Genomic DNA, 57671 nt, shown 5'->3' with positions numbered 1-57671 from the left:
ATCTTCGTCGATTGCCGATCCAATCTTTGCCTTCAGGATTGCCTCGAGTCCGGATTTGTCCGGATACGGCACATGAATCTTGAGATCGAAGCGACCGCTGCGGATGACAGCTGGGTCTACGGTGTCCAAGTAGTTCGTTGCGCCGAACAAGACCAAACCACCGATATCTTTGGTCTTATTGATCTGTTCGAGCAACCCATTCACGACGCCTCGGAGGTAGTCGACATTTTGCGCTCGTGCGTCCCGTTGCGAGAAGCTGTCGAGCTCATCGATGAAGAGTACGGCTGGGCTAGACTGCTTTGCATCGACAAACGCGCGGTCGAGAGCTCCAAGCATGTCGCCTTGGTGTCCGTACTTTTGGCAATCAGAGTACGATGTCGCGATGATCGGAATGCCCGCCGATCCGGCGAACGCCTTGGCCAGCGTCGTTTTGCCTGTGCCCGGCGGACCGTGAAACACCGCGCTCGAGGCAACATCCGACCATGGCAGATCACCGTGTTGCCAAAGGTTCAGATCGTTCAACATGCGATCAAGCGACTTCCGAACTTCACCAAGTCCGAATACCGCATCGAGCGTAACCGTAGGTACTTGGCGCGTCAGTTTGCCCGCGATCTTGGCAAGGCCATCGGCAACTTTGAGCGATGTAGGAGCAGCAAATGCAGCGTCGATCTGCGCCGGTTGAAACATGGATAGTTTCCGATCACCTGGCAAGCGCCTGCGGATTTCAGCCTCGGACAGCAGGCCCGTCGCGGAATGCGTAATCCGAAGCGTCTCCAGCACCACATCCGACGAAAGACCCCGCCAGGTTACTTGCCGCGTCACGAGGGCGTTCATTGCATCATCGAGTTGCCCGCCATCAGTCGTCACCAGCAAGACGGCGCCACCCTGAGAGAGGCTTCGTTCCAGTCGAGCCCCCCACATCTGCTGTTTGAGAGGACTCAGTCTGAGGCCGCGTTTGTCGTCTTCGTCCTGCACGAAATGACGTAGTTCGGCGCCCTTTGGATTACGCAGATGTTCCTTCCAACGCTTCTCTGCGCGCTCGAGAATCTGCTTCATTTGCCACAAAAACTGTTTCGGACACACGAAATTCGTCACGCTTCCGGGTGCAAAAAGCTCATGCAAATGCTCGTTGCTGTCCACGAGCATGCTCAGACCCAAAGCCGCGGTGATGATCGATGCGGGCGGATCGTCTTTCTGCTGCATCCTGCCTTCAGCAAGTGAAGACTGCGCCCACGGGTCGCAACCGTTGCTGATGCACGCCGTGATTTCAGCCTCGGTCATAGCCTGGGCAAGCGGAGCCTTGGGGCTCTCCCAGGACCGTTTCGCGGCTGGCACCGTCACATCGTCAGGCAGGTTGGCGAGAAATTCGGGATCATCGTCATCTTCGAATTCATCGGGATCAGGGGCATGGTCGACGGAGACGAATCCAAGCCATTCGGTCTCAAAGAGACACAGGACAGTTGACCGGGCCAGGCGTTCTGCGAATTCCGATGAGGTCTCAGACGCGGAGTTTGTCGGTGTATTCATATACTGCTCCATCATCCTTGTCCTCCAAGCGTGTTGGTTGCGGCCATGCTGTCCGAAAGCCCCAGGTCCTTCATGGCGCGGTCAAAACTTGCGCAGGGAGTGGCGCGCAAACTCTCGATCTCGGAGAGCGCAATGCGGTGGGACTGACGTCGGTCTGTGGTGAACTTCACGACATTCTCGGACAGGGCGACAAGTCCGACGATATCGAAATCGTCTTGATCATAGTGCCGAACACCGGTTGGCGACCGGTGGTATCCCTTCATCAAACTGAAATGGAAGTACCCGTTCCTGGGCCTGCAAGCGGTTTTGATCTGCATGCGCAGTCCGACACCTGCACAATACACGATGCGGTCGGCCGGCAGAATTTCTGGCAAATCGGAGGAGGGGAGACCGAAGCGGAACAGAATGCTGTCGACGAAATGCTCTCCGGCGAGCCCGAACCACTTTGCATTTCTGGTGAGGGTATCTCGCGACAAGTTCGGGAAGTCCCGCAGGTCTTCGCTGCGAGACGACGGCTCCTCGGAAGCGAACATCTCTTCGAAGCCACGGAGTGGCGGTTGTTTCTTCATTTTCAATATCCTTTTGAATAAGTCTGAGCTGCCGGTCGGCGGAAACACCGACCGGGCAAAGCGGCTGGTTAGAAAGCTTTGGAAGTTTACGCGGCGAGCGGCAGGATGGTGTCCTGAGTGCCTTCGCTCTCCAACGCATGCTCGAACATCTGATCCAGACAGCTTTCGGCTTCCTCAGCCAAGTCCCGGACGGCAGGCGCAAGGCCTTGAGACGCGTTCGAAAGGCACTCCAGCGCTTTCGCATGCGTAGCACACAGCGTGACGATATTGTCTGTGGAGACTGCGCGCTTCACCAGTCCGGCAATTCGTTGCAAGATCAGGTCATTCTCCGAAAGAGGCTGAACCGCAATGAGGTCTTCGGCCTTTTGCTCGACAAAACACCAGGCCTTTTCCACCTCCGAGACGGATTGGTCGCATGCGATGTCCCAACAGGTATCATCGGCCCACTCTTCTTCTTCGAGCGCATAGTGCATTCTGATCAGCAGGTCCGAAAACCCGTCAAACAAATATTTTTGTGGCTTCGCACTCGCTTTCGGAGCCGGATTGGAAGTGATATTAATATTTTTAGTCATAGTGATCTCCTATCTAGATCGTTGTGATGAGAGCGAGGCAGGAGCGGCAACTCTTGCCTTGCTCGTGACTTTATGACATTTTGCCATCATAAAGTCAACCCTTAATTTGGAATCACCCCAGATGAGCAAGTTCGGACGCCCAAGAACAGACACTTCCGCCGTCACGTTGCGCCTCCATGTCGACATGCTTCAGGCGATAGATGACATTCGGCGCGAAGAAACGGACGTGCCGACACGACCGGAAATGATCCGCAGGATCATTGCGGACTGGCTCGACCAAAAAATACAAGATTCCGAAAAATAGACGGACCGAGAGCGGTCCAATGCTGGATTTCGAGAGAGCAGGCGATGCCGGTTGTAATTGGTACGAGGTCCAATCATCGCAAGCGTCCTTCGATATTGCGGAAAATTATTCTGGGGTGACGTCGGGATTTCGACCAAACCGTCCGCACTCAAATGTTCGGACAGGCGACGTCGCTGATACATGAATGATCTGCTCGGCCCGGCTGCCATTCAGGTCTCTAGAAGTATTGGGGCTGCCGTAATGGCTCTGGGTCCGCTCGCTTTGATGCCCGAGTGCTGATGCGATATCGCCGCGGTTAAATTGATGATCTGACGCTCGGAGATCAGAAGATAGAGCATGCCGGAATACATACGGGGACAGATTGCTCCGCAGCCTTGGAAAGGCAACATTCCCGAGCCTGCAGATCAATTTGCCAAGCTGGTTGGACACCCGACGCCGGCGCTCTGTCGGCATCAATGCAATGCCTTTCCGGTCGTATGCCGGGACGTCGAGAAACAATCGGACTGAACGATCAGGCTGTGCGGCAACATGGTCGAATAGCCATGCGGCTTCCGGTGTTTCACGTGCGATCTCGAGGTACCGCCGCTCCTGACCTTTGCCCGGATGAATTGCGCCGCTTTCTATGCACTTTGACCCGGCGATCTCAAACGCAAGGCGTTGATTGTCATCCAAGCCAACGGCATCGACCGTCACGCCAAGGTCATCGCAGAGTTCTGAAGGTCGGCAGCCGGTGAGCATCAAGGTCGCAATACACGCACGCCTGCGGTCGTCGAGATGTGTGTCGAACATGACCGCCGCGGTCCAGAAATGGCTGCGCCAATCGTATGCCGGAAGCACCTTGGCCCTGCGTCGCTGATGCTGGTTCAGTTTATAGAGAGTACTCTTCTTCGAGGTAGAAGCATCCGCGTTTGTCTCCACCCGAGACGGTGCGCGAAATTCTCGACGCAAAGCGGTGTGGTCAGGATCGGGTTGAACTTTAATGATGAACTCTACCGCGCGTTCGAGTCTGCGGATCTGGGAAAAGGAAATCGTATTACTTGCTTGCCGAACACGATTCTGAGTTTCCGACTCAATGCGTGCCGAGATCGCTCGAGCGAGATAGGTTTTCTCTTCCTCGCCGACTGCAAGGCTAACCATCTGAAGCCAGAACGAGGGCCCAAGTTCGAGAATGTCGCGCGCCGCAAGACGAACCAGGGCGGACCTGTAGCTCTGCCGGCTGTTCGGGCTCGACCAGGTATCGTGTTCATCATTCGATAGGTATGCCTGAAATGGATCACGTGACGGATGCTTCCTCGCAAGCGCTGAGGCGCGCTGTTCGTATTTTTGCCAGGTACCGCTTTCGTAAAGCGAGGCAGCCGAAACGTTCTTTTGGGCTCTGACTGAGAGCTCGTGTGCTTGCAAAGAGGCCTCTAACAGGTCGGTGTTGCAGCCTTCGAAATTGTCTGAAGGATTACCTGTTGCGGTAGGATTGATTTGCGAGGAGTGCGTGAGATCGCGATCATGTATTGCCATTTAAGGTGTCTCCTGAAATTGAAAATTTGGTGATCTGAAATTTGTGCTGGAATAAGGATGCGCTTCTTAAGAGGCCGCCGCTGTCCATAGTGATCCGCCTGAACCGGAGGGGGAGGATGGTTATTCAGAACGTGAAAGTTGGATGAAATACCGAAGGCGTCAGAAGCCCTGTGTCCGATATCGCGATAACGCAGCTGTAGCCATCGGTCGCAGAAATGCGCGGTCTGGTAACGGAATTGTTGAGTTTTCCGCACCGGTTTTCTCTTCCGATTATGCATGCTCTCGGACGACCTCGAGGTGACAAACGTAAATCCTTAAGCCGTCGGCGGAACGCGCCTGCAGAATGCCAATACTCAGAGTTGCACCAGTCAGACTGATGACGCCTTGGGCCCGGTAAGGCGCTTCAACGTCGCGGGAAAATGCAAAGCTCCGGTGCGTCTCGGAAAGGCGTAATCCAGATAGCGTGCCAGACATGTGGACCTTGCCACCGCCCCTGGGCACAGAGGTGAACTTGACCTCGAGCGACCGCTCGAACCCGTCGAGCAGGATGGTCGCCAGGAACGTTGGGTTCTTTGCGCGCTCGACTCTGTGAAACACGCCTGCGTAGTGCCGGGCCCTTAACCCGGCCAAAGCAAATGAGGTGTAGTCTCTCCTCATCTCTTTGGCTGAAGCGCGCCACGTGTCGCTTTCTGAATTCGGGCTGTTACTCATGTCCTTCTCCCTGTCTTGGGAGAAGATGGAGGCCTATATTGCTAGAACGTTAATCCTGAGCGGTGGACATGCATTTTGACCACGGCGAAGGAAATGCTGGTCCGTTTGAAATGTCGACCGCTCTATGGCCGCTCTGAAAGAAATGCCTTAGACGCAGAGGTACGTTCTCAACAGTGGTAAGGGCAGGGGGCGTGGAACTACTGTACTCTGCCTTGCCGGTCAGGTTTTCCAGATTGGACCCAGATGACGTCTATTGATCAACCCGCTTCGCACGGCGAGAGCCACAGATATGGCGTGCTGTTCGTGTTTGCAGCAGGCGTTCTTTGGTCGACGGTCGGTCTTGGAATCCGCCTGATCGAGGATGCATCGGTCTGGCAGATCCTGCTGTATCGGTCGGTCAGCATGTCGTTGTTCCTGTACGTCGTCATTCGTGTCAGGTCAGGCGAAAGCCCTTTCGCGCAAGCGCACCGTATCGGCGGGCCCGCCGTTGTCGCAGGGCTGTCGCTGGTTGCCGCGTATTCGGGGGGCATATTCGCGATCCAGAACACCTCGGTCGCAAATGCGATGCTGTTGTTCGCGACGGCGCCGTTCATGGCTGCGGTCCTGGGGCGGCTCGTTTTGCGAGAGCCCGTCAGACCCGCGACCTGGATTGCCATCGTGGTCGCCATCGGTGGTATCGGCATAATGGTGGCCGATAAATCCGGCGGTGTGGTTCTGTCAGGCAGCCTTGCAGCTCTCGGATCGGCGTTCGGGTTTGCCGTGTTCACCGTCGCGCTGCGTTGGGGGCGGACCGGAGAAATGCTTCCGGCTGTTTTCCTGTCAGGCATTTTTGCGATCATCATCACGTCGTCCATATGTCTGATACTAGGGCAGTCGCTTGTTCTGACTTGGAACGATAGTGGCGTCGCGATGGGGATGGGTCTGTTCCAGGTCGGAGCAGGACTGATCCTCTACACGCTGGGGTCTCGAAGCCTTCCCGCCGCTGAACTGGCCTTGCTTTCGTTGGCCGAGGTGCTGCTGGGGCCGGTTTGGGTCTGGTTTTTTCTCGGCGAGATGGCGAGCGTCAATACTCTGATCGGCGGTGCCGTGCTGCTATTGGCGATTGCCGGCAATGCGATTTCGGGTAAACGCCGGAAACCGCCACCGATTACGTCGCCGTAGAATTTTCATTATTGAGCGGCCCGGTAGATTCTTCTGTCGGCTGGTGGCGGGGTGAAGTTACACTTGGCACGAATGGTCCGAAGATGAGCCTTTCCACACCGTGGTCGCCTGCGGCATGCTAGGTTGGCGAATTCGACAATTCGCCCTCAACGAAATCAAACACCTACACGAAGTTATGGAGCAGCGCAGAATCCTGGGCTCGAAAGCTATTCTTACCGGGGTTTGCTTTCAGGGGGCAGTGCCATCAGCCGACGTTTAGGACGATTGAAAAGTTTACAACAAGAAGGGCGGGAAACGGAAGTTCGCTGCGATTGCGAGCCGACTTGATAATCAACTGCAAAGCAGACGTTGAGGTGGCAGCGATGCATTCGCCGGGTACTTGGTTGGTTTCATAAGCCTTATTGGGTGACATGATTGTTTCGAACGGGCATCTTCCCCGGAAGCCTTCAGGAACACACCATGACCACTTTAAGCGAAAACCTCGTCAATCGCGTCAGAAAGCTTACCAAGCCTTCCAACGCTGCGCAGGCTATGCAGCCGTTTCTTGAAGCTGTCAGCAACGCCATGATGGCGATTGACGATCGTCATGAAGCCTTTGGAAATAGTCTGCCCGGGCATGTGAGGATAGACATCGAGGGCGTTGGTGGCGAGGATGTAGACATAATTGTGCGCGACAACGGAATCGGGCTCGAGACCGCCCGGTATGACGCTTTCTGTGAGATTGATACCGACTTCAAGAGCCAACGTGGCGGGAAGGGAGTTGGCCGCTTGTATTGGCTCGATGCTTTTAAGAGTGTCGAGGTGAAATCCCGGTTCCGAGATGGAGAAAGATACGCGCAGAGAGCATTCAGATTTCGCCTCAAACGTGAAGAGCAAATCGAAGATCTATCGTCCAATTTCGAAGGTTTTGGCGCAAACGAAACGGGCACAATTGTGCGTCTCTCTGGGCTCAAGCAAGGCCCCTACGCAAGTGAATTTCCCAAGCAAGCCAAAAAATAAAGGACTACTTAGCTGCCGAATTCATTGCGGATTTCCTGGCTGGAAGCAGTTCACGTGTGACTCTGTCGATTACGACCAAGGCGGGAAACACACTCTCGGCTGAGTTCCCCGTTGATGTAGTTGATCTTGTCATCGAGGGCCCCGAGGACCTCTCTGCGAACGCCACAGAAGAGGTGCCTGAACTGAGGATCGAAGGTTATCTTTGCGAGAAAAAGGCAAGCCAGGGGCTCGAAGGCCGGCATCAGCTGCACCTTCTTGGGAACAAGCGAACTGTAGAAACTAGGAACATCGATAGTCTTGTCGGGATAGGTGCCCTAAAAGCGAACGACCATGACGATCTTGCAATGCACCTGGTCGTGGGTAGCAAATACCTTGACGACCGAGTTGCAGAAAGCAGAACTTCGTTCACGGTACCGGCCTCAGAATTAGACGATATTGTTAAGGCATCGGTCCACCAAGCAAGAGATAAGCTCATCGCTGACCAGCTCCGGGACTTCGACAACGAACGCCGTCGTAGTTTTGAGGCGTTTCTTAATGAGCAACCGATTTTCGGATTTGGCGATAGCGAGGAGATATTCGCTTCGCTTCCAGTTGGCGCAAAAACACACGAGGACTTTGTCGCAAAGCTCGCATTACCTCGCTATCGAAAGGAACGTGACCGCGAGGAACGACTTACAACCATCGTACAAAGCTTGGTCTCAGGCGATGCTGTTCCAGAAGACTTTGACAGAGTTGTTCGTGAAGCTGCGCAGGATGTTCAAGATAACGAGCGCAGCTCACTTGCGCACCACGCGGCAAGGCGTAGAGTCGTGCGCGATCTGATGGACCAGCTCATCCGGAGACTGCGTAGCGCCGATGGCACTGACAAGTATCATCTTGAATCTACGTTGCATTCTTTGATTGTACCGATGCGGGTAAATAGCAACGACCCAGCAAAAGTTGAAAACGCGGCTCATGATCTTTGGCTGCTAGATGAGCGTCTTGCTTTTGCGTCAGGGTTTGCATCGGATGTCCCTCTGAAGCATGTGATCGTAGATGAAGAGAGCGACCTTAGACCGGACATTGTGCTATGGGATCATCTTTACTGCCTCGCGCCTGTTGGGCAACAAGGCGGAGGCGAAGGCGTTGACGACTTAGAGCCGATTACTCAAGTGTTCATTGTTGAGTTCAAGCACCCAGGTCGGACTGGCTATTCTGTCGGCGACAGTGTTACGCGCCAGGTCACACAGTATGTTGATCGGATCAAAAGGGGACAGATTGAGGGTTTCGGACGGCGAAACGTCTTGGTTTCAGATGATTGCCGATTTCACTGCATGATTGTCGCGGACTTCCAAGGTGGTCTTAAGGATGAGATCGCGTCTTGGGATTACATACATAACCGCAGAGGCAGAGAGCGCCGTCTTGGTGGTGATCATTCAAATGTCATCATTCAGGCCTTTGAGTGGGACTTTGTTCTTTCTTCGGCAATGACTTCGAACCGTGCGCTACTTGATGCCGCCGGACTTGTTCAGCGCGGGCAGACCAATTTCGAGAAGTCTGGGGATGGATAGCGGCAGCTGCTAACCATCGGAAGTCAACTGTTTGGAAACTGACATAAATTTGGCCGCTCGTTCACGAAGATATTCGGCCTCGGCTTGGTCAAGCCTGGTTGAAGTAATGAGTGTACCTGGCTGAATGTTAAGAATGCCGACGCCCGCGGAATCCGGTTGTGCCATTCGAAGGACAGTCAATAGCCCGCGTTCCTTCTTTCGAGGGAGTTGGTCTTTTCCGAAGTGCAGGAAGATTATTCTTCGTTGGTTGTTCGCTTCTGTACGTAGGTACCACGCTGTTGAGACGCGGAGTCCTGAAATGTCAGCTTCTATCGGACTACGCCCTTGCCAAATAAGTGCGTGATCCTCCTTCAGGTCCAGATAGTTTTGGCAAAGTACCTTATAGCCAGCAGATTTATTGGCGGATACGCTTGAATAGAGTTCGAGGAACTGCTTTTCCGAGATCGCCTTGTCTTCATAGGAGGTCATTCCCTCTCGAAACTGTTTATAGCGATCTTTGGCAGGATCATAAGGCAAATTGAGTTCGCCGATTATGCTTTTGACCTTAGCCTTGTCCTTGCGTTTATCCCCATATGCAAAATCAATGAACTGACTAACTCTGATTTTCATCTGGCCTCACATGAATCTGATAGCGGGTACAGACTAACGTATAGAACAAAGAATGAACAGTCTGACGTGTAGCGCTTCCAAAAAGTTGAGTATCGGCTTTTTTGCGATGTTTCCAATCCAAGTGTTTGGCCTGCTCATACGCGTCGCTTCAAGTCTTTTACCTTCAGACAGCGTCTACGAATGGAGTTAAGAAGCTCATCCCGTCTCGGGTAGATCAGATTGCGGATTTTCGGCATTGTGTCTTGCAAGCGCCTCTCTTGGATTCAATCGTCTAAGAGCCGACTATGGAGTGGTTGCTGGAGTGGCGAGGCAAAGATGCCTGGCCAAGCTAGATCAGCTCTGGGAGGTTGTTCTAGGCTCAACACTTGGGAAGCATCTGCACGCAGTGCATGCATTAGTGGTGATTGATATGATAGATGATCTTTCCGTTCCGACATCTGCAAATTTTCATTCAATTCGAAAGGAGCTGTCGAACCGGGCCATCGATGACTTGTTTGTAAAGCTTCGCGCGAACCACGGTGTAACGGCCCGAAACGAGTTCAAGTACACACGTCAACAATTCGACGACGTTCGCTGGTCTGCAATTTGCTTCAGATATGAGAGTTCGCCTTCCTTTCTCGAAAGCACTACGGCGATACGAGAGAGTCTCTACGGATTCATGCTATTGATCGAACATCAAGGTTATGCAGCAGTCCTTACGTCCCGCTTGAACCTCCCACCCTCCTTCAAGACAACATATTTCTCGACAGTTGCATCGGCACGTGTCGAAGGTGCAATCGCTAAAACAGATGCGGTTTTCCAGCGTATGACGATGCGCAATATGTCCATTTCGCCCTACGCGATGCGATCTAAGACCGTCGACGCGGCGGATCTTGCTAATGTTGTTGGTCCTGCCGGGAGCAGGCGGTATGCGCCACGTACATACAGTGTCGTCACGAATGGCATTCAGAGTACCGCAACGCCGAGCACCGGACGCATTGGTGTTCGTTCGGCGCGCGCGGATCTTCCCGGCGTCATTACCTTTGCGAAGAGCGTTATCGAAGAGCTTGATGTGGATAATGCGAACGTCTCGCCATTCATCAGGTCCTTCGCCAGGCCGGTATCGCTAACCGAAGCGCTGGCATCTTCAGAGCCGCTGGCCATGGCGATTGATACAACCAAACTTGCCGACGCCGTGGACGATGTTGAGGAGGGCATCAGGCTCATCCGTCTGAACGACGATGGAGCAGTCGAGCTAGCCGCAGACGAAATAACGACTTTAATGGAGAGACTTAGCTATCCCCTGAATATTGAGGGTGATGTCCGCCTGAGAGCGGCGCTCGACCCAGCCACAGGCGATCAGTGCGCATCAATCTGTCTGAACAAGAATCGCATCGCACTGCGCTCCCTGTCGTCACCGCAGTTATCAGACGTTTACGTGGAATCAGCCGGTGAGGCTCTTGGTGAAGATGGTGAACGGCAAACGCTCCGAGCGTATCTCGACAGGATGAATGCGCTCATCGTTCTTTTTGAGGATGTGCGACTGGCATACATTGATGGTCAGGTATTCCGAGATGAAACCCTAGTGAACGGAGGTGAGTCATTTCTGCGGCACTTTAGCGTCTGTGAGCCTCTGGCGGACGTCACAAGTGAGAAGGGGGAATTTACCGCCGCACATACCGCGTTTGATGGCAATTCAAGTTTCGGAGCGACTGTCGATGACATTGCTGCTGCAGATCCGATTCTACTGTGCGACGACCTTGGCGATGAGTGGGCTGACTTCATCGGTATCTCTAATGGCGCAGGCGTCACGCAGATCTCATTCTACCATGCGAAGCACGGCGCGTTGTCTCTCGGTGCAAGCCCTTTCCATGTGTCTGTCAGCCAGGCAGTCAAGAACCTCGGAAACATGTCGTTTCCAGAAGAACGGATCGCAGGCAAGCTAGAGCTGTGGGGCTCGACCTACAACGCACCCAATCAGCAAACCCAAATTCACCGAACGATACGCTCGAATGTCGCTGATTTAGCAGACGCGCTGAATCGCGCGAGAGCGGCGCCGGATGCACGCCGACGCGCTGTCATTGTGACTTCGTCGCTCAGTCGGCAGGCGCTTGTGGACGAATTTATCGCGATACAGGGCGGCCAAAGGCCATCTCCGTCATTCGTCCAACTATACTGGCTTATGCAGTCCTTTTTCTCAGCTTGCATGGAAGTCGGCGCAACCGGCGCTGTCGTATGCCAACCATGAGGCCAACTCGACCAATTTTTCTAAGTCAGAAGCTTATTCGTCGACAAAGCGCAACAGGACCTCGATGCAGAGAGTTCCTGCCTTTGCAGCCCTTTTTACCCTTTCCATTAGATAGTAGTCGAAGGCCATCATGGGTGTGGTTGCCTGGCCACGCGAGGCAAGAGCTTCTGCTGCCTGAACTACGCGAAGTAGCTCGGAGACATCAAGGATATGAGGGAACCCACCAGTATTGGACATGAAGTCTTCAATGAATTCCGCACCATACTCTTCGCGGACCTCGATGAGGTCTAGGTCTGGGACCAATACAATTGCATGAGCAGGCTGGTCTCGGTTTATCGATATGGCCTTTCCGCCGTTGCCAGTAATCTCAGCACCATCTTTTATCTGTCGAATGCCCCCGCGTAGTTGCCTAAATGCTTTGGCTAAATGAGAAGAGACGTCACGTTGAAGCCGCACGCGATTAGGAATTTTCTTGCGTGCCAGAATCGATAGAGTCTTCGACTCAATCAGCGTAGCGCCGAACTCGTAACTTAAGAGAATGTCCGTCAATTCTCGCGTTTCGTTTTCTTTGTAGGGGCGCTGCGGGCTATGGTAGACCTCCTGTGGGTGAAGGTTGTCAGTGAGCCAAATCCCAATCTGTTCCTGTTGGTTTCCTTCATCTTCATCAAACAAATTAATCAGGCTCGATTGAGCAGACGCCGTAATGAAGTGGTTGAGTAATGGCTTCCAATCGCGACTGCCGCCGATCTCGGCTACCAGCCAATCGCCGTTGGATCCGTCCTCCATATCAAGCTTATCTAAAAGACTTGTGGCCACTCTTTTGATTGCGGAATGATCTATTGGCCCTAACGACGCATCCTTCGCGAAGGCTGAGATCCCTTCCAATTTCGGTAACGGTGCTACTTCATTCCACGCGACGTTGACGGCAATTTCGTTGAACAAGAAAGCTACAATCGGTTTTCCTTGGGCCAAGGCTTTGATGGCGTCCAGTTCTTCTTCGCGTTCGCAGACCGACCAGAGTATTGCCCCGTCGGTATCGTCGTCAAACACGCGAAGCGCGTAGACTAGTCGCCCTTCAAGAGACGCGAACGCCAATTGCATGCGCGTCCCAAGGACAATGTATTTTAGGAGCAGCGTGCTCCCTTTTATCAGCAGCGTAGGCTCCCAATCATGCTGTCCGGCGGCATAGTCAAATCGGATCAGTTGCGGGACTGCTAGGAACTCACTGTGATTGTGGGCAGAAAGCATATGCATAGCATGTTTTCCATGCGGTATGAGCCTACTAGATACAAGCACAATGTGTGCAACAAACTATCTGTTTACGTGTACTTGTCGCGTTCGTCCGTGTCTCAGTCCTTGACCATCAACCAAATAGAGCAGTTGCAGCGAATACCCGATAGTCGGCTTGCGAATGCAGCATCCAGCATGCATGCGCAATGTCAGGAAAGGGCCGAGAGCCGCCCGGCACAAAATAATGCCGGGCGGGTGTGGGACCTACGAAGTCAAACCTCTTGGCGGTCCGCGATCCATTCAGAAATCGTGCTGTGGCGCCATCCGATGAGACGCTCGGTCAATTTCACGGGTGCTGGAAATGTCCCAGCGTTAATATGTCTGTAAATTGTCGAGCGGCTGAGCCCGGTCAGTTCCTGAATATCTTTCTGCCTTAATATTTTATCGGTCATACATGTCCTCTATTTCTTTGGATGCAATCACCTTAGCAGCGAATGATTTAAGCCAAGTTTACGTTTTGTTCAGGAATTGCCGGTAACAAAGTTTGCCCACTCTTTCATCAGGGGTGTGCGCTTTGGCAGGTAAGTTGAACGTTTGTAGGCATCGACAGCTTCATCGCCCGTTCTGACGTGACCGATGCAAGCTTCGGCAATCTCTTCCTCACATTGAATTTCATCCATGAGCCATGTGCGCAAAGAAGAGCGAAACCCGTGTGGTCGTGCCGGGATGTTGTTGTCCACCAGGAAATTACGCATAGCCATTTTGTTCAGGGGGCCGCCTTTTGCGTTGGGAAACAAGTATCCTTTTCTTGAATGTTTCTTTGCGAGTTCGATCACGTGCAAATGTTCTTCACTCAAGGGTACGTCAAATACGAAGTCACTGTCGGCGCGGCCTTTGACGTGGAGCGGGGGAATAATCCAGACGGAACTCATAAGCTGACCCAACCGCATGTTGTTGATCGAATCCGAGCGCACGCCCGTTAAGATCAGCATCCGCAATGCCAGTTGTGTGGGGTCGTCATCCGAGAGGGTCGCGTAGAACGCAGGTACGTCTTTCCAGTGGAGCGCTTGGTGTGGCGTCGAGCGTTTCTTATTATAGCCGAGGATCACCACAGCATCGTCGATAACTGCTGTGCTGACACGGAAGCGTTTGGCGCTTGCGTAACTGAATATCGTTCTCAGCCGGGAAATGCACTTTTTGGCGGTAACCGGCTTCTCATGCCAGATGGGTTCCAGCGCACGCGCGATGTCTTCTTGGTTAATCTTCACAATCGGCATCTTGCCGAGCTTCGGCAGGACGTGGAGCCGAAGAGGGCTGAACCATTTGCCATCGGACCCACCATGCTTGAGGCTTTTCTTGTGTTTCTCGTATGCTTCCAATGCAAGGTGCTCGAGGCGGCCATCAGTAGAATTCGATTGTTGGCGATTTATTTGGCGCTGCTTGATCGGGTCTACCTCCCGTAGCACCTGCTGACGTGCCAGTTGTGCTTGCCTTCTTGCTTCGGCGAGACTGACGCTTCTATATGACCCAAGACCCATCTCGCGTTGGCGCCCCCAGAGCTGGAAGCGAAAGATCCATTGGGCACCACCGTCAGGGCGTTTGTAGAGCCACAGGCCCAAGCCATCGCAATGCTTGCCTGTGGGGAGAGACTTGAGTTGTGCGACTGTGAATGCGTTAGATTTTGCCATGATAATATCCTCCGTTTTATATACGTTCTGGCGTGGCACTTCCCGGGTCATTCCGGGACGTGCTGAAATCTTAAATTATTACGATTAAAGGAAGATTTATTCCCATGAGACGCAGTGAGAACGTATGACACAAAAAGGATACCCCTCCGGCGGGAGTATTTCGGAACAGTGAAACAGTGATCGGCTTCACTGTTCGGTCAATACTCCGGGGTGCTCGAGGGGCTGGCCCCTCGACGAATAATAGAGTGCGGCGCAGCCGCACCTTTGGATCAGGCTTTCTCTTCCAGTTCGCGCAGGTAGTCGGCGCCGCGCTCGGCCATAGGGCCGGTGCCATCTTTCCAGCGCCGGTGAATCCAGAACCATTGTTCCATGTTGTCGCGCACGGCCGCTTCCAGCCGGGTATTGAATTCGCGCGTCATGGTAACCGGGTCGGAATGGGCGATGGGCGTCTCAGTGTGGATGGTGAAGTGGAGGCCGTCAGGATCGCGCAGTCCCCAGACCGGGACCAGCAGGGCGTCGAATTTCAGCGCCATTTCGGCGGTGGCGAGGGACGTCAGTGCGGGCTTGCCGAAGAAGTCGAGCGGCACGCCGTCATGGGCGTTGAGGTCGTTCAGGATAGCCAGCACGCCGCCCGAGCGCAGGTGCTTGACCATTTGCATCATGCCTTTGCGCCCCTGTTCGAACATCGGTTCACTGAGGGCGGCCATGGCGCGGACGTAATGCGTATTGAAGGGCCGGTTGGCCATGGGCCGGTAGAACACGCCCATGTTGAAACCCTGTTCCATCATCGCCATGCGCGCGGCATTGAAGCTGCCGAAATGGCCGGTGACGAAGATGACCGGGCGGCCGGCGTCGCGGGCGGCACGGATATCGGGCAGACCGGGGCCGACGACGGGCGACTTGCGGGCGTGGTCGGGGAACTCGGGCGAGTAGAGCTCCATCATGTTGCGCCCGGCGTTGTCGGGCACGCGGCGGGCCAGTGTCTCGATTTCGGATCGCGACAGGTCGGGGCGAACGAGGGCGAGGTTTTCGCGCACGCGATTGCGATAGCCCGCGAGCGGCGCCAGGATGCGCGTGGTCAGCCACGCCGCGAAGGGCACGCGCCAGCGGTAGGGCAGAAGGCCGGCCATGCGGATGGGGGCCACGAGGACCGCGCCGGTCAGGCGTTCGCCGAGGGGGATTTTTTCGGGCTCGCTGCTCATGGGCAGGGGATACGCCGGGGGCGGGGCTGCCTCAAGTGTTTTCGGGCACGAGGACCAGGCCGGTGCCGATCATGGAGTCGCGGGTGACCAGTCTGGCCAGCGCGGCGGCGTCCATGCCATCAGTGCCTTCGGGCCGGGCGGGCAGCACGATGTAGCGCATGTCGGCGGTGCTGTCGTGGACGCGGATCTGCGTCGTCTGGGGCAGCTCCACGCCGAATTCGCGCAGCACCGCGCGGGGTTCGCGGACCGCGCGGGAGCGGTAGGCGCGGGTCTTGTACCAGTCGGGCGGCAGGCCCAGCAGGTTGCGCGGGTAGCACGAACAGAGCGTGCAGACGATCATGTTGTGGGTGTCGGCAGTGTTCTCGACCGCCACGAGGTGCAGCGGCCCAATGTCGAAGCCCATTTCGCGCGTGGCATCGCCGGCATTGTCCATGAGCCGCGCCTTGAACTCCGGATCGGTCCAGGCGCGGGCCACCACGGCGGCACCGTTGGCCGGGGAGCGGGCATCCATGGCGTCGATCTGGGTGGCGATCTCTGCCGGTGTGAGGTGGCCCTTTTCGATCAGGAGTTCGCGTACGGCGATTTCCATGCGCTGGAAATAGGTGAGGGGGGCGTCGTTGTCCTGCCGGTAGGGGTGGCCGGAAGGCGAGAGATGATCATGGTCGTGGTGGTCGTGCGGCATGTCAGGCCTCTTCCAGCCAGTGGTCGTAGATTTCGGCATCCAAGGTATCGGTGGGGTTTTCCGCGGCGTCGCCCCAGAGTTCGGCCATGGAAAAGCGGACGCGGTAGAGGGTTTTTTCGGCTGCGGGCAGGCCGTAGGCGAGTTGCTCTGGGTTCTTGAAGCGCCCGAGGATGCGCTCGATCTCTCCGGTCTTGCCGCGCAGGTAAAAGGGCGCGCGGATGTGGCCCGGCGGGGTCATCGTCTTCACGCGGACCTTGGTGCCTGCGGACGTCATTCCTGCGCCTCGCCATAGGTTGGGCCGCGTTTGGCGATTTCTTCCATGCGCTGGCCCAGTTCCTCGAGGCTGTAGACGCCCGCCTCGACCAGGTTCTGGTTCGTGGCGGCGATCCAGCGGTCGTAATAGGAGTATTTCTCGAACGCGTCCTCGCCCATGTCCTCGAGCGCGCGCCTGAGGCCGTCGACGGTGAAGAGACCCTTGGCGGCGCAGAGCACCATGAGGGCGTCGACGCGTTTTTCCCAAAGGGCGAAGTCGTGGCTTTCCATCGGGATGGGGCCGGCGGAGTGTCCGCCCATGTCGTGCCAGCGGCGTTCAGGAGTATCGGTCATGGTCGCAGGTTAGGACGGCGGGGCGGGGCCTGTCCATGGGTTTGCGCGAGCGCGTGGGTTTTCACCCACCCTACGCGATGTAGCCTTCGCCATTGCACAGCCCGCAGCGGGTGGTCTTGCGTCCGAAGCAGCCGTCGCAGCGGTCATGAATGGGTTTCCCGACGTGGTCGAGCCGCCGATGCGTGGTGCCGTGGCCAAAGCAGACCTGACAGGGCGCCTGTCCCGATCCGGTGCAGCGGTGGCAGCGGCGCATCTGCGGGTGCTCGTGTGAGGGTCTGTTGAATCCGACTTTCATGACAAGGTCCTTTTCCCTGCCATACCCCGTGAATCGGGCATTTTAAGGGCCGGATCGCGACCAGCGCGGTGTCAGCCCTTCGCGTCCTCGTCGCGCGGTTTGCCGGTGTAGAGCAACAAGCCCACGCCGATGGCCATGACGATGGCGACGAAGAGTGCCGGGGATCCGATGCAGCCTTCCTGCGCTGCGGCGATGCGCTGGCCGCCGGTGGGGTCGTAGATCGTGAAGGCCGAGACGAGGAGGCTCCAGCCGACAAAGACCGCCAGCGCGCCCCATGCGCTGCGAAAGCGCAGAACGAGGGCGGAGGCAAGGAGCAGGGCCAGCGCGGCGGGTGAGCCGAAGAGCAGGATCGCCTCTTCCCATGCCGGGACGGGCGCGCCGTCCCAGTCGGGGCGGACCTTGGCGCAGACCTCCTGCGCGCGGGCGGTGGCGGGCAGGATCAGGGGCGCGGAGAGGATCAATCCTCTTCGAAGGGGTCCCATTCGTCGTCCACTTCGGGTAGCGCGTCGGCCTGCGCCTCGGCGGCGATGTCCTCGGGCGTGCGGATATCGTCGATGCGGGCCTCGGGGAAGGCGGCGAAGACGGCTTGCACCAGGGGGTGTTCGCGGGCCTCGGCCTCGAGCGCGTTGCGGGCGGCGTCGCGGACCTCGGCGATGGTCTCGCCCCCGCCTTCGTTCACGACCGTGACGCCCCAGCGGTTGCCGGTCCAGGTCTGCAGGCGGGTGCCGAGACGGGCCGCGAGATCGCGGGGGGCGTTTTCCGTGGGGACGAATTCGATGCGGCCCGGTTGGTAGGCGGCGAGGCGCAGCGAGGTCTCGACCTCGACCAGCAGCTTGACGTCGCGATGGGCGCGGATGAGTTCGACCACGTGGTCGAAGGTGGGGTAGTGCGCGAGGGAGGCCTCGGCCTGCGTCGCCAGCGCAGTGACGCCGCCACCGTTGCCGCCACCGGTGGTTTGCGTCGGGGCATATCCGCCGGACTGGGACGCGGGTGCGCCATGGGTTTCGCCGCCGTTGCCGCCGCTTGGCGGTGTGGGCGCGGGGCCGTTGGGCGGCCCGGAGGGAGGATTGTCGCGCAGCCGGCGCACGAGGTCCTCGGGCGATGGCAGATCCGCGACGTGGGTCAGGCGGATGATCGCCATCTCAGCCGCCATCATGGAGTTGGGCGCGGCGGCGACCTCCTCCAGCGCCTTCAGAAGCATCTGCCACATGCGGGTGAGCACGCGCATCGGCAGGGCCTCGGCCATCTGGCCGCCGCGGGTGCGCTCATCGGGGCCGATGGTGGGGTCCTCTGCGGCCTCGGGCGTGATCTTGACCACGCTGACCCAGTGGGTGACTTCGGCCAGGTCGCGCAACACCGCCATCGGGTCGGCGCCTTCGGCATATTGCGACGAAAGCTCGGTCAGGGCGCCGGCCGCGTCGCCCTTCATCACTAGATCGAAGAGGTCCATGACGCGGCCCCGGTCGGCGAGGCCCAGCATGGCGCGGACCTGTTCGGCGGTGGTCTCGCCCGCGCCGTGGGAGATGGCCTGATCGAGCAGCGAGGTGGCGTCCCGCGCCGAGCCTTCGGCGGCGCGGGTGATGAGCGCGAGCGCGTCCTCGGCGATCTGGGCGTTCTCGTTGCCGGCGATGCGGCGCAGGAGGTCGAGCATCACTTCGGGTTCGATCCGGCGCAGGTCAAAGCGCTGGCAGCGCGACAGGACCGTCACCGGGACCTTGCGGATCTCGGTGGTGGCGAAGATGAACTTCACGTGCGCGGGGGGTTCCTCGAGCGTCTTCAGAAGCGCGTTGAACGCGCCCGTGGAGAGCATGTGAACCTCGTCGATGATGTAGACCTTGTAGCGGGCCGAGGCCGCGCGGTAGTGCACGCTTTCGATGATTTCGCGGATGTTGCCGACGCCGGTATTCGAGGCCGCGTCCATTTCCAGCACGTCGACATGCCGGCCTTCCATGATGGCCTTGCAATGCTCGCACTCGCCGCACGGGTCGGTGGTGGGGCCGCCCTCGCCATCCGGGCCGATGCAGTTCATGCCCTTTGCGATGATCCGGGCGGTGGTCGTCTTCCCCGTGCCGCGGATGCCGGTCATGATGAAGGCCTGCGCGATGCGGTCGGCCTCGAACGCGTTCTTGAGCGTGCGCACCATCGCGTCCTGCCCGACGAGATCGGCAAAGGTCTCGGGGCGGTATTTCCGGGCCAGCACCTGATAGCCGCTGTCTTGGGTGTCGCTCATGCCACGCCTTTTGGGATTCGAATTTGCGGGCAGAGTAGAGGCGACACGCGCCGGGGTCCAGCAGGGGGTGCGGGGATCACAGGCTCCAGAGGATGGCGCCGGTTGCGAGGGTGGCCAGCGTCATCAGGCTTGCCAGCAGGGTGAAGTTTTTCGTGGGCATGGGCGCGGCATCGTAGGATTCCATGCTGCTGATGGTCGTACGGGCCTGGTTACGGGCGGCCCAGAACACGACGATGGCGATGACGAGAAAGGCCGATGCCACGGCCTTGGCGGCCCAGGTGGGCTCGAACGCGCCGAACACGGCCTTGAGGCCAATGGCGACGCCGACCGCACCCAGCCCCGTGCCCATCCAGCTGTTGAAGGTGCGCTCGTTGGCAAGGATCGTGCGGTCCGACGCCCAGTCGGTGCGATTCTCGGCCCACCTGGTTTTCTTGTCCTGCTCGCCGTGGTCGGCGTCGTCCTGTGGCATTCCCGGCTCCCTGCGAAATTTTCGTTCATATTCAGTATATCCGAAAGAACGAAAACCGGGCTATGTTGGTTGCGGTTCATCGTCCTTGGGGGGACATCATGCGGTTGAAAGGGTTTCGGCGCAGCCGGAATATCGAGGATCGGCGCCGGTCCGGCGGGGGTGGGTTGCAGCTTGGCGGACTCGGTCTGCTGATCGTGCTGGCAATCGGGTATTTCGCCGGGATCGACGTGACGCCGCTGTTGGAAGGCGCGGGCGGACAGCAGAGCGCCCCGCGCGAGATCAGCGCCGAGGACGAGGCGGCGGCGGAGTTCACGTCGCGCGTGCTGGCCACCACCGAAGAGGTCTGGGACCAGGTGTTCGAGCAGCAGCTGGGCGAGAGCTATGTGCCGCCGGTGCTCGTGTTGTACGCGGGTGTGACACAAAGCCCCTGTGGCGGGGCGTCGGGGGCGACGGGGCCGTTTTACTGCCCGGCGGATCGCAAGGCGTATCTGGATACCGAGTTCTTCGGCACGCTGTCGCGCGAGCTGGGGGCGAAGGGGGATTTTGCGGCGGCCTACGTGATCGCCCACGAGGTGGCGCATCACGTGCAGAACCAGTTGGGCATCCTGCCGGAGGTGAACCGCGCCCGGCAGCAGGCCAGCCAGGTGGAGGCCAACCGGCTGACGGTGCGCCTGGAATTGCAGGCCGATTGCCTGTCGGGAGTCTGGGCGCGGTCGGTCGAAGGGCTGCTGGAGCCGGGCGACATCGAGGAGGCACTGAACGCGGCGCGGCGGATCGGGGATGATCATCTGCAGAAACGCGCGGGTCGGGTACCGCAGCCGCATACCTTCACCCATGGCACGTCCGAGCAGCGGTCGCGCTGGTTCGCCACAGGCTACGAGAGCGGCGACGTGCGGTCCTGCGACACGTTCGCAGCGGATCGTCTCTGAGGGCCGGGCGGCATGTCGCAGTTCGTCATATACGCGTTGCCGTTGGCCGAGGGCATTCTCGGCATCGCCCCGATGCCGGGCAGAGGCGGGCATTGGGACGACGATTTGCAGCATCTCGCCGATTGGAAGCCCGCGTTGGTTCTTTCGATGACCACCGTGTCGGAGCAGGTCAGCCACGGCCTGACGGATATGGGGCCCGAGATCCAGGACAAGGGTACGAGGTGGATCCACCTGCCTGTCGAGGATATGGGCGTGCCTGCGCCGGAGCGGATCGAGGAGTGGCACATCGCCAGCAAGACTGCGCTGGCCGCACTGCAGGGCGGAGGGCGCGTGTTGATCCACTGTTTCGGAGGCTGCGGGCGCTCCGGTATGGCGGCGCTGCGCCTGATGGTCGAGGCTGGCGAGGACGCGGACGAGGCATTGGAGCGGTTGCGCGCGGTGCGGCCCTGCGCGGTGGAAACCGATGCGCAGTTGAGGTGGGCGCGCGCGGGCTGAGGTGGCGGCAAATTTTTTGTGAAAAAATTTGGGGCGGAAAATTTGGAATTTTCCGGGACAGAATTTTTGAAAAATTCTGTTGGCATCGAATGATGTGGGTTTCTTGGATTGTTCAGTGGAAGCCTTTCGGGGATGCGGTGCATCCCCTTTCGGCCGACGTAAATCGGACTGCATCCGATTTACTTGGGTGAGAGGCTGGACAACGACCCAAGCGGGGCTCGTTACGGCTGCTTCCTTCCGGACCTGACCGGGTTGGCGAGGCGCCTGCCCGCGCCAACCTCTCGACCGGATACCTAAGCTTTCTGGGGGGGATTCGCAAGGTCTGCCAGTCTGACAAGGGGAATGGCGAGGCGCAGGAAGCCTGTCGCGTCCACACCAAGATCGCGCGCGCCCAGGGTCGCGAGGTCTTCTGGGTGATTGCGCGCGCCGGGGCCGGTTTCCAGCAGAACGGTCGCATCTCGCGGGCCGTCGAGATGCCAGCCGCCGGCGACGGGCAAGGTGCTGTCGGTGCCGGTGTCGCGCAGGAACGCGGTGAGGTGGTCACGGACGGTGCGTGCACTTTGATGCACCACGGCCTGGGCTGTGGCACGTGGATAGGGGCCCCCACCATGGGCGCGGAAATTATTGGTGGCCACGCAAAAGAGAGCATCGTGCGACAGGGGCGTGCCGTTGCGCGAAAGGTCGCGGATGCGCCGTGCGTCGGAGTCGATCAGTTGCCCTTGCGGGTCATAGCGTGGCGGTTGGGACAGGTCGATGCGATAGCTGAGGCCCGAGATCGTGTCGAACGCATGACTTGCGAAGGCGGGGTTCCAGAGTGGTTGCGGCGTGGTGCCATGGCCTGGCAGGATCTGATGAAAGCAGGACGCGGCGCGCTCCAGCCAGTCGGCGATCTGCGCCCCGGTCAGCCGCAGCCCGATCAGGGTGTTGGGAAACGGGTAGAGCTCGGCCATGTGCCCCAGGGTCAGCGGACCGGCGGGGATGTCGATGAAATCGCCGGGCCCGCCATGGCCGCCGGATTTGTAACAGGGTGTCGCGGCCAGGACCGGCAGGTCCGTGTCCTCGGTGTCGCCGAGCGCGGCGGAAAGCGCGGCTGTCTTGGCGTCGAGTACCGGGTGGAGCGCGTTGCAGGGTCGGACCCGTGCGAAATAGCTGTGGATGGGATGCGCCGTGTGGCCGACGGTTTGGGAGGTGACCTGCAGTGTCGCCAGGTGGGCCGGGCGCGTGACGGCGGAAAGATCCGGGTCGGCGGCGGCAGGGGCGGTGCCGTCTGCTGGAGCCACGGGTTGTGCGCGACAGTGGAAATCCTGCACGGACCATGCCGCGGTCGCCGCATCCTGCGCAAGGCAGAGATCCAGCACGCCCAGGTGTGAACCGCGAAAGCCAGCCATGACGGCCGGAACCCCGGCGAGGGTGCCGGCGTGGTGATCGACGCCCGGCGCGGGAGGACCGGGCGCCGTGGTTTCGGGAAAGACCTGATGACTGTGCCCGGTCAGAAGCGCGTCGATCCCCGGCACCGTGGCCAATGCGAGGGCCGCGTGCTCAAGGGCCGGGTCGGCGCTGTCGGGCGCGGACGCGGCGGGGCCGATCCCTGTATGGGCCAGAACGATGACGATGTCGGCGCCGGCCTCGCGCAGGTGGGGTACTTCGGTCACCGCGGTCTCGACGATGCCGCGTGTGGTGACGCGGCCCGCAAGGTGCTGATGGTCCCATGTGGTGATCTGCGGCGGCAGCAGGCCAAGCACGCCGATGTGCAGCGTGTGCTCCTTGCCGCGGTTGTCGCGCAGGACCGTCGGCAGGATGACGGAGGGCGGATGCAAGGGCGTTGCAGCGGGTCCGGCGTGCAGGACGTTGGCGCAGAGCACGGGGAAGGTGGCCTCGGACAGGGCGCGGTCCAGCCAGTCGAGGCCGAAATTGAACTCGTGATTGCCAAGTCCGACAGCGTCGTAGCCCAGAGTGTTCATCGCGGCGATTACGGGGTGCGGGCCGGACCAGCCGCTGTCCGGGCCGGTGCCGATATCGCTGAGCGCGGAGCCTTGCAGGAAGTCGCCATTGTCGAACAGCAGGCTGTTGGCGGCCTCGGCGCGGGCGCGGGCGATCAGCGTGGCAGTGCGGGCCAGCCCGTGGCCCTGCACTTCGGCATCGCGGTGATAGTCGTAGGGCGCAAGATGGGCGTGGACATCAGTGGTTTCCAGCACCCGCAGCCAGATATGATTGTCCGGGATGGGACGATCCGCGGATGCGGGCGCGTGCGGCCAAGTGTGGTCAGGCGCGGTGTTATTCATGTTTAAAGTCGAATTTCACTAATCAAGGAGTTTACCCGGACGGATCCAAGACTGGCACAGGGGGTGGGTGGCGGCAATCTCCTTTCGGTTGAGGTCACTTATTTAGGATCGCGCTTAGATTGGGGCGTGGGCGTGCGTGGGATTGCGGCTTCGGGGCGCGGCTTGCCGTTGGCGGGGGGCTGTGGCAGGTCTGCGGCAAAAGGAGATGCAGATGCGCCATGCCGAGACTGTGACATTCGGCGGTTCGGGGTTGGACCGTGCTGCCGAGCTGCGGCGGCGACCGGAAGAGATCGCGCAGACGCCGCGCGAGGTGGTGCTGCTGTGGCAGGGCAAGCCGTTGGTCGAGGCGCCGGGACTGGACCGTCTGGCGCGGTTGCCCGCCGACCATCCGGTGCTGGCGCAGACGGCCCCCGAGGCCGTGCTGCTGGGCCTGCAGGACGATGGGCGCCTGATCGAGGCGCGGGAACTGGTGGGCTGGATGCCCGAGGACGTGGACCCGGCCCAGATGAACAGCTTTGTCGATACGTCCGAGCAGCGGCATCCGCTGCTGGATGACACGCAGGTCTTTGCGGAGTTGCGCCGCGTCATGACCCGGCTGAGCCCACGCGATGCCGAACTGGCCGCCACAGCGAAGGCGGTGCTGCACTGGCATGTCAGCCACCGTTTCTGCGCGCGGTGCGGGGCGCAGAGCGAGATGACCCAGGCCGGATGGCAACGCGCCTGCCCGTCCTGCGGCGCACAGCATTTCCCAAGGACCGATCCAGTCGTGATCATGCTGATCACCCATGGCAACAGCGTGCTGATGGGCCGCTCGCCACATTGGCCGGAGGGCATGTTCTCGCTTCTGGCGGGGTTCGTGGAGCCGGGCGAGACGATCGAGGCGGCGGTGCGCCGGGAGGTCTGGGAAGAAGCCGGCGTGAAGGTGGGCGCGGTCGACTACCTGGCCAGCCAGCCCTGGGCCTTTCCGGCGTCGCTGATGTTCGGTTGCCGCGGCGTGGCGCTGAGCCGCGAGATCACCATCGACCCGGTCGAGATCGAGCAGGCGATGTGGGTCAGCCGCGAGGAGATGATGCAGGCCTTTTCCGGGGCGCATCCCGTCCTCAGCCCGGCGCGAAAAGGTGCAATTGCGCAATTTTTGCTGCGCAACTGGTTGGCGGATACGCTATAACGCCGGTAACCGATAGGCATTCCAAGACCTCGCCCGGCGCGAAAGACCGGACGGGACAAAAAGAAGAGGCGCAGACATGAAATTCGTGGCCCATGAAGACGTAGAAGCCCCGATCGAGTTCGTGTTCGAGCAGGTGACCGATTTCGCGGCGATCGAGCGGTCGGCGTTGCGGCGGGGTGCGGAGGTGCAGCGCGTCGACGACCTGAATGAGACCCGGCCGGGAATGAAATGGGACGCGGCCTTTAGCCTGCGGGGCAAGCGGCGCGAGATGCAACTGGAGCTGACCGAGCTGGACCGGCCCAATGGCTTGGTCATTGCGTCGCGCTCTCCCAACATGGGCGGCAAGATGGTTCTGGACCTTGTGGCGCTGTCGCGGTCGCGCACGCGGATCAGCGTGGTGATCGACATGGCACCCAAGACGCTGGCGGCAAAACTTTTGGTGCACTCGATGAAGCTGGCAAAGGGCAACCTGAACAAGCGGTTCAGCCTGCGCGTGGCGGGTTATGCCAAGGAACTGGAAGACCGCTACAAAAGCGACGCCTGAGCGTCTCGTGCTGATCGCAAAACGGGCCGCCGGTGAGGGCGACCCGTTTTCCGGTGTCAGGCAGAGCCGAACTTAGCCCAGCTGGTTGTCCTTCTCTTCGTCTTGGAAGGGTGCGCCGAAGCCGTAGCCGAGCTGATTGTCCTTCTCGTCGTTCATGAAGGGCGCGCCGTAGTTGCTGGCGACCTCGAAGGTGGCGGTGTCTGCGCCGTAGCCGCGCTGATCATCTTTTTCCTGGTTCACGAACGGTGCGCCGTACTTGCTGGCGATCAATTGGACATCGGATGCCGTATCGTCGCCGTAGCCGCGTTGGTCGTCCTTGTCCTGATTGACGAAGGGCGCGCCGTATTTGTTGCTGGCTACAAGTTGACCGGCGGATGACGCGTCAGCGCCGTAGCCGCGTTGGTCATCTTTCTCCTGATTGACGAAGGGCGCGCCGAAGTTTGCGGCGAGGCCCAACTGGTTGTCTTTCTCTTCATCCTGGAAAGGTGCGCCGAAGCCGAAGCCCAGTTGGTTGTCCTTTTCTTCGTCGAAATAGGGGGCACCGTTGGACAGGACGCTGTTGTTGAGCGGTGCGCTGTGCTGGCCCAGGACGTTGACGACCTGAAGGGCGGCGGCGGGGGTGGCGAGAGCGGCGAGAACCGCGACTGTACTGATGATACGCATGATATGTTCCTTTCATATGATGTTCGTCAATTCTGTTGACGGTGTGTGTTCGTTTCGGTGTTGGCGGCGCGGGCTGTCCGCGTCGTCTGCCGAACAAGATGGCGGCATTCGGGGTGCCGGCACAGGGGGGCTCCGCGCCTCGTTACTGGCCGAACACGCGGATGCACAGATCCGTGAGGATTGGCGTGATCCTGCTCTCAAGCTTTGTGTTGTCAGGAGCTTGAGATCTCGTATGGTATTGTTTTTAATTAATAAATATTGTTACATAGGTTTTGTGCAAAAGCGCACCAAATGGGTGCAGTTTTGGATGTAACGGTGCGTTTGTAATAATTGACCTTGTGGCAGGCGGCGTGGACGGCCTTCGATGCCGGAATGTGGTCTCATGCATCCCGGCTTTTACCTGAAATATCGGTTGAGGACGCGCCGCGCGAAGCGGTCAAGCCTTGCGCTGTGCTTGGCCGCAAGCTGCGGATTCCGGGTTTTGGCGAAAGGTTCTAGTGGCGGCGCGGATCGGCGGGGTAGACGCCCAGAAGCGTGATGTCGGAGGTGAAGTAATCCAGCTCCTCGAGCGCCAGCTTGACGCCGGGGTCGTCGGGGTGCCCCTCGATATCGGCGTAGAACTGGGTCGCGGTGAAGGAGCCGCCGACCATGTAGCTTTCCAGCTTGGTCATGTTGACGCCGTTGGTGGCGAACCCGCCCATGGCCTTGTAAAGCGCGGCGGGGATGTTGCGCACCTGAAAGACGAAGGTGGTCATCATGCCGTCTTCGCCGCGATAGGAACGGTCGGGCTCGCGCGACATGACGAGAAAGCGGGTGGAATTGTTGCCCTCGTCCTCGATCTCGCGGGCGAGGACGTCGAGGCCGTAGATCTCTCCGGCGAGTTCGGAGGCGAGCGCGGCCATCTCGGGGTCTCCGGCCTGGGCCACCTCGCGGGCCGAGCCCGCGGTGTCGGCGCCGGTGACGCGCTGGATGTCGTGTTGTGCCAGGAATGCGCGGCACTGGCCCAAAAGCATCGTATGGCTTTTGGCGCGCTTGACCTGTTCCAGCGACACGCCGGGCAGGGCCAGCAGGTTGATATGCACGCGCACGAAAGCCTCGGCAATGATGTGCAGGCCGGAGTCGGGAAGCAGGTGGTGAATGTCGGCCACGCGCCCGAAAGTGGAGTTTTCGACCGGCAGCATGGCAAGGTCCGCCTCGCCCGAGCGGACGGCCTCGATCGCGTCCTCGAAGGTGCGGCAGGGCAGGGTATCCATGTTGGGATAGGTGTCGCGGCAGGCCTGGTGGGAATAGGCGCCGGGCTCTCCCTGAAAGGCGATGCGTTTGGTCATGTCGTTGGTTCTTCGCCTGATTTTTACCATTTCCCGCTTAATTTTGCCGAAGGCGGGCGTTTGGTCGCGGAAACTACACCTTGCGCCGCCCGAGGGGAAGCGGATAGATACCGCGCGAGAGATTCAGATGGAAGCGGGCTATGTTTGACACAATGACCTTCACAAAGATCATGGGCGGCCTTTGCGGTACGTTCCTGGTCTTTCTTCTTGGCAAGTGGGCTGCGGAGGAAATCTATCACGTCGGTGGCGGTGGTCACGGCGAGGAGCATCAGGCGGCCTACGTCATCGAGGTAGACGAAGGCGAAGGTGGCGGTGAGGAAGAAGAGGAAGCGGTGACGCTGGCCTCGCTTTATTCCGACGCCGATGTGGGCGCGGGCGAGCGCGTCTTCGGCAAGTGCAAGGCCTGCCACCAGGCGGAAGAGGGCGCGAACGGCGTCGGCCCGCACCTCTACGGTGTGGTCGGGCGTGATGTTGGCAGTGCCGATGGTTATGGCAGCTATTCCGGCGCGCTGAGCGAGGCGGCGGATGTCTGGACGCCCGAGAATCTTTACGCGTTCCTGGAGAACCCGTCGGGCTATGCTCCGGGGACGTCGATGAGCTATAACGGTCTGTCCAAGCCGGAGGACCGTGCCAACGTGATCGCCTTTCTTGACCAGACCGATGGCGACATGACGGAAGTTGCCGCCGAGGAAGGCGCGGAAGAGAGCGCATCTGCCGAGGAAGGCACTGAAGAAGAGGCGACCGAAGAGGCATCCGCCGAAGAGGGTTCGGAAGAGCAAGCCACTGAAGAGGCGTCGGCCGAGGAAGGCTCCGAAGAGGAAGCCACCGAAGAAGCGTCGGCCGAGGAAGGCTCCGAAGAGGAAGCCACCGAGGAAGCGTCCGCCGAGGAAGGCTCTGAAGAGGAAGCAACCGAGGAATCGTCTGCCGAAGAAAGCTCTGACGAGGGCGGCTCTGAGGAGCAGGCCGCCGAGGAAAGCTCGGGCGGTGAGGGTGGAGGTTCGGCCTTTGCCGAGATGGTCGCCGCGGCTGACGCCGCGGATGGCGAGCAGGCATTCCGCAAATGCGCCGCCTGCCACAAGGCCGAGGAAGAAGCCAACGGCGTCGGCCCGCACCTGGTGGGTGTCGTCGGCCGTGACATCGGCTCGGTCGAAGGCTTCAATTACTCCGACGCGCTGGCCGGTCTGGACGGTCAGTGGACGGCGGACGAGCTGAACGCGTGGCTGGAAGACCCCAAGGGCTATGCGCCGGGCAACAAGATGGCCTATCGCGGCGTGCGCAAGGAAGAAGAGCGCGCGGCCCTGGTGAAGTACCTGGAGTCCACCGGCAACTGAGCCGGGACCTGAAAAAGTCAGAAAGCCGCCGTTCCGGTCCGGAGCGGCGGCTTTTTCATGGGCGGTGCGGCGCGGAGAGTCGGCAAGACGTCGCCTCACGGGAAGTTTGAATGGGAATCCGGCTTTCGGCGCTTGAAACCCGTTTCGTTCCTACTTTAGCTTGCCTTGCAAGAACAAAGACCCCACATCAGGCAGGTCAAGAGGAGAGAAGAATGACCCGACGCCACAGCCGGGCCACGACCCGGGCCGTAGCAGTTTCCCGCACCCGTTTCCTGACCGCCGCCCTCACCGGGCTTTGCATCGCGGCGCTGGCCGCAACGACCGCGCTGGCACAGGACGAGGGCTCGGACGAGACCATCATCAAGAGCCACGGCTATTCCTATTTCGGAGAGTTGAAGTATCCCGAGGATTACGAGCATTTCAGCTATGTGAACCCCGACGCGCCCAAGGGCGGCGAGATTTCCATTGCGCTGGCGGGCAGCTTTGACTCGATGAATCCCTACACTCGCAATGGCCGCGCCTCGGCCCTGTCGACGATCATGTACGAAAGCCTTCTGGGCCAGGTTCTGGCCGGATCGGGCAGCCTGCCGGGCGACGACATGAACGGCATGTATGGGCTGGTGGCGCACACGGTCGAATACCCCGAGGACAAGTCGTGGGTGATCTTCCATATGCGGCCCGAGGCGACGTTCTCGAACGGAACGCCCGTCACGGCAGAGGACGTGGCGTTTTCGCACAACCTGCTGCTGGACCAGGGGTTGAAAAGCTATGCCGACGCGGTGCGCAAGCGCATTCCGAAGGTCGAGGTGCTGGACGAACACAGGGTCAAGTTCTACTTCGCGGACGGCATTTCGCGCCGCAGCCTGATCGACCAGGTGGGCACGGTGCCGATCTGGTCCAAGGCGTGGTACGAGGAAACCGGCGCGCGACTGGACGAGCCGCGGCTGGAGATTTCGCCGGGGTCTGGGCCGTATGTCATCGACGAGGTGGAGCCGAACCGCCGCGTGGTGATCAAGCGCAACCCCGATTACTGGGGCTGGGACCTGCCGATCAACAAGGGCCGGCACAATTTCGATACGATCCGGCTGGAGTATTTCGCGGACTCCACCGCCGCCTTCGAGGCGTTCAAGGCGGGGGAGGTGACGTACCGCACCGAGGCGGACCCCAAGCAATGGGCCAGCGCCTATGATTTCCCGGCGGCCAACAAGGATTGGGTGAAGCTGGAGGCGATCCCGGACGGGTCACCGCCGCAGATGACCGGCATCGTGTTCAACACCCGCCGCGACGTGTTGCAGGACAAGCGCGTGCGGCAGGCGGTGGCGCTGATGTTCAACTTCGAGTGGACCAACGAGTCGCTGTTCGCCGGGTTTTACGAGCAGCAGCGGTCCTATTCCACCGGCACCCCGCTGGAAGCCACGGGCGTGCCCGAGGGCGACGAACTGGAGTTCCTGAATTCGCTGGGCGACGTCGTGCCCGAAGACGTCAAGACGACCGAGCCGTGGGTGCCGCATACGAGCGATCCCGCGCGGCTGACCTCTCGCAAGAACAAGCGGCAGGCGCTGCGGCTGATGCAGGAGGCGGGATATACCGTGGGCGACGATGGCCGTATGCGCGGTGAGGACGGCAACGTGCTGCGGCTCGATTTCCTGCTGAACGCGTCGGGACAGCCGACGGAAAAAGCCGTGGCCGAGAACTTCGTCTCCAACCTGCAGGACCTGGGCATCGATGCGCGGGTCGAGGCCGTGGACAGCGCGCAGTTCACCAAGCGTGAGCGCGACCACGACTATGACCTGGTGTTCGACGGCTATCCGGCGCTTATGGGCACGGGCACGGGCCTTGCCCAGCGGTTCGGGACCGAGGCCGCCGATGGCCTGTTCAACCCTGCCGGGCTGCGCAGCGAGATGGTGGACCGGATCATCGAGGAATCCCTGATGACCGAAAGCCAGGAGGAAGAGGACATGACGATCCGCGCGCTCGACCGGGCGTTGCGGCATGAGTTCGTGGTGATCCCCGATGGTTATGCCCCCGATCACTGGGTCGCCTATTGGGACCAGTACGCGCATCCCGAGGAAATTCCGCCCTATCTTCTGGGAACGCTGGACTTCTGGTGGTACGACGCCGAGAAAGCCGAAAAGCTGAGAGAGGCGGGAGCGCTTTGACGATCTGGCAGGTTCTGGAAGACGGGGCGCTGACGCGCATCCCGCGGGCATAGGGGGCCACGGGTGGGCGCCTATATCGTAAGACGGCTGTTGCTGATCATCCCGACGCTGATCGGGATCATGATCATCAACTTCGCGCTGGTGCAGTTCCTGCCCGGCGGCCCCGTGGAGCAGGCGATTGCCGACATCCAGGGGCAGGGCGACGTGTTCGGCGGCTTTGCGGGCGGCGAGCAGGACGGGGCCGTGACCGGCAACGAGGATGACAGCGGTTACATCGGATCGCAGGGCCTGCCGCCGGAGTTCATCGCCGAGCTGGAAGCGCAGTTCGGGTTGGACAAGCCGCCGTTGGAGCGGTTCCTGAACATGCTGGTCAACTACGCGACCTTCGATTTCGGAGAGAGCTATTTCCGCAAGATCGACGTGATGGACCTGGTGCTGGAAAAGATGCCGGTCAGTATCACGCTGGGCATCTGGACGATGCTGCTGTCCTATCTCGTGTCGATCCCGCTGGGTATTCGCAAGGCGGTGAAGGACGGCAGCAGTTTTGACACCTGGACCAGCGGGATCATCATCGCGGCCTATGCGATCCCCGCGTTCCTCTTCGGGATCATGCTGCTGGTGTTGTTCGCGGGGGGCAGTTACTGGCAGATCTTCCCGCTGCGGGGCCTGACCTCGGACGGGTGGGAAGACATGACGGTGATCGGCAAGGTGCTGGATTACCTGTGGCACATCGTGCTGCCGGTCACCGCGCTGAGTATCGGCGGGTTCGCCACCCTGACGATCCTGACGAAGAATTCTTTCCTGGACGAGATCAAGAAGCAATACGTGATGACCGCGCGCGCCAAGGGCCTGACCGAGCGCAAGGTGCTGTATGGGCACGTGTTCCGCAACGGGATGCTGATCGTGATCGCGGGCTTTCCGGGCGTGTTCGTGAGCGTGTTCTTCACGGGCAGCCTGCTGATCGAGACGATCTTTTCGCTGGATGGTCTGGGGCGGCTCTTTTTCGAGGCCGCCATCGGGCGCGATTACCCGGTGATGTTCGCAACGCTGTACCTGACGACGCTGATCGGGCTGGTCGTGGCGCTGATCGGGGATCTGACCTATGTGCTGATCGATCCGCGCATCGACTTCGAGAAGAGGTCGGGTTGAGATGATCAAGCTCAACCCCCTGAACCAGCGCCGCTGGCGTAACTTCAAGCGCAACAAGCGGGCGTTCTGGTCGCTGATCATCTTTGCGCTGCTGTGCGTGATCACCCTGCCGGCGGAGTTCGTGGCCAATGACAAACCGCTGTTGGTGAAGTACCGCGACGCGTACTACATGCCGATTTTCAAGTTCTATCCCGAGACCGAGTTCGGCGGGGATTTCCGGACCGAGGCGGTCTATGCCGACCCGGAGGTCGAATGCCTGATCGTATCGGGCGGGCTGGTGGATTGCTTCGACGATCCCGAGGGGATCATCGAGGATGCCCAGGACGGCGAGGTGATGGGAGAGGCGATCGAGAAGGGCTGGACGCTCTGGCCGCTTATCCCCTACAGCCACGACACGCCGGTTGACCGACCCGGGGCAGCGCCCTTGCGGCCCAACGATCAGAACCTTCTGGGCACGGATGGCACCAAGCGGGACGTGCTGGCGATCGTGATCTACGGCTTCCGGCTGGCGGTGATGTTCACGCTGGTGGTGACGTTCTTTTCGTCCGTCATCGGCGTCGTGGCGGGGGCCGTGCAGGGGTATTTCGGCGGGCGGATCGACCTGTTCTTTCAGAGGTTCATCGAGATCTGGGCGTCGACGCCGCAGCTTTACGTGATCATCATCCTGTTCTCGATATTGCCGAGGGGGTTCTGGCTGCTCGTCGGGATCATGGTGGCGTTCGGGTGGATGGCGCTGGTGGGCGTGGTGCGGGCGGAGTTCCTGCGCGCGCGCAATTTCGAGTACGTGCGCGCGGCCAAGGCGCTGGGCGTCGGCAACATGAAGATCATGTTCCGCCACATGCTGCCCAACGCGATGGTGGCGACGCTGACCTTTTTGCCGTTCATCATCACCGGCACGATCAGCCTGCTGGCGACACTGGATTTCCTGGGCTACGGCCTGCCTTCGGGTGCGCCTTCGCTGGGGGAATTGACCTTGCAGGCCAAGCAGAACCTGCAGGCACCTTGGCTTGCCTTTACCGCGTTCTTCACCTTCGCGATCATGCTGTCGCTGCTGGTCTTCATCTTTGAAGGCGTGCGCGACGCATTCGACCCCAGAAAGACCTTTCAATGAGCCTGCTTGAAGTCAAAGACCTGAAGGTGGGCTTCCGCCAGGACGGTGCGGTGACGCAGGCCGTGCGGGGCGTGACGTTCAGCGTCGACCGTGGCGAGACCGTGGCGCTGGTGGGTGAAAGCGGGTCGGGCAAGTCGGTGACGGCGTTGAGCACCGTGTCGCTGTTGGGGGAAAGCGCCATTGTCGAGGGCAGCGTGACCTATGACGGCCAGCAGATGATCGGCGCGAATGACAAGCTGCTGCGCAAGGTGCGGGGCAACGACATCAGCTTCATTTTCCAGGAGCCGATGACCAGCCTGAACCCGCTGCACACGCTGGAAAAGCAGCTGACCGAGTCGATCGAGTTGCACCAGGGGCTGCGCGGCGCGGCGGTGCGGGAGCGCATCCTGGAATTGCTGAACCGCGTGGGTATTCGCGACCCCGAAAGCCGGCTGGGCGCTTATCCGCACCAGCTTTCTGGCGGACAGAGGCAGCGGGTGATGATCGCCATGGCGCTGTCGAACAAGCCCGACGTTCTGATCGCGGACGAGCCGACGACGGCGTTGGACGTGACGATCCAGGCGCAGATTCTGGAGCTGTTGGCGGAGCTGAAGCGCGAGGAGGATATGGGGCTGTTGTTCATCACCCATGACCTTGGCGTGGTGGAGCGGATCGCCGACCGGGTTTGCGTGATGAAGGACGGCGAGATCGTCGAGAGCGGGCCGACAGAGGAGATTTTCGGCAACCCGCAGCATGACTATACGAAAAAGCTGCTGGGCGCTGCGCCCTCGGGCGTGCCGGAGCCGGTAGCGGAGGGGGCCGAGACGCTGGTCGAGACGCATGGGCTGCGCATCTGGTTCCCGATCCAGAAGGGGCTGCTGAAGCGCACGGTGGGCCATGTGAAGGCGGTGAACGAGGCCGACATCGATGTGCGCCGGGGTGAGACGCTGGGGATCGTGGGCGAAAGTGGGTCGGGCAAGACCACGTTGGCGCTGGCGCTGATGCGGCTGATCGAGTCCGAAGGCGAGATGCGGTTCGAGGGCGAGGACATGCGCGAGTGGTCCACCCGCAAGCTGCGGCGCAAACGCTCGGATATCCAGATCGTGTTCCAGGACCCGGTGGGCAGCCTGAGCCCGCGCATGACCTGTGAACAAATCATCGCGGAGGGGTTGGGCGTGCACGGCAACCCCGACGGCCGGCCGTTGCGCGAGCTGGTGGCCGAGGTGATGCGCGAGGTCGAGCTGAACCCCGAGACGATGGACCGCTATCCGCACGAGTTTTCCGGCGGGCAAAGGCAGCGGATCGCCATCGCCCGCGCGATGATCCTGCGGCCAAAGCTGGTGGTGCTGGACGAACCGACGAGCGCGCTGGACATGACGGTGCAGGTGCAGATCGTGGACCTGCTGCGCCGGTTGCAGGTGAAATACGGGCTGACCTATCTCTTCATCAGTCACGACCTGGCCGTTGTGCGGGCGATGAGCCACAAGGTGGTGGTGATGAAGCAGGGCGATATCGTGGAATACGGGGCGTCCGAGGAGATCTTCGAGAGTCCCAAGACCGAGTACACGAAGACCTTGTTGCAGGCGGCGTTGGATTTGACGGTTTAGGCGGCGCGTGGGTTTTCACCCACCCTACGCAGAGGCGCGTGCGATCGCGTCAGGAGGTCCCAGATCAAGTCCGGGACGGCGTGTTGGATGGTTTCGCGCCGGGTGTATGGCGTGATGCGGGGCTTACCCTGCGGCAAGCCGCTGTGCACCTTGACCCGAATAGCCAGTTGCGGCCTACTTGCCGGAATCAACAAGGGGGCGAGCGTGATTCAACCCTTCCGGTCAGCAGCGCACCGCCCCGCACCTCAGGGAGATATGCATGACACTGATGAAAACCCTCATGGGCGCGGCCGCCACGCTGGCACTGAGCACGGCAGGTGCTCTGGCCGATCCGGCGTTGATCTATGATCTTGGCGGCAAGTTCGACAAGTCGTTCAATGAAAGCGCCCACAATGGTGCCTCGCGCTGGGCCGAGGAAACCGGCGGCAGCTATAACGAGGTCGAGCTGGAATCCGAAGCGCAGCGCGAGCAGTTCATGCGCCGCTTTGCCGAGAACGGCAACAACCCAGTGGTGATGGTCGGCTTTGCCTTCGGCGAGACATTGGGCGAGGTGGCGCCGGATTATCCCGACACCAAGTTCGTGATCATCGACATGGTGGTGGAAGAACCCAACGTGCGCTCGGTCGTCTTCAACGAGCATGAAGGCAGCTACCTTGTGGGGATGATGGCCGCGATGGCGAGCGACTCCGGCACGGTGGGCTTTATCGGCGGCATGGACATCCCGCTGATCCGCAAGTTCGCCTGCGGCTACGTGCAGGGCGTGAAAGCGGCCAATCCGGACGCGACCGTGATCCAGAACATGACCGGGACGACGCCTGCGGCGTGGAACGACCCGGTCAAAGGGTCCGAGCTGACCAAGGCGCAGATCAGCCAGGGGGCTGACGTCATCTATCACGCGGCGGGCGGCACCGGGACGGGCGTGTTGCAGACCGCCGCCGACGAGGACGTGCTGGGCATCGGCGTGGACAGCAACCAGAATTACCTGCATCCGGGCAGCGTTCTGACCTCGATGGTCAAGCGCGTGGACAATGCCGTTTACGACGCGATGTCGGCGGGTGAGGACGTGGAGACGGGGCTGAACGTGATGGGCCTGTCGAACGACGGGGTGGCCTATGCGCTGGACGAGCATAACGAGGACCTTGTGACGGCTGACATGAAAGAAGCCGTGGACGCCGCCGCCGAGAAGATCGCGAATGGCGAGCTGGAGGTGCACGACTACATGTCCGACAATACCTGCCCGGCGTCGTAGGAATATATTGCCGGGCCGCGAGGGTGGCCCGGCGCTAGCCGGAGGCTGCCATGAGCGATAGCGTCAGACGGTTTTTCAACGCCTGGGGCGACGGCGACGCGGAGGCGCGGATGGCCGTTCTGAACGACGTGCTGGCGGCCGGTGTGCGCTATGCCGACCCGCGGCTGGAGGAGGCGTTGGTCGGGACGGCGGCCGTGATAGACTACGTTGGGCAATACTCGGCCATGGCCCCGGGTGCGATTGCTCAGATCGCGAATATGGACGTACGAGACGGCATCATCCGCGCGACGGTGGAGTTCATAATGGCGGACGGCCACATCCAGCCGGGGCAATTCGTGATCGAGGTGGACTCGGATGAACGCCTGACCCGGATCGTCGGCTTCAAGGGGACGGGCGCATGAGCGTGGCGCCGGCCATCGAATTGCAGGGGATATCGAAATCCTTTGGTCCGGTGCAGGCCAACAAGGATATCTCGATCAAGGTGGCCCCCGGGACCATTCACGGGATCATCGGCGAGAACGGGGCGGGAAAATCGACCCTGATGTCGATCCTCTATGGTTTCTACAAGGCCGATAGTGGCCGGATCTTCATAAAAGGGCAGGAGACGCGCATTCCCGACAGCCAGGCGGCGATTGCGGCGGGTATCGGGATGGTGTTCCAGCATTTCAAGCTGGTGGAGAACTTCACCGTGCTGGAGAACGTGATCCTTGGTGCAGAGGATGGGGCGCTGCTGAGGCCGAGCCTTGCCAAGGCGCGGCGCGAATTGGCGGCTTTGGCGAAGGAATACGAGCTGAACGTCACACCCGATGCGCTGATCGAGGATATTGGCGTGGGGATGCAGCAGCGGGTCGAGATCCTGAAGGCGCTTTACCGGCAGGCGGATATCCTGATCCTCGACGAGCCCACGGGTGTACTGACTCCGGCGGAGGCGGATCAGCTGTTTCGCATCCTTGCCCGGCTGCGGGACGAGGGGAAGACGATCATCCTGATCACCCACAAGCTGCGCGAGATCATGGAGATCACCGATGACGTCAGCGTCATGCGGCGGGGCGAGATGGTGGCGACGGTCCGGACCGCCGAGACAGGGCTGGAGGAACTGGCCGAGTTGATGGTGGGGCGCAAGGTGCTGTTGCGCGTCGAGAAGGAGGCCGCCCGGCCCGGCGACGTGGTACTGGAGGTCGAGAACCTGCATGTGGTCGACGGGCAGGGGGTGGAGCGGCTGCGCGGTATCGACCTGCAGGTGCGCAAGGGCGAGATCGTGGGGCTGGCCGGGGTGGCCGGGAACGGGCAGTCGGAACTGTTGGAGGTTCTTGGCGGGATGCGGGCCGCCACGGGCCGCGTGGCCGTGAACGGCATTGATCTGGCCTTGGCTGGCAGTGGCGCGGATGGCAAGGCGCGGCGCGCGGCGGGGGTGGGGCACGTGCCCGAGGACCGGCAGCGCGAGGGGCTGATCATGGCGTTTTCCGCGTGGGAAAACAGTGTGTTCGGATATCACAGGGGGCCGGCGTCGGGGGCGGGCCTGTTGATGGATAACGCGGGCATCCTGACCGAGGCGGCGGCCAAGATGGAGCGGTTCGACGTGCGGCCGCGCGATGCGAATCTGTCGGCCAAGCATTTCAGCGGTGGCAACCAGCAGAAGATCGTGCTGGCGCGGGAGATCGAGCGGAATCCGGACCTGCTGTTGGTGGGTCAGCCGACGCGGGGCGTGGATATCGGGGCTATTGAGTTCATCCATAGCCAGATCATTGAGCTCAGGGATGCGGGCAAGGCGATCCTGCTGGTGAGCGTGGAACTGGACGAGGTGATGGCTCTGAGCGACCGGATCGCGGTGATGTTCGACGGGCGGATCATGGGCGAGCGCCTGCCGGGTGAGACGGACGAGACGGAACTGGGCCTGTTGATGGCCGGGATCGAGGGACGGCCCGACGATGCCGCCGCCGCCGTGCAGGAAGCGCAGGCGGCGCAGGCGCGGGAACACGCCGAGGAACACGGCACGGCGCACAGGGCCGGGCAGGGAGGCGGGAATGGATAGGCTCCCCGGCTGGGCCGACGCGGTACTGGTGCCGTTGGTGTCGCTGTTGCTGGCGGCACTGCTGTCGGCGCTGGTGATCCTTGGTATCGGGGAAAGCCCGGTCGAGGCGCTGCGGATCATGGTCGTGGGCGCGTTCGGGTCGACCTATGGCTGGGGCTATACGCTCTATTACGCGACCACGTTCATGTTCACGGGCCTTGCCTTTGCCGTGGCGAGCCATGCGGGGATGTTCAATATCGGGGCCGAGGGGCAGGCGATGCTGGGCGGGCTTGGCGTGGCGCTGGTGTGCCTGGCGCTGCCCTGGCCGCATTGGGCGCTTGCGCTGCCGGCCGCGGTGGTCGGGGGCGCGGTGTTCGGGGCGCTTTGGGCGCTGATCCCGGCGTGGCTGCAGGCGACGCGGGGCAGTCACATCGTGATCACGACGATCATGTTCAACCTGATCGCGGCCGCGCTGCTGAACTACCTGCTGGGCGGGGTGCTGCGCCCGGCGGGATCGGTCGAGTCGGCCACGGCGCGGTTCCCGGAAGGGGCCACTTTGCCGACCCTGCACGACATGCTCGCGCCGTTGGGCATTTCGTTTTCCAAGGCGGCGCCGGTGAATATCAGCCTGTTCGTGGCAGTGCTGGCCTGCCTGTTCGTTTGGGTGCTGATCTGGCGGACGCGGTTGGGCTACGAGATCCGGGCGCTGGGCTATTCGCAAACGGCATCCCGCTATGCCGGCATCGGGCCGGTGAAGATCGTCGTGGTGGCGATGCTGATCTCGGGCGGGCTGGCCGGGTTGATGGCCGTCAACGTGGTGATGGGCGAGGCGGAGCGGCTGCTCTTGAACCCGACCGAGGGCGCGGGGTTCATCGGGATCGCGGTGGCGCTGATGGGGCGGAACCATCCATTGGGCGTGTTCCTGGCGGCGATCCTGTTCGGGTTTCTGTACCAGGGCGGGGGCGAACTGGGCCTGTGGACGTCGATACCGCGCGAGTTGATCGTGGTGATACAGGCGCTGGTGATCCTGTTCACCGGGGCGCTGGACAACATGGTGCGGATGCCGATGGAGCGGGCCTACGGCGCGCTGCGGCGGAGGCGGAAGGCATGAGCGTGCATGGTTCGGCCTGGAGCGAAGTGTTGAGGCTAGGGGGGTGTGGCGTTGTGTGGCAATGTGCGAGGGTCAGACCTTTTCGGAGCCTCGTACCATGACGGATTTCGCGCCTTACCTTCCCGGCTTTATCGCCGCCTATGCCATCCTGCTGGTGGGGGCGTCCTCGCCCGGGCCAGCGGTGGCGATGCTCTTGGGGATCTCGACCAATCAGGGGCGGGGGCCGGCACTGGTGACCTGCGCGGGGATCGCCACCGGCAGCATGACGATCAACATCCTGACCATGCTGGGCGTGGGCCTGATACTGTCGCAGGCGGCCTGGGCGATGAGCCTTTTGAAGCTGGTGGGCGCGGCCTACCTGGTGTGGCTGGCCTACGGCGCTTTCAGGAAGGCGCTGCACCCGCCAAGAGTGGCGGTGATTAAGACGCCGAAGCAGGCGAATGCGAAGCTGTTTGCGCAGGGCTACGCGTTGCAGGTGACGAACCCCAAGGCGATTGTCTTTTGGCTGGCCATCGCCGCGGTGGGCGCGGTCGAGGGCGCGCCGGCGCCGGTGATTGCCGCCTTCGTCGCCGGGGCCTTCGTGATCAGTTTCACGATGCATGCGGCTTGGGCGCTGTTCCTGTCCTCGAGCCCTATCCGGGCGGCCTATGCCAGCGGGCGGCGGTGGATCGAAGCGGGGCTGGGCAGTTTCTTCGGCTTTGCCGCCTACAAGATGGCGACATCGGAGAGTTGACCGCATGGAGTTCCTGACCCTTCTGCAAGTTCTCGACAGCACGGTGCGGTTGGCCATACCGCTGCTGCTGGCCTGTCTTGCGGGGCTGTTCAGCGAAAGGGCAGGGATTTTCGACATCGGGCTGGAAGGCAAGATGCTGATGGCCGCATTCTTTTCAGCCGCCGTCGCCTATGTCTCGGGGTCGGCCTGGGTGGGGCTGCTGGCGGGGATCGGGTCGTCGATGCTGCTGTCGGGTCTGCACGGGCTGGCCAGCATCACGTTCCGGGGCAACCAGCTGATATCGGGTGTGGCGATCAATTTCCTGGCGGCGGGGCTGACGGTGCTGATCGCGGCGGACTGGTTCCAGGAGGCGGGGCGGACGCCGTCACTGGGCAGCGGCGCGCGGTTCGAGCCGATCGACCTGCCCTTTGCGGACAGCCTTGGGCCGGTCTATGGCGAGCTGGTGTCGGGGCATACGATACTGGTTTACCTGGCATTTCTCTGCGTCCCGGCCAGTTGGTGGGTTCTCTATCGTACCCGTTTCGGGCTGCGCCTGCGCGCCGTGGGCGAGAACCCCGAGGCAGTCGATACGGCGGGTATCAGCGTTCCGGGGATGCGGTTCGCGGCGCTGGCGATCTGTGGCGTTCTGTGCGGGGTCGCGGGGGCGTACCTGTCGACCGCACTGCAGGCCGGGTTCGTCAAGGACATGACGGCGGGGCGGGGATATATCGCGCTGGCGGCGTTGATCTTTGCCAAGTGGCGGCCGTGGTACGCGCTGTGGGCAACGCTGCTGTTCGGTTTGTTGCAGGCGGTGGCGCTGCGCTATCAGAACCTCGAAGTTGGCGGGATAACGATCCCGACGCAGTTGATGGATGCGGCGCCGTATATTCTGACCGTGGTTATATTGGCGGGGTTCGTCGGCAAGGCGATTCCCCCGAAATCGGGCGGTGTGCCCTACGTGAAAGAGCGCTAACTGCCCCAGGTGTCTCAAAAGTTTCGGAAACGGAAGCACATGGACCGATGCGTTCACGCTTCGTAAGGCCAGTTCACATAAATTGATCAGACCTGAGGCGGCAATGCCGATGCCGCACTTGCAAAAAGCCCTGAGGCGGGGCTAACACGGGTTATGCAGATCTACCTTCCCATCGCCGAGGTTTCGGTCAACGCGTTCCTGCTTTTGGGACTGGGCGGATTGGTGGGTGTGCTGTCGGGCATGTTCGGCGTGGGCGGCGGGTTCCTGATGACGCCGCTTCTGTTCTTTATCGGCATTCCGCCGGCGGTGGCCGTGGCGACCGAGGCGAACCAGATCGTCGCGTCGTCCTTTTCGGGCGTGCTGGCGCATCTGAGGCGAAAAACCGTTGATCTCCGAATGGGCACCGTGCTGCTCATAGGGGGCCTGATCGGGGCCGCGCTGGGTGTCGTGGTGTTCAACTACTTGCGCTCGTTGGGGCAGGTCGATCTGCTGGTGCGGCTGTGCTATGTCGTGTTCCTCGGCATTATCGGCGGGATGATGTTCTTTGAAAGCCTGCGGGCGATCCGGCGCAGCAAGTCGGGCAAGCCCGCGGCGCGGAAGAAACACACCTGGATCCAGAAGCTGCCGTTCAAGATGCGGTTCCGCACAAGCGGTCTTTATATCAGCGTCATTCCCCCGGTGCTGGTGGGCATCGCTGTGGGCGTGCTGGCGGCGATCATGGGCGTGGGTGGCGGGTTCATCATGGTGCCTGCGATGATCTACCTGCTGGGCATGCCGACCAAGGTGGTCGTGGGCACGTCGCTGTTCCAGATCATTTTCGTGACCGCCTTCACCACGCTCTTGCACGCCACCACGAACTTTACCGTGGACGTTGCGCTGGCCGTTCTGCTGTTGATCGGGGGCGTGATCGGGGCGCAGATCGGGACGACGATCGGCACTCGGATGAAGGCCGAGCAATTGCGCATCCTGTTGGCAATGATGGTGCTGGCGGTCTGCTTCAAACTGGCGCTGGATCTGCTGATCATGCCGTCGGAGCTCTATTCCATCGGCGCGGCGGAGGGACATTGATGCGCTGGCTGATTGCCCTTCTGTTCATGGCCGGGCCGCTGATGGCCGAGGAGGTCGTGCTGGGTTTGAGCCGGGACAAGGTGGCGATCACGGCGACCTTCGACGGCTCGGAGATCCTGGTGTTCGGTGCGGTCAAGCGTGAGGCGCCGGTGCCCGAGGAACCGCTGGATGTGATCGTGACCATTGCGGGGCCGAGCAAGCCCGTGGTGGTGCGCCGCAAGGAGCGTCGGTTCGGGATCTGGGTCAATGTCGACTCTGTCGAGGTGGACCGGGCGCCGTCCTTCTATGCAATCGCAACGACCGGGCCGCTCGACAAGGTTCTGTCGAATGTCGAGGACCTGCGCCACAGCATCTCGATCCCGCGAGCGATCCGGTCGGTCGGCGCGGCAAGTGCCACGGTCGATCCGCAGGCGTTTACCGAGGCGGTGATCCGTATTCGCAAGGCCAACGGGGCCTACAGCCTGCAGGAAGGGGCGGTGTCGCTGGACGAGCAGACACTGTTCCGCACCTCGATCGAGATGCCGGCGAACCTGACGGAAGGGGCCTATGCGACGCGGATCTTCCTGACGCGCGGCGGCGAGATCGTGGCGACCTACGAGACGGCCATCGGGGTGCAGAAGGTCGGGCTGGAGCGGTGGATCTTCAACCTGTCGCGGGAACAGCCGCTGATCTATGGCCTGATGTCGCTGGCCATCGCAATCGCGGCGGGCTGGGGCGCGTCAGCGGCGTTCCGGGCGATACGCGACCGCTGAGCATTTCGGGACTCGAAGGTTAAGGCCGCCAATTCGTCGATTTCGAGTGTCGGTATCGCGTCGGTATTCGGGTCGTATCACGACAGTGCCAGTCCCGCCGGATGACAGGTTAACGGGTCTCGCGGATTTCGCGAACACAGCATCCATTAGGTGAATAAAAGCTTAACGCGATAAGTCCAGTTCCGCGAATTCACCGGCTGAGGACGACATCGCCGCGGATGTCGAGACCATCCTCGATCGCGTCGACCAGGTAACAGGCGGTATCAGCGCGCGAGATCAGGCCGTTGCGCCACGCCTCGGGCTCTCGCAACACCTTGCAGGTGCCGGTGCGGGCGCCGTTGGACAGGATCACGGGGCGGGCGATGGTCCAGTCGAGCGGGCTGTCCATGATCAGCGCCTCCTGCCGGTCCTTGTCGGCGTAGGGTCGGCCCAGAATGGCCTTGTGCCCGAGGCTCTCAACGCTGCTCATGGCGGCGCGACTGCGACCCGCGCCGAAGCCGGTGACGGCGACGAGGCGGGAAACGCCCGCCGTCTGCATGGCGTCCAGAAGGATGCGGGTGGTTTCCGAAAAGAGCGTGACCTCTTTCCAGAGCATCGAGACGCTTTCCTTGATCCCCAGTGCGTAAATCACCGCGTCGGTGCCCTTGAGCGCATCTGCCACGTTGGCGGGGTCGAGCGCGTCGCCGGGGAAAGGCTCCAGCCCGGGGCGGGAGGCCATGTCGCCGGCGGAGCGGGCAAAGGCACGGACGGTGTGATCGCGGCGTAGCGCCTCGTCAACAGCGCATTGGCCGATGCCGGATGTGGCGCCGAGGATAGTGATGTGCTGGCTCATGCGGGTCCCTTGCATTGCATTCGTTTCAGGACCTAGCGGCGGCGGGGGCGAGGTAAAGTGCGCCGGGTCAACCGGAGAAGATCAGGTTCCACGCGGCGGCGATCCACTCGGTGCGAAAGCTGTGGCCGCCGGGATGCAGGCATTTGGTCAGACGCGTGTCGTTGGGGGCGGTCCACGCGTCGCAGGTCAGGCCGTCGTGCAAGGCGGGGGTCTTCGACGTCTCGTGCCCGCCGACCCGGCGGTACATGGCGAGGACGGTTTCGACATCGCCCTGCCGTGCCTCGCCGATGGCGCGGCCCGCGAGCGGGACGATCCGGTCGGACGTGCCGTGGACATGGATGATATCGGCGGGGGGTGTCGTGCAGCTGTCCGGCGTGGGCGCCCAGAAGGTGCCGGCGACGGGAATGAACCCGGCATAGTCGGCGGGCCGGTGGCAGGCCAGTGTCCAGGTCATCATCCCGCCCGCGGAAAAGCCGGCCATGACGATGCGGTCCGGGTCGATCGCGGTGTTGGCCAGGATGTCGTCGCGCAGGGCGTCGAAATAGCCCAGCTCGGTTTCGGGAGACGTGACGCCGCCCGAGGGCGTGCCGGGCAGGCGCCAGTCGTCACCCTTGGCGTTGGCCGCGACCAGCGCGATGCCAAGCAGGTCGGCCATGCCGCGCAGCGCGCCGTTGCGCATCGTGCCCGCCGCCGAGCCCTTGTAGCCATGGGCGAAGATCAGTGCGCCCATGGGCGTGGTGCCGTCCTGCCCCCGTGGCAGGTATATGCGGTAGCTGCGGTCGCCAATCCGGCAGTCGGTGTCGGGCCCGCAGGCGAAGGCCGGAAGACCGGGTAAGGTCAGGGTGAGGATGAGGGCGAGGGGGGCGAGCAACTGTTTCATGCCAACAGGGTTAGCATCGAAGGCGTAGGGTAACAGGGCTAATCGGAGCCTTCACGGCCATTTGACCCTGCCCCCATGCAAGACGCCCCGCGGCGGGACCGCGGGGCGTCTCAAGCAGGTGAGCCGAGGCTTACTTGTGCTTCTTGTACTTGGTCGACTCGATGCCGTTGCCAAAGAGCAGGGCGGCGATGCAGATGCCGATGGCGATCAGGCTGTAGACCAGCGTGTGGCCACCAGCACCGCCGACGAAGATCACGCCGCTGACACCGTCCCAGGATGCGTTTTCAAAGGGAAATCCCATGGTTCTTTCCTTTCGTTACTGCGACGCCGGGGGCGACGCCATGATGCCTTCGGGATAGGCCTGTGCCGGTACCTTGACCGTGTCCAGACCCGCGATTTCGGCCGCCTCGGGCACGCGCAGCATCCCCACCATTTTCAGGATGAGAGAGCTGACATAGCCGGTGCTGAACCCGATCACCACGAAGACGACGATGCCGACAAGCTGGCCCATAAAGCTGACCGTCGGTGCGCCTTCGCCGGTGAGGGCGGGGTAACCGCTGGCGAAGATGCCCAGCATCAGCATGCCGAAGACGCCCATCGTTCCGTGCACGGTGACCGCGCCCACGGCGTCGTCGATCCCCATGTTTTCTAGGATCGTGGCGGCGGGTTTCAGCATGATGCCCGCGCAGATGGCGATGATGAAGGTCAGCGACGGGAAGTAGATGTCGAGACCCGAGGCCACCGAGATGAGGCCCGCCAGCGCGCCGGACATCATCCAGAACGGATCGCGGGTGAACAGCCATGCGCCGATGATGCCGCCGGACACCCCCATCAGGATGTTGAAGGTCAGTGCGCCAAGATTGGTGGGCGTGCCGTAGATCGTGGTGAAGTTTGCACCCCAGGACCAAGCCTCGCCACCGACGACCAGGCAGGCCATCAGGAAGCCCCAGAAGCCGACGACGATGAGCATGAGGCCCGTGGCCGTGAAGGGCATGTTGTGGCCGGCAAGGTTGTTGGCCGTGCCGTCGGGATTGAACTTGCCGATGCGCGGGCCGAGGTTGATCAGAACGCCGAGCGCGAAGAAGGCCGCGACCGCGTGGACAAGCCCCGCTGCGCCGAAGTCATGCACGCCCCAGTCCTGTACCAGCCAGCCATCCGCGTGCCAGCCCCAGGCCGCCGCGAGCGTCCAGCTGAAGCCGCCGAGGATGATGGCGAGGATGACGAAGCCCACGGTCTGGATCCGTTCGATCACGGCGCCGGACATGATAGAGGCGGTGGTAGCGGCAAAGAGCGTGAAGGCGCCCCAGAAGACGCCGTCGATCTGGTCTTCGGTGTTGGGGCCCATGTAGGCTGCCGACTCTCCCCAAGGGAAGGCGATGGCGTTGGCATAGCCCGCGCCGGAGATCCCGTTGGGCCCTTCGGAGAGCGAGAAGCCCGTGGGGAAACCCCAGTAAACCCACCAGCCGAAGAAATAGAAGGCCGGTATGACGAACGCGAAGGCGAGGATGTTCTTGACCCCCGACGACAACGCGTTCTTGGCGCGCGATGCCCCCATTTCATAGGCAAGGAAGCCTGCGTGGATGATGATCATGAGGGGGATGGAGAGGTAATAGTACGTCTCCGCGAACATGGTGTTGGTCATGTTCCCCTTCGCCTCCATCGCGGCCACCTGGGCCGCAAGTTCCGCGAGTTGTTCTTCCATTTTTCTTTTACCTCCGTGTTGGCCGGAGTGCGCAGTCCCGTACGCTTCGATTCCGGCGACGCCATTACTCAAGCGGGTCCAACGCGTTCCGCCAAACGTTTTTTCGGCTGCGGAAGGGACGGGAAGGCAGCGTTTTCTGGGCGGGTCGGAGGAGGGGACGAGCCATTGCGGTATCGGGTGCGCGGCTCCTTGTGGGGCGTAAGGTTATGAAAATTCTTCGTAAACCAGAGAATGCAGAGCGGTGGGGCTCACAGCCTGGGTTTGAAGTCGGTGGATGCCTTCTACCTTTGGTTGCGCGTTAAAATTTTTCGACGCCCACAGGGCTTGAACCAAAAATATACCAATAAATGCGTAAATTTTAAGCGGCCAGCGGTGGTCAAGTGATCAAAAAGACCGGATCTGTACCAAAGTGCCGGCGCGCTGCTTCGCCGGTACTGCGCCGGATCATGACCCGGATGGCGGTAGGACCTTGCCGGGGTTGAGTATGCCTTGCGGGTCCAGCGCGGCCTTGATGCTGCGCATGATGTCGAGCGCCACTGGGTCCTTGTGGCGGGCCATGGCAGGGCGTTTGGACAGCCCGACGCCATGTTCTGCCGAGAAAGACCCGCCGAGCGAGATCGCCACATCCTCGACCGCGCGGACAATGGCGGCATGCGCTTCGGTGTCGTCGGTCGAGGGCCAGCCGGAGAAATGCAGGTTGCCGTCGCCAAGATGGGCCACGTGCAGAAACCGGATGCCGGGGTCGATGGCGCGGGTCTCGGCCTCGATCCCTTCGATCAGGTCGGCCATGCGGTCGAGCGGGACGGCGATGTCGTTGTCGACGACCGGGGAATGCAGGCGGGTCAGCTCGGCGGCGGCCTCGCGCCTTGCCCACATCTCGGACCGCTGGGCGGCGTTCTGGGCAACGGTGGCGTCAAGGATGTCGCCGGCCTCGAGCATGTCCGAAAGCACGGTTTCAAGATGGGTGGCCATGGGCACGGCGCCTTTGGCGTCCGGCGTGGCATCGCGGGCCGACAGGGCGCCGAGTTCGAGGAAGATGTTGACGTCGTGGCGTTCGTCGAAGGGCGCACGGGCGTCGGGATGGCGCGTGAGGTGCGCGTCTATGTAGTTGCCGGGCATCAGCTCGAACGCCTCGACCGAGTTGGCGGTTTCGGCCTGAAGCCGATGCAGGAGCTTGAGGGCGGCGTCGATCGAGGGGCAGGCGGCCATGGCGCTGACATAGGCACGGGGCCTGGGCGCGAGTTTAAGGACGGCGGCGGTGATGATGCCGAGCGTCCCCTCGGCGCCGATCAGCAGGTCGCGCAGGTCGTAGCCGGAATTGTCCTTGTGCACGGGGCTCATCAGGTCGAGCACGCGGCCATCGGCCATGACCGCCTCTATCCCGAGGCAGAGGCCGCGGGTGGAGCCATAGCGCACCACGTTCGAGCCCCCCGCGTTTGTCGAGAGCGCGCCGCCGATCATGGCCGAGCCGCGTGCGCCGAAGGTGAGCGGAAAGATCAGGTCGTGGGCTTCGGCAGCCTCGTGCAGGTGGGCGAGGATGACGCCGGCCTCGACCACCGCGACACGGGCGTCGGGGCGGATCTCGCGGATAGTGTTGAGGCGGTCGAGTGACAGGAGCAGCCCGCCGCCGGCGTCGGTGCCGTGGGTGAGGCCGGTGTTGCCCGAGATCGGCACGACGGGGGTGCCGTGACGCGAGGCGGCTTGCAGGATGGCGGAGACCTGGCCGGTGTCGGCGGGGCGCAGAACGGCCAGTGGCTCGGGTCGGCGATCCCCCATCCAGTCGATCCGGTAGGGCGCGGCGGCGTCGCCGGTCAGCACATGGGGCGCGCCGAGGGCGTTGCGAAGGTCGGAAAGCAGGGTGTCTGCATCTGTTGACATGGTGTGCAGAGTGAGCGCGGCGCGGGGTCGCCGCAAGATGAAAAAGGGCGAATTCCGGACTTGACGCCTTGGTACGCCTGTCTTAACTAGCGCCACGGTTTGGCGGAGTAGCTCAGGTGGTTAGAGCAGCGGAATCATAATCCGCGTGTCGGGGGTTCAAGTCCCTCCTCCGCTACCAAAATTTCCAATTTATGACAGCCTGTTACCGCTTGGCCCCCATTGTTCTTCTGGGTGTTTTCTCCGCGCGAACATTACTTTTTCCGTTTCTCTACCGCCTTTCGTTAATGACATATTTCAGCCTACCGAGTGGAGGCGCGATTCTCTTGTATCAAGGTGTGAGCCTGAGCGTATCAGTGAGCCATTGCTCCTACGCCCTCTTCGATAGCCTCGATCTCCTGACCATCAATTTCTCTGCGCTGGATCAGTCGTTCGGCAAAGCGAACGAGAAACTTTTCTTCTTTGGAACGGACCACATCCGGACCTGGCCGCCTCAATGGTCACTCACTTGAAACGAGAGCCTGAAGTTCGGGGCAGCACAGCAATAGGTTGTGCAAATCCACATCGGAACGGGACATCTGCGGAGGCAGGTCAGACCTCATGAAGATCTACTCGGCGAAGCGGTAATTGCGCTATTATCAGGTAAAAAACGCTGCGCAAGTTGGGGGCCTTAAGTTGGCGTTTGCTCGAGCAGATGGCATGCCGATCCATCTATCCTCGCTCAATTCCCTGGCGCGTCTATCGGCCGATGAGCGAAACACCTAATAGTTGAATTTTGCGAAAAGATCTAAAAACAATATGTCAATACTTAAAATTCTCATGAGCATTGAAATGCCGATTAATAAATGTTAAGACCCGTTTACAGTTATTTCATAGGGTTGTTTTTCATTTTCTTAGTTTCCCACGTTCAGTTTTTTTCAAGCTGATTCAAAGGCCATAGCTTGCATACGCACTTAGGAGTAGGCGTACTGACATGTCCAATATTACCGTTGCTTTTGTTGACGATCATCCAATTATGCTTGCAGGGATTTGTCATCTTTTCAAAGAATTAGGCGAATTTTCCGTTGTGGCTTCCGGAAGTGCTTCGGCAGACGTTGTTGAAATTGCTCAATCCATTAAACCGGACGTAATAGTCTTGGACCTCAACATGCCAGGCGACGTTGTCCAGGCCATCGTCAAGGTCGCGAACAATTTTCCTGAAACCAAGATGGTGGCCATCACGGCGTCAAGTAGCAAGGACACGGCAATTGCAGCACTTGAGGCCGGCGTGCTCGGCTACGTGCTCAAGGGAAGCAGCCTGGATGAACTGTCCGAGGCGATCCGGCAGGTGCAAGTCGGCGAAACGTATCTGTCGCCGAGCGTTTCGGCCACCGTCATTGCCGGCCTGCGCCAGAAAGCACGCTCGCGGTTGGTGCCCCGGGTCAGGTTCAGCAAGCGCGAGGAAGATGTTCTTCGTCTCTTGCTGCAGGGATGTACGAACCGTGAAATAGCCGAAGCGCTCACTTTGCAAGAGAAGACCGTAAAGCACTACATGTCCGTACTGATCCAGAAGCTGAACGTTCGAAACAGGGTCGAAGTCGTGTTGGCCGCGCAGCAACTTCACAACAGCGGAGAGTTGTTGGGCGGTGCGTCGCAGCTTAACTGAGGGGCAGTTCGATTTCTTCGTTCGAGGATCGCACGGGCAAAACCACCTGAAGCTCGGACGTGTTGTCCAGGATTTGCAGGTCGACTTTTCCTTCGAATGCGTCGAGCCGACGGCGCATGCCCTGTAGTCCGAGGTGCCAAGGGGTGCCCGGGCGAATTGACCGTGCGGATTTCGAATGACCTCCGAGAATGGAGATGTGCAAAGCGGAACCTGCTTGGCGGACCGTTACACGTGGAGGGATGCCATGGCCGTGGCGTACCGCGTTGCCAAGGCCTTCGCAGATGACGCGGTAGAGACAGATCTTTCGCGCAAGATCCAGATCATCAAGCGGCTTTGCCACATCGGTTTCGACATCGCCCGGCATAAGTGCTTTGTGGCGATCGACGGCCAGCCCGACGACGCCTTCAGTGTCCAAGCCCTCCAATTCGGGTAGGATCAGACCGGCGGAAATGGATCGCAATTCCGTCATGACTTGATGGACCAAGTCGCCTGCGCTTTTTCCGTCTGGCATCTCCTTGTCGCCATCTTTGCCCTGCATCAGCGAGACAAGTCCGAGGATCTGAATTGGACCGTCATGCAACTCGGCCCCGACGACGTTCAAGACCTGTTCGTTGGCTTGAGCCGCATCCAGCCGCGCCTGGTTGGCGTCGCGGCGTAGCTGGTCGTTCTGCTTGGTTATCTCGCGCTCGCGTTCGAGCCTTAGTTCCAATCGAGCGCTTTGACTGAACGTCAAGGCAAGCATTCCAAGCATGCCAATGGTCACAAGTGCTACGGCAGCCCAAACCATGCGCTCAACAAAGTTGCGCTCCTGCAAGATCTTCGCGGCGTCCAGATATATCTCTCCGACGGCAATCACGTTGTCCGTATTGGGATCTTGGATCGGTGCGTATACCTCAAGAAAGGGGTGGGCGAGGGGGAAATTCGTTTCGATGGTGCCTGACGTTTCCAGATCCACGATGAAATCCCCTTCCGACGCCACTTTAAGATCATCTTCGTCGTGATGCTGGGGAGAGTCGTCGGCCAGCGTCGAGTGGAGAAGGTTTCCGTCAAGGCTCCATATACGCATAACGAAATCTGTTTTCTCGAAAGGTACATTGCTGAATATCTGTTCTGCGCCGGTGTCGGCCCTCTCGCTATTTTCGGGAGCTCCCAAAGCCAATGGTACAAGAACATTCTCGATATAGGCGCTTCCAACGCGACCCTGCGATTGAAGTTGCAGAGAGCGATACTCGCAGATCACGAAGGAGCCGAGCGAGAACATGACCACGAGCACGATCAAGGTAAAGACCGTTGCCAGGGGGCTGGGTGCGAGGATGAACCGTCTGGACGTGGCCTCCGGCGATTCGGCTGACTGGAGCGACTCGGGTTCGCGATTCGGCGTGGGGCTCTTTTTCTGGAACATGTTTTTGTCTGCTGGCGCAGACAGGCACGTCGGGTCGGTGCGCTTTGAAGATGCGCAAACGCCATCTGCACTGCCTGGCTGACGATTTAGTCCTAACCTAAAATTAACTATTATTAACGGGGAATTAATAACATCTTAATCACACTGGATGGTTTCGCGGTATGGGCTTTGGTCCGCATGTCGTCTCGGCCTTTGGTCTGAAAATTCCGCGATCCTTGGTCTGACTTTTTCTTCAGCCTTTTGCAGTCGAGATACGGCGGACCTCTGCCCATGGCGGAAATTTGGCAGAAGTGAGACCGTAATCGGGCAATTGGGGGTCTCTGCTTTTTCTACAGAGCGACGCTGCTTTTCTCAGTCGGGAGAGCGGGGCCTAAGACTTTGACAAATTTAATTTAATTGCTCGCGCAGATGCTGCTGCGAGCCCAGCGGGGGAATCTGAAATGGCTGTCAAACTGAATGTCGCGGATCTGGAGTTCTTCATTCGTCAGGTCAAAATCGCGGAAGCGCATGCCGCGGGCACACCGCTTACGGAAATCTACGTCGATGCTGATGGCAACGTCGTGCCTGAAGGAACGGAAGGCGCCGTGCTCGCGTTGTCGCATCCGCTCGTGCCCGGAGGGCTTCGCACTGTCGATGGGACGCTGAACAACCTGATCGAAGGTCGGGAAACCTGGGGCGCGGCGGACACGGCCATGCCCCGGATGCTCAGCCCGAATTTCCGCGACGATATGGATGGCGACACGATGCCGTTCGGGCCTCCGGGTGGACCGGCCGTCACGAACACCGACTACGGAGTGATCGGCGCGCCGACGGGCGACATGAGCGTGAATGGTGGGCATACCGGCAACGTAGCCGACGCGGACCCGCGGATCATTTCGAACCTGGTGGTGAGCCAGACCGTCGACAACCCGGCCGCGGTCGAGGCGTGGTTCGCCAACGACGCAGCACTGGCCGCTTTCCATGAGCGCTATGGCGAAGACGCGATCCCGCTCCGTCCGGGTCAAGGGCCGAACCCCGTAGAAATTCTCAATGCGAGCTTCGAGGATCAGGTAATCGTCAATGGCGGGCCGGGCGTGCACGTGACTGCGCTTGGCAATTGGACGCCGACACCGCCCTCTGGTTGGACGGTCACCGGTGGGCAGAGCGGCTTGTGGGCGCCGATCGACGGCGTATCGGCTTCGGCGGGGCATTCGGGCCCGAACGTAGTTTGGCTCGAAGACGGTGCAGTCCTGTCTCAGGACACTGGCGTTCTGACCGAGGGTGCGAGCTATGGGCTGAGCCTGAGCGTTGGCGATCGGTCTGACATGGTTTGGTCCGGCGGCGCCGCGCGTCTTGTTGCCGTTGATGCAGGCGGTGCGACCACGGTTCTGTCGTCCGTCGCATTCCCGGAGCCTGCCAACGGGCAGTGGGAAGATGTGATGCTGGAGGCAGGCCCCATCCCCGCGGGCCTTGAGGGTCAGACCTTGCGCATCGAGGTTGAACATGGCGGCGGCGCTCCACAGGTGTTGGTGGACAATGTTTCGCTGACGGCCCGTTTTGGCAACGTCGATCTGGCAACGCTTCCCAACATTGCGCCCGATGACGGCATATCCGCGCCCTTCAACGCCTGGATGACGTTCTTCGGCCAGTTCTTCGACCACGGGCTGGACCTTATCACCAAGGGTGACAACGGGACGATCTACATTCCGCTTCAGCCGGACGATCCGCTGGTCGTGGGGGCCAATGGCGTCAACGATGGCATCGGCGCGATGGGTCAGGCCCTTGGCGACGACCTTCCGACGCATCTGAGGTTCATGGCGGTAACCCGGTCGACGCCGACCGAAGGCCCCGGCCCGGACGGTATCCTGGGCACGGCCGATGACACGGATCACGAAGGCGAGAACACGACGACGCCCTTCGTCGACCAGAACCAGACCTATACGTCTCATGCCTCGCACCAGGTGTTCCTGCGCGAATACGCGTTCGATTCAAACGGCGAGCCGGTGGCAACCGGCCACCTTCTGGACGGTGCGAACGGCGGCCTGCCGACCTGGGCGGAAATCAAGGCGCAGGCGCGCGACATGCTCGGGATCGAGCTGACCGATGGCGACGTTCTCAACATTCCGCTGCTGCGGACGGACGCCTATGGCGAGTTCGTGCGCGGGCCGAATGGGCTGCCGCTCATCGTGACCGGTATTGGCCCGGACGGTATTCCGAACACGGCTGACGACGACGTTGTCGAAGGCGATCTGGACAACCCGGTGAACACGTTCACGGCGGGCGGAACCGGCGCGGTTCGGATCGGACACGCGTTCCTTGACGATATCGCGCATGCGGCGAACCCGTTCGACTCGCAAACCGGCATGCTGAAGGTTGCCGACAACGACGACGCGATTGGCCTGTCCGACAGCGAGAGCACGGAGGGCAAGTATGACAATGAATTACTGGACCGCCACTTCATCACCGGCGACGGGCGCGGTAACGAGAACATCGGCCTGACCGCGGTTCACCACGTGTTCCACTCGGAACACAACCGCCAGGTGGAGGCGCAGAAGCTGACCATCCTGGCCTCGGGCGATATCGACTTCATCAACGAATGGCTGCTGGAGGATCTGGCGCCGGACGCTGAGATCCCGACAGATCCCACGTTATTGACCTGGGACGGTGAGCGCCTCTTCCAAGCCGGGCGCTTTGCGACGGAAATGCAGTACCAGCACCTGGTGTTCGAGGAGTTCGGGCGCAAGATCCATCCGAATATCGACCCGTTCGTCTTTAACGCAGTGACGGATATCAACCCCTCGATCTTTGCCGAGTTCGCCAACGTGGTCTACCGCTTTGGCCACTCGATGCTGACCGAAAACATGCCGCGTGTGATGGTCGATAGCGAAACCGGCGATATCACGACCGACAACATGGGTCTGATCGCCGCCTTCCTCAATCCGGTTGCATTCGACAATGACGGTGCGATGACCGCGGACGAGGCCTCGGCGGCCGTCATCCTCGGCATGACAACCGAACGCGGAAGCCAGATCGACGAGTTCGTCGTGCCTGCCCTGCGCAGCAACCTACTTGGCCTGCCGCTCGACCTCGCTGCGATCAACATCGCACGGGGCCGCGACACGGGTATCCCGACCTTCAACGAGGCGCGGGCGGAGCTGTATCAACAGACAAATTCCGTTTGGCTGAAACCCTATGAAAACTGGGTTGAACTGGCGACCAATCTCAAGACTCCGACCACGATCGTGAACCTGCTTGCGGCCTACGGGACGCACCAGACGATACTTGATGCGACCACGCTTGACGAAAAACGCGAAGCGGCGTTCGAGCTTGTGTTCGGCAGCGATACGATGACGGACCAGGAACGCTTCAACTTCCTGCTGGGAGATGCTGCCACGACCGGCCTCAACGACATCGACCTCTGGGTCGGTGGCTTGGCAGAGCGCATCATGCCCTTTGGTGGCATGCTGGGTTCGACGTTCACCGCCGTCTTCGAGGCGCAGATGGAAGCGCTGCAAGACGGCGACCGCTTCTACTATCTGAGCCGGACACAAGGTCAGAACTTCCTCAACGAGCTCGAAGAAAACTCCTTCTCGAAAATGCTCCTGGCCAATACCAGCCTGTCGGATCCCGGTGCAGACGGTATCCGTGGCACAGAGGATGATGTCATCAATCACCATATCGGCGTCGACTCGTTCGCGAAGTACGACTTCGTTCTGGAGGTCAACCAGGCCAACCAGCTGATCGACGACCCGGTTGGAAACGATCCGGTTCTCGAAGGTCTCGGAATGGGTAAGGTCGTCCGCGATGATCCGACCACTGCCGAGGTTGAAACGAACTACATTCGCGTCACCGGTGGCGAGCACCTTGCGGTTGGCGGCACGAACGGCAACGACACGATCATTACGTCGGATGGCGATGACGGTATCTGGGGCGACGACGGGGATGACTTCATCCAGTCCGGCTTTGGCGTCGACCTCGTCAACGGCGGTGGCGGCAACGACATCATTCTGGATGATGGCGACGAAGGGGACTTCCTCAAGGGTGAAGGCGGTGACGACGTCATGGGGTCTGCAAACGGTGCAGACGTGCTCATGGGCGGTGGCGGCAAGGATGCCATCTTCCTCGGCGTCGATGCCTCCGAAGTCTTCGGTGGAACCGGTGACGACTTTATTCTGGGCGGCGATGGCGCCGATTTCCTGCTGGGCAACGAAGGTGACGACTGGATGGAGGCCGGTGGCGGTTTCGACGTGACGGCCGGCGACAACTCCGAACTGTTCTTCAACAGCAAGATCATCGGCCATGACGTGATGTTCGCGGGCTCGGATGAACATGATTTCGACGCTGAATCCGGCGACGACATCATGGTTCAGGGCGAGAGCGTGATGCGTAACGAAGGCATGTTCGGTTTCGACTGGGTCTCGTTCAAAGGGGTGGAGACCGACGCGTATGCCGACATGCGCATCAAGATCTTCACCACCGATGAGCAGGACATTCTGCGCAATCGTTTCGACAAGGTCGAAGGCCTGTCCGGCTGGGACATGGACGACACGCTGATAGGGGACGATCGCGTGGCGCCCGGAGCAGGAGAAGGCAACGAAAACGAGTTGTTCAACGATGGTCTGAACCAGGAAGGCATCGACAGGATCGAAGGGCTGGCGGAGCTGGTCGAGATCCTCAACGGAGAGGAGTTCTGGGAAGAGGGCAACATCCTGTTGGGCGGCGGAGGGTCGGACCTTATCACCGGCAACGGAGGCGACGACATCATAGATGGCGACCGCTGGCTCAACGTCCGGATCCGGATTACCGGTGATCCGAACGATGAAAACACGGCCGGAAACGAAATCGCCACGGTCGACAGCCTGACACACGTCTTTACTGAGGAAGACGGGGTGGATCCCGACTGGGTCGGTCAGAGCATGTTCGAATTGCTGGTTTCGCGTACGATTGCGCCCGGCCAGATGCATATCCAGCGCGAAATCCTGGATGGTGGACAAGAAGGCGACATCGACGTCGCGGTCTTCAACGACAACCGGGATCAGTACACGATCACCGATCTGGGCGACGGCGTGATCCGCGTTGAACACACCGGGTTCGGCACCAATCCCGACATCCTGATCGATGACGGCACGGACACCCTGCACAACATCGAGGTGTTGCGCTTTGCCGATGGCGATATCCTGGCTCCACAGCCGGCGACAGGCATGCCCGTGATCAATGACCCGACGCCGACCAATGGCCAGGTGTCTCCGGTCGAGGGGCAGCTGCTGACGGTGGATGTGAGCGGCATCGCGGACGCAAATGGCCTGGGTACGTTCAACTACCAGTGGCAGTATCTCAACGATGGTGTCTGGACCGATATCCCCGGTGCGGATGAAGCGACGTTCACACCGAACGATCCGAACCCCATTCAGGAGTTTTTCGGCGACATCAGCGAGATCGGTCGCCAACTGAGGGTCGAGGTGAGCTTCGTCGACGGCGGCGGCACGCTCGAAACCGTCTATTCCGAACCGACCCTCGCGGTGGAAGAGAACCCCGGCGTGACGCTGAATGGCGCACCGTTCCAAAATAACACGCTGGACGGCGGTGACGGAAACGACGTGCTGAACGGCGTGACACCAATTAACTTGGGCATCTTTGGTACTTTCGGCGGTAATGACACTCTCAACGGCAATGGCGGCGACGACCTCCTGTACGGAAACGGCGGCAACGACGTGCTGAACGGCGGTGCCGGCTTCGACCTGCTCGACGGCGGCGGCGGCAACGACGTGTTGAACGGCGGGGCGGACAACGACATTATCCTTGCCGGTGGCGGCACCGATACCATCATCCAGGCATCGACCGACGGACGCGACGTGGTCGATGGCGGCGGTGGCACGGACACCTATCGCGTGCAGGGCAATGCCGAAGCTGAAACCTTCACCGTCTACGCCATGTCGGGCGGCCAGAATGCGGGTCTCGCGGCAAGCCTTGGTACGGTCATCCAGGCCTCGACCGAGATCGTCATCACCCGCACTGTCGGTGCGACCACCACCATCGTGGCGGAGCTCGACAACATCGAGGAAATCGAGATCGATACGCTGAACGTGTCGGCCAACAACGGAAACGGAGTGCCCGATGGCGGCGCTGTAGGTGGCGATACGGTCAACATTGTTGGCAATTTCGACCCGACGAGCCTCAACTTCAGCACGATCACCGTCAACGGCACTTCCGGCGACGATACGATCGACATCACGGCGCTGACATCGGGACACCGGATCGTGTTCCGCGGCGAAGGCGGCAACGATACGATCATCGGCGCCCTGCGCCCGCAGGACGTGATCGAGCTGCCTGGCATCGGCGACCCAGAGGTCATCACCGACAGCAACGGCATGGTCACTGTCAGCCGTGGCGGATCGAGCGTTACCTTCGATGGTGCGTCAGGGATGCCGGCCATCGGAAGCGACATGGAGCTTGATGACGATGTGGCCGACGGCTCTTTCGCTCTCAGTGCGCGAGACCTTGAGGGCCTGAAGAACCTCGTCAATGGCGACCCGGCATTCGAGGGCGATGACGACACTGAAGGTGCTGCCGGAGTCAGAACACTGAGCGGCGC

The 57671-nt window shown here is 60.8% G+C and carries 50 protein-coding genes, 1 tRNA gene and 1 other RNA gene (2 of these 52 only partly in view); 25 read left to right on the top strand and 27 right to left on the bottom strand.

Annotation, left to right across the window (positions count from 1 at the left end; all coding sequences use genetic code 11):
* The 3 genes from PVV74_RS10870 to PVV74_RS10860 all read right to left on the bottom strand — a co-directional run.
* Nucleotides 1-1542, bottom strand: partial view of an AAA family ATPase gene (locus tag PVV74_RS10870; protein ID WP_274593182.1) — the 5' portion only. The gene continues 732 nt to the left of window position 1, outside the view; only the first 1542 of its 2274 coding nucleotides appear in the window; the start codon lies at nt 1540-1542; its stop codon lies beyond the left edge, outside the window.
* On the bottom strand, nt 1539-2096 hold the full coding sequence (locus tag PVV74_RS10865) for a hypothetical protein (RefSeq protein WP_274593181.1): 558 nt from the start codon (nt 2094-2096) through the stop codon (nt 1539-1541). Before PVV74_RS10865 ends, PVV74_RS10870 begins: the two co-directional genes overlap by 4 nt.
* A gap of 86 nt (nt 2097-2182) precedes the next feature.
* On the bottom strand, nt 2183-2668 hold the full coding sequence (locus PVV74_RS10860; protein ID WP_274593180.1) for a hypothetical protein: 486 nt from the start codon (nt 2666-2668) through the stop codon (nt 2183-2185).
* A 121-nt stretch (nt 2669-2789) separates the two neighbouring features.
* Here PVV74_RS10860 and PVV74_RS10855 point away from each other — a divergent pair, with 121 nt between their 5' ends.
* Nucleotides 2790-2972 (top strand): ribbon-helix-helix protein, CopG family, encoded by a 183-nt coding sequence (locus PVV74_RS10855; RefSeq protein WP_274593179.1) that lies wholly within the window; start codon nt 2790-2792, stop codon nt 2970-2972.
* A gap of 105 nt (nt 2973-3077) precedes the next feature.
* On the opposite strand, the gene PVV74_RS10850 is transcribed toward PVV74_RS10855, so the two are convergent.
* Together PVV74_RS10850 and PVV74_RS10845 are read right to left on the bottom strand one after the other, a co-directional pair.
* The gene (locus PVV74_RS10850; RefSeq protein WP_274593178.1) at nt 3078-4484 is read right to left on the bottom strand and encodes a hypothetical protein; all 1407 of its coding nucleotides are present in this window, start codon (nt 4482-4484) and stop codon (nt 3078-3080) included.
* 270 nt (nt 4485-4754) lie between these two features.
* Nucleotides 4755-5195, bottom strand: a complete 441-nt coding sequence (locus PVV74_RS10845) for a hypothetical protein (RefSeq protein WP_274593177.1) — start codon at nt 5193-5195, stop codon at nt 4755-4757.
* Between the two features lie 243 nt (nt 5196-5438).
* Here PVV74_RS10845 and PVV74_RS10840 point away from each other — a divergent pair, with 243 nt between their 5' ends.
* The 3 genes from PVV74_RS10840 to PVV74_RS10830 all read left to right on the top strand — a co-directional run bounded on the left by PVV74_RS10840 (nt 5439) and on the right by PVV74_RS10830 (nt 8905).
* The gene (locus PVV74_RS10840; protein WP_274593176.1) at nt 5439-6356 is read left to right on the top strand and encodes a DMT family transporter; all 918 of its coding nucleotides are present in this window, start codon (nt 5439-5441) and stop codon (nt 6354-6356) included.
* A 459-nt stretch (nt 6357-6815) separates the two neighbouring features.
* Nucleotides 6816-7355, top strand: coding sequence for an ATP-binding protein (locus PVV74_RS10835; protein WP_274593175.1), 540 nt, complete (start codon nt 6816-6818; stop codon nt 7353-7355).
* 56 nt (nt 7356-7411) lie between these two features.
* The gene (locus PVV74_RS10830) at nt 7412-8905 is read left to right on the top strand and encodes a hypothetical protein (protein WP_274593174.1); all 1494 of its coding nucleotides are present in this window, start codon (nt 7412-7414) and stop codon (nt 8903-8905) included.
* Between the two features lie 9 nt (nt 8906-8914).
* Here the strand turns inward: PVV74_RS10830 and PVV74_RS10825 are convergent, their stop codons facing one another.
* Entirely contained in the window at nt 8915-9514 is a 600-nt protein-coding gene (locus PVV74_RS10825) for a hypothetical protein (RefSeq protein WP_274593173.1), read from the bottom strand.
* 409 nt (nt 9515-9923) lie between these two features.
* On the opposite strand from PVV74_RS10825, the gene PVV74_RS10820 reads away from it, so the two are divergent.
* Nucleotides 9924-11741: a hypothetical protein gene (locus tag PVV74_RS10820; protein WP_274593172.1), complete on the top strand. Its 1818-nt coding sequence runs from the start codon at nt 9924-9926 to the stop codon at nt 11739-11741.
* Between the two features lie 33 nt (nt 11742-11774).
* On the opposite strand, the gene PVV74_RS10815 is transcribed toward PVV74_RS10820, so the two are convergent.
* From PVV74_RS10815 to PVV74_RS10765, 11 genes are all read right to left on the bottom strand, one after another.
* Nucleotides 11775-12995: a hypothetical protein gene (locus tag PVV74_RS10815; protein WP_274593171.1), complete on the bottom strand. Its 1221-nt coding sequence runs from the start codon at nt 12993-12995 to the stop codon at nt 11775-11777.
* 248 nt (nt 12996-13243) lie between these two features.
* Complete coding sequence (locus PVV74_RS10810; protein ID WP_274593170.1) at nt 13244-13423, bottom strand: helix-turn-helix transcriptional regulator; 180 nt, start codon at nt 13421-13423, stop codon at nt 13244-13246.
* A gap of 69 nt (nt 13424-13492) precedes the next feature.
* Nucleotides 13493-14659 carry a tyrosine-type recombinase/integrase gene (locus PVV74_RS10805; protein ID WP_274593169.1) on the bottom strand — a complete coding sequence of 389 codons (1167 nt, stop codon included), beginning with the start codon at nt 14657-14659 and terminating at the stop codon, nt 13493-13495.
* 269 nt (nt 14660-14928) lie between these two features.
* Complete coding sequence (locus PVV74_RS10800; RefSeq protein ID WP_103763112.1) at nt 14929-15861, bottom strand: lysophospholipid acyltransferase family protein; 933 nt, start codon at nt 15859-15861, stop codon at nt 14929-14931.
* 31 nt (nt 15862-15892) lie between these two features.
* A complete protein-coding gene (gene nthA, locus PVV74_RS10795) occupies nt 15893-16543 on the bottom strand; it encodes a nitrile hydratase subunit alpha (RefSeq protein WP_274593168.1) in 651 nt (216 codons plus the stop codon).
* Nucleotide 16544: 1 nt separating this feature from the next.
* Nucleotides 16545-16817 carry an SH3-like domain-containing protein gene (locus PVV74_RS10790; RefSeq protein ID WP_103763114.1) on the bottom strand — a complete coding sequence of 91 codons (273 nt, stop codon included), beginning with the start codon at nt 16815-16817 and terminating at the stop codon, nt 16545-16547.
* Nucleotides 16814-17149 carry an SH3-like domain-containing protein gene (locus PVV74_RS10785; RefSeq protein ID WP_274593167.1) on the bottom strand — a complete coding sequence of 112 codons (336 nt, stop codon included), beginning with the start codon at nt 17147-17149 and terminating at the stop codon, nt 16814-16816. Before PVV74_RS10785 ends, PVV74_RS10790 begins: the two co-directional genes overlap by 4 nt.
* Nucleotides 17150-17219: 70 nt before the next feature.
* A complete protein-coding gene (locus PVV74_RS10780) occupies nt 17220-17444 on the bottom strand; it encodes a hypothetical protein (RefSeq protein WP_274593166.1) in 225 nt (74 codons plus the stop codon).
* Between the two features lie 71 nt (nt 17445-17515).
* Nucleotides 17516-17926, bottom strand: a complete 411-nt coding sequence (locus PVV74_RS10775) for a hypothetical protein (RefSeq protein ID WP_146050015.1) — start codon at nt 17924-17926, stop codon at nt 17516-17518.
* The gene (locus PVV74_RS10770) at nt 17902-19674 is read right to left on the bottom strand and encodes a DNA polymerase III subunit gamma/tau (RefSeq protein ID WP_371931655.1); all 1773 of its coding nucleotides are present in this window, start codon (nt 19672-19674) and stop codon (nt 17902-17904) included. The genes PVV74_RS10775 and PVV74_RS10770 overlap by 25 nt, the downstream gene beginning before the upstream one ends.
* 76 nt (nt 19675-19750) lie before the next feature.
* Nucleotides 19751-20143 carry a YidH family protein gene (locus tag PVV74_RS10765; RefSeq protein WP_274593165.1) on the bottom strand — a complete coding sequence of 131 codons (393 nt, stop codon included), beginning with the start codon at nt 20141-20143 and terminating at the stop codon, nt 19751-19753.
* Nucleotides 20144-20241: 98 nt separating this feature from the next.
* Here PVV74_RS10765 and ypfJ point away from each other — a divergent pair, with 98 nt between their 5' ends.
* Together ypfJ and PVV74_RS10755 are read left to right on the top strand one after the other, a co-directional pair.
* Nucleotides 20242-21072: a KPN_02809 family neutral zinc metallopeptidase gene (gene ypfJ, locus PVV74_RS10760; protein WP_274593164.1), complete on the top strand. Its 831-nt coding sequence runs from the start codon at nt 20242-20244 to the stop codon at nt 21070-21072.
* A 12-nt stretch (nt 21073-21084) separates the two neighbouring features.
* Nucleotides 21085-21567 carry a protein-tyrosine phosphatase family protein gene (locus PVV74_RS10755; RefSeq protein WP_274593163.1) on the top strand — a complete coding sequence of 161 codons (483 nt, stop codon included), beginning with the start codon at nt 21085-21087 and terminating at the stop codon, nt 21565-21567.
* A gap of 186 nt (nt 21568-21753) precedes the next feature.
* On the opposite strand, the gene ffs is transcribed toward PVV74_RS10755, so the two are convergent.
* Together ffs and PVV74_RS10745 are read right to left on the bottom strand one after the other, a co-directional pair.
* Nucleotides 21754-21850: signal recognition particle sRNA small type (gene ffs, locus PVV74_RS10750), an RNA gene on the bottom strand.
* A 10-nt stretch (nt 21851-21860) separates the two neighbouring features.
* On the bottom strand, nt 21861-23849 hold the full coding sequence (locus tag PVV74_RS10745) for a bifunctional 2',3'-cyclic-nucleotide 2'-phosphodiesterase/3'-nucleotidase (protein WP_274593162.1): 1989 nt from the start codon (nt 23847-23849) through the stop codon (nt 21861-21863).
* A gap of 211 nt (nt 23850-24060) precedes the next feature.
* On the opposite strand from PVV74_RS10745, the gene nudC reads away from it, so the two are divergent.
* Nucleotides 24061-25017 carry an NAD(+) diphosphatase gene (nudC, locus tag PVV74_RS10740; protein ID WP_274593161.1) on the top strand — a complete coding sequence of 319 codons (957 nt, stop codon included), beginning with the start codon at nt 24061-24063 and terminating at the stop codon, nt 25015-25017.
* Nucleotides 25018-25093: 76 nt separating this feature from the next.
* Nucleotides 25094-25561: an SRPBCC family protein gene (locus PVV74_RS10735; RefSeq protein ID WP_274593160.1), complete on the top strand. Its 468-nt coding sequence runs from the start codon at nt 25094-25096 to the stop codon at nt 25559-25561.
* Nucleotides 25562-25633: 72 nt separating this feature from the next.
* On the opposite strand, the gene PVV74_RS10730 is transcribed toward PVV74_RS10735, so the two are convergent.
* A complete protein-coding gene (locus PVV74_RS10730) occupies nt 25634-26224 on the bottom strand; it encodes a hypothetical protein (RefSeq protein WP_103763138.1) in 591 nt (196 codons plus the stop codon).
* Between the two features lie 494 nt (nt 26225-26718).
* Nucleotides 26719-27552 carry a prephenate dehydratase gene (locus tag PVV74_RS10725; protein WP_274593159.1) on the bottom strand — a complete coding sequence of 278 codons (834 nt, stop codon included), beginning with the start codon at nt 27550-27552 and terminating at the stop codon, nt 26719-26721.
* 140 nt (nt 27553-27692) lie between these two features.
* Here PVV74_RS10725 and PVV74_RS10720 point away from each other — a divergent pair, with 140 nt between their 5' ends.
* The 13 genes from PVV74_RS10720 (at nt 27693) to PVV74_RS10660 (ending at nt 42764) form a co-directional block, all read left to right on the top strand.
* Nucleotides 27693-28883, top strand: a complete 1191-nt coding sequence (locus tag PVV74_RS10720; RefSeq protein WP_274593158.1) for a c-type cytochrome — start codon at nt 27693-27695, stop codon at nt 28881-28883.
* A 212-nt stretch (nt 28884-29095) separates the two neighbouring features.
* Nucleotides 29096-31042, top strand: coding sequence for an extracellular solute-binding protein (locus tag PVV74_RS10715; RefSeq protein ID WP_274593157.1), 1947 nt, complete (start codon nt 29096-29098; stop codon nt 31040-31042).
* 63 nt (nt 31043-31105) lie between these two features.
* On the top strand, nt 31106-32191 hold the full coding sequence (locus PVV74_RS10710; protein ID WP_274593156.1) for a microcin C ABC transporter permease YejB: 1086 nt from the start codon (nt 31106-31108) through the stop codon (nt 32189-32191).
* A gap of 4 nt (nt 32192-32195) precedes the next feature.
* A complete protein-coding gene (locus PVV74_RS10705) occupies nt 32196-33302 on the top strand; it encodes an ABC transporter permease (protein ID WP_274593216.1) in 1107 nt (368 codons plus the stop codon).
* Entirely contained in the window at nt 33299-34888 is a 1590-nt protein-coding gene (locus tag PVV74_RS10700; protein ID WP_274593155.1) for an ABC transporter ATP-binding protein, read from the top strand. The genes PVV74_RS10705 and PVV74_RS10700 overlap by 4 nt, the downstream gene beginning before the upstream one ends.
* A 259-nt stretch (nt 34889-35147) precedes the next feature.
* On the top strand, nt 35148-36137 hold the full coding sequence (locus tag PVV74_RS10695; protein WP_274593154.1) for a BMP family lipoprotein: 990 nt from the start codon (nt 35148-35150) through the stop codon (nt 36135-36137).
* 50 nt (nt 36138-36187) lie between these two features.
* On the top strand, nt 36188-36538 hold the full coding sequence (locus tag PVV74_RS10690; protein WP_103763145.1) for a molecular chaperone GroEL: 351 nt from the start codon (nt 36188-36190) through the stop codon (nt 36536-36538).
* Nucleotides 36535-38169: an ABC transporter ATP-binding protein gene (locus PVV74_RS10685; RefSeq protein ID WP_274593153.1), complete on the top strand. Its 1635-nt coding sequence runs from the start codon at nt 36535-36537 to the stop codon at nt 38167-38169. Before PVV74_RS10690 ends, PVV74_RS10685 begins: the two co-directional genes overlap by 4 nt.
* On the top strand, nt 38162-39259 hold the full coding sequence (locus PVV74_RS10680; RefSeq protein ID WP_103763147.1) for an ABC transporter permease: 1098 nt from the start codon (nt 38162-38164) through the stop codon (nt 39257-39259). Before PVV74_RS10685 ends, PVV74_RS10680 begins: the two co-directional genes overlap by 8 nt.
* Nucleotides 39260-39356: 97 nt before the next feature.
* Nucleotides 39357-39992: a LysE family translocator gene (locus PVV74_RS10675; RefSeq protein ID WP_103763148.1), complete on the top strand. Its 636-nt coding sequence runs from the start codon at nt 39357-39359 to the stop codon at nt 39990-39992.
* Between the two features lie 4 nt (nt 39993-39996).
* Complete coding sequence (locus PVV74_RS10670) at nt 39997-40944, top strand: ABC transporter permease (RefSeq protein ID WP_274593152.1); 948 nt, start codon at nt 39997-39999, stop codon at nt 40942-40944.
* A 153-nt stretch (nt 40945-41097) separates the two neighbouring features.
* Nucleotides 41098-42012 (top strand): sulfite exporter TauE/SafE family protein, encoded by a 915-nt coding sequence (locus PVV74_RS10665; RefSeq protein WP_103763150.1) that lies wholly within the window; start codon nt 41098-41100, stop codon nt 42010-42012.
* Nucleotides 42012-42764 carry a TIGR02186 family protein gene (locus tag PVV74_RS10660; RefSeq protein ID WP_103763151.1) on the top strand — a complete coding sequence of 251 codons (753 nt, stop codon included), beginning with the start codon at nt 42012-42014 and terminating at the stop codon, nt 42762-42764. Before PVV74_RS10665 ends, PVV74_RS10660 begins: the two co-directional genes overlap by 1 nt.
* A 190-nt stretch (nt 42765-42954) precedes the next feature.
* On the opposite strand, the gene PVV74_RS10655 is transcribed toward PVV74_RS10660, so the two are convergent.
* From PVV74_RS10655 to PVV74_RS10635, 5 genes are all read right to left on the bottom strand, one after another.
* A complete protein-coding gene (locus PVV74_RS10655) occupies nt 42955-43596 on the bottom strand; it encodes an NAD(P)-dependent oxidoreductase (protein WP_274593151.1) in 642 nt (213 codons plus the stop codon).
* 67 nt (nt 43597-43663) lie between these two features.
* Nucleotides 43664-44476 (bottom strand): alpha/beta hydrolase family esterase, encoded by an 813-nt coding sequence (locus PVV74_RS10650; protein WP_274593150.1) that lies wholly within the window; start codon nt 44474-44476, stop codon nt 43664-43666.
* A 130-nt stretch (nt 44477-44606) separates the two neighbouring features.
* Nucleotides 44607-44777, bottom strand: a complete 171-nt coding sequence (locus PVV74_RS10645; protein WP_170067187.1) for a hypothetical protein — start codon at nt 44775-44777, stop codon at nt 44607-44609.
* 15 nt (nt 44778-44792) lie between these two features.
* Complete coding sequence (locus PVV74_RS10640) at nt 44793-46178, bottom strand: ammonium transporter (RefSeq protein ID WP_103763154.1); 1386 nt, start codon at nt 46176-46178, stop codon at nt 44793-44795.
* Between the two features lie 444 nt (nt 46179-46622).
* Entirely contained in the window at nt 46623-48056 is a 1434-nt protein-coding gene (locus tag PVV74_RS10635) for an FAD-binding oxidoreductase (RefSeq protein WP_274593149.1), read from the bottom strand.
* A 101-nt stretch (nt 48057-48157) separates the two neighbouring features.
* On the opposite strand from PVV74_RS10635, the gene PVV74_RS10630 reads away from it, so the two are divergent.
* Nucleotides 48158-48234: transfer RNA gene (locus PVV74_RS10630), tRNA-Met, on the top strand.
* A 792-nt stretch (nt 48235-49026) separates the two neighbouring features.
* On the top strand, nt 49027-49698 hold the full coding sequence (locus tag PVV74_RS10625) for a response regulator (protein ID WP_274593148.1): 672 nt from the start codon (nt 49027-49029) through the stop codon (nt 49696-49698).
* Here the strand turns inward: PVV74_RS10625 and PVV74_RS10620 are convergent.
* Entirely contained in the window at nt 49691-51100 is a 1410-nt protein-coding gene (locus PVV74_RS10620; RefSeq protein WP_274593147.1) for a sensor histidine kinase, read from the bottom strand. The two genes, PVV74_RS10625 and PVV74_RS10620, sit on opposite strands and share 8 nt — an antisense overlap.
* Before the next feature lie 440 nt (nt 51101-51540).
* On the opposite strand from PVV74_RS10620, the gene PVV74_RS10615 reads away from it, so the two are divergent.
* Nucleotides 51541-57671: the 5' portion of a peroxidase family protein gene (locus PVV74_RS10615; RefSeq protein ID WP_274593146.1), read on the top strand. Its footprint extends 2950 nt past the window's final position; the window shows 6131 of its 9081 coding nt (coding positions 1-6131); the start codon lies at nt 51541-51543; its stop codon lies off the right edge, out of view.

It is taken from the genome of Roseovarius sp. SK2, assembly GCF_028807495.1.
GTDB classification, from domain to species: Bacteria; Pseudomonadota; Alphaproteobacteria; order Rhodobacterales; family Rhodobacteraceae; genus Roseovarius; species Roseovarius confluentis.
The sequence above is the reverse complement of the archived record's forward strand: the minus strand, read 5'-3'. Positions and strand labels throughout refer to the sequence as shown.

Excerpts from the sequence above, each read along its gene's own strand:
- PVV74_RS10645 (WP_170067187.1), bottom strand. The coding sequence starts at position 44,777 with ATGGGATTTCCCTTTGAAAACGCATCCTGGGACGGTGTCAGCGGCGTG.
- PVV74_RS10765 (WP_274593165.1), bottom strand. The coding sequence starts at position 20,143 with ATGCCACAGGACGACGCCGACCACGGCGAGCAGGACAAGAAAACCAGG.
- PVV74_RS10770 (WP_371931655.1), bottom strand. The coding sequence starts at position 19,674 with ATGAGCGACACCCAAGACAGCGGCTATCAGGTGCTGGCCCGGAAATAC.
- PVV74_RS10635 (WP_274593149.1), bottom strand. The coding sequence starts at position 48,056 with ATGTCAACAGATGCAGACACCCTGCTTTCCGACCTTCGCAACGCCCTC.
- PVV74_RS10860 (WP_274593180.1), bottom strand. The coding sequence starts at position 2,668 with ATGACTAAAAATATTAATATCACTTCCAATCCGGCTCCGAAAGCGAGT.
- PVV74_RS10835 (WP_274593175.1), top strand. The coding sequence starts at position 6,816 with ATGACCACTTTAAGCGAAAACCTCGTCAATCGCGTCAGAAAGCTTACC.
- PVV74_RS10660 (WP_103763151.1), top strand. The coding sequence starts at position 42,012 with ATGCGCTGGCTGATTGCCCTTCTGTTCATGGCCGGGCCGCTGATGGCC.
- PVV74_RS10715 (WP_274593157.1), top strand. The coding sequence starts at position 29,096 with ATGACCCGACGCCACAGCCGGGCCACGACCCGGGCCGTAGCAGTTTCC.
- PVV74_RS10800 (WP_103763112.1), bottom strand. The coding sequence starts at position 15,861 with ATGAGCAGCGAGCCCGAAAAAATCCCCCTCGGCGAACGCCTGACCGGC.
- PVV74_RS10865 (WP_274593181.1), bottom strand. The coding sequence starts at position 2,096 with ATGAAGAAACAACCGCCACTCCGTGGCTTCGAAGAGATGTTCGCTTCC.
- PVV74_RS10840 (WP_274593176.1), top strand. The coding sequence starts at position 5,439 with ATGACGTCTATTGATCAACCCGCTTCGCACGGCGAGAGCCACAGATAT.
- PVV74_RS10825 (WP_274593173.1), bottom strand. The coding sequence starts at position 9,514 with ATGAAAATCAGAGTTAGTCAGTTCATTGATTTTGCATATGGGGATAAA.
- PVV74_RS10745 (WP_274593162.1), bottom strand. The coding sequence starts at position 23,849 with ATGAATAACACCGCGCCTGACCACACTTGGCCGCACGCGCCCGCATCC.
- PVV74_RS10690 (WP_103763145.1), top strand. The coding sequence starts at position 36,188 with ATGAGCGATAGCGTCAGACGGTTTTTCAACGCCTGGGGCGACGGCGAC.
- PVV74_RS10665 (WP_103763150.1), top strand. The coding sequence starts at position 41,098 with ATGCAGATCTACCTTCCCATCGCCGAGGTTTCGGTCAACGCGTTCCTG.
- PVV74_RS10855 (WP_274593179.1), top strand. The coding sequence starts at position 2,790 with ATGAGCAAGTTCGGACGCCCAAGAACAGACACTTCCGCCGTCACGTTG.
- PVV74_RS10650 (WP_274593150.1), bottom strand. The coding sequence starts at position 44,476 with ATGAAACAGTTGCTCGCCCCCCTCGCCCTCATCCTCACCCTGACCTTA.
- PVV74_RS10805 (WP_274593169.1), bottom strand. The coding sequence starts at position 14,659 with ATGGCAAAATCTAACGCATTCACAGTCGCACAACTCAAGTCTCTCCCC.
- PVV74_RS10620 (WP_274593147.1), bottom strand. The coding sequence starts at position 51,100 with ATGTTCCAGAAAAAGAGCCCCACGCCGAATCGCGAACCCGAGTCGCTC.
- PVV74_RS10640 (WP_103763154.1), bottom strand. The coding sequence starts at position 46,178 with ATGGAAGAACAACTCGCGGAACTTGCGGCCCAGGTGGCCGCGATGGAG.
- PVV74_RS10845 (WP_274593177.1), bottom strand. The coding sequence starts at position 5,195 with ATGAGTAACAGCCCGAATTCAGAAAGCGACACGTGGCGCGCTTCAGCC.
- PVV74_RS10785 (WP_274593167.1), bottom strand. The coding sequence starts at position 17,149 with ATGACCGATACTCCTGAACGCCGCTGGCACGACATGGGCGGACACTCC.
- PVV74_RS10735 (WP_274593160.1), top strand. The coding sequence starts at position 25,094 with ATGAAATTCGTGGCCCATGAAGACGTAGAAGCCCCGATCGAGTTCGTG.
- nudC (WP_274593161.1), top strand. The coding sequence starts at position 24,061 with ATGCGCCATGCCGAGACTGTGACATTCGGCGGTTCGGGGTTGGACCGT.
- PVV74_RS10790 (WP_103763114.1), bottom strand. The coding sequence starts at position 16,817 with ATGACGTCCGCAGGCACCAAGGTCCGCGTGAAGACGATGACCCCGCCG.
- PVV74_RS10670 (WP_274593152.1), top strand. The coding sequence starts at position 39,997 with ATGGAGTTCCTGACCCTTCTGCAAGTTCTCGACAGCACGGTGCGGTTG.
- PVV74_RS10755 (WP_274593163.1), top strand. The coding sequence starts at position 21,085 with ATGTCGCAGTTCGTCATATACGCGTTGCCGTTGGCCGAGGGCATTCTC.
- PVV74_RS10695 (WP_274593154.1), top strand. The coding sequence starts at position 35,148 with ATGACACTGATGAAAACCCTCATGGGCGCGGCCGCCACGCTGGCACTG.
- PVV74_RS10685 (WP_274593153.1), top strand. The coding sequence starts at position 36,535 with ATGAGCGTGGCGCCGGCCATCGAATTGCAGGGGATATCGAAATCCTTT.
- PVV74_RS10655 (WP_274593151.1), bottom strand. The coding sequence starts at position 43,596 with ATGAGCCAGCACATCACTATCCTCGGCGCCACATCCGGCATCGGCCAA.
- PVV74_RS10730 (WP_103763138.1), bottom strand. The coding sequence starts at position 26,224 with ATGCGTATCATCAGTACAGTCGCGGTTCTCGCCGCTCTCGCCACCCCC.
- PVV74_RS10720 (WP_274593158.1), top strand. The coding sequence starts at position 27,693 with ATGTTTGACACAATGACCTTCACAAAGATCATGGGCGGCCTTTGCGGT.
- PVV74_RS10775 (WP_146050015.1), bottom strand. The coding sequence starts at position 17,926 with ATGGGACCCCTTCGAAGAGGATTGATCCTCTCCGCGCCCCTGATCCTG.
- ypfJ (WP_274593164.1), top strand. The coding sequence starts at position 20,242 with ATGCGGTTGAAAGGGTTTCGGCGCAGCCGGAATATCGAGGATCGGCGC.
- PVV74_RS10700 (WP_274593155.1), top strand. The coding sequence starts at position 33,299 with ATGAGCCTGCTTGAAGTCAAAGACCTGAAGGTGGGCTTCCGCCAGGAC.
- PVV74_RS10815 (WP_274593171.1), bottom strand. The coding sequence starts at position 12,995 with ATGCATATGCTTTCTGCCCACAATCACAGTGAGTTCCTAGCAGTCCCG.
- PVV74_RS10625 (WP_274593148.1), top strand. The coding sequence starts at position 49,027 with ATGTCCAATATTACCGTTGCTTTTGTTGACGATCATCCAATTATGCTT.
- PVV74_RS10680 (WP_103763147.1), top strand. The coding sequence starts at position 38,162 with ATGGATAGGCTCCCCGGCTGGGCCGACGCGGTACTGGTGCCGTTGGTG.
- PVV74_RS10810 (WP_274593170.1), bottom strand. The coding sequence starts at position 13,423 with ATGACCGATAAAATATTAAGGCAGAAAGATATTCAGGAACTGACCGGG.
- PVV74_RS10850 (WP_274593178.1), bottom strand. The coding sequence starts at position 4,484 with ATGGCAATACATGATCGCGATCTCACGCACTCCTCGCAAATCAATCCT.
- PVV74_RS10820 (WP_274593172.1), top strand. The coding sequence starts at position 9,924 with ATGATAGATGATCTTTCCGTTCCGACATCTGCAAATTTTCATTCAATT.
- PVV74_RS10675 (WP_103763148.1), top strand. The coding sequence starts at position 39,357 with ATGACGGATTTCGCGCCTTACCTTCCCGGCTTTATCGCCGCCTATGCC.
- nthA (WP_274593168.1), bottom strand. The coding sequence starts at position 16,543 with ATGCCGCACGACCACCACGACCATGATCATCTCTCGCCTTCCGGCCAC.
- PVV74_RS10725 (WP_274593159.1), bottom strand. The coding sequence starts at position 27,552 with ATGACCAAACGCATCGCCTTTCAGGGAGAGCCCGGCGCCTATTCCCAC.
- PVV74_RS10780 (WP_274593166.1), bottom strand. The coding sequence starts at position 17,444 with ATGAAAGTCGGATTCAACAGACCCTCACACGAGCACCCGCAGATGCGC.